We start from the raw sequence: 57,252 nt of genomic DNA on the forward strand, positions 1-57,252 counted from the left end.
CTGCACCCCCTTCGCGGGCATACCGGTCCACGATTTCGCCGGCGCGCCGGCCTGGTACGAGCGACTGTTCGGATCCCCGCCGTCCCCGTTCCCGCACGAGACCGAGGCAGTGTGGGAGTTGGCCGGCGGCAGGCTGGTTTTCGTGGTGCGACGACCGGAGGACGCCCGTCACGCCACCCACGCTCTGACCTCGACGATCTCGACGAGCGGGTCGCGGCCACCGCCGCGCGGCACCTCGAACCCGCGATACGAGAGCACTGTCCCTACGCCGTTCGCATATCCATCTACCTCGATCCCGAGGGCGATAAAGCTCGAATTCGGTGGGCGGCCCGACACTTCCGGCGACTGACCGCCCGCGCCAACCCGCCGACCTACCGTGCCATCCGTCTCGTTGCGGTGCGCATTCATTCCACGAACCGGTAACACTCGGTGTGGCCGGACGGGTTTCGTGATCATTTCGGGATTCCCGCCCCGGTTGTTCGGGACGTCGTGGGGCGAACCGCGGCCGGCACTTCTCCGAGGGCGCCATCGCGGGGCGTCGGGATACGTGCACGGCGACTCGAAGCATGAAGACGGCCCGGCAGCCGAAAGGCTCCGGGCCGTTGCCATGCGGACATGGCCAGTGGTCATCGTTCGTGGGTTTCCTCCAGGATGGTCCGGCCGACGAGGGCGTAGCGGTCGGGAGACCTACGTCGCAGATACTCGGCGAACCCGAAGCCGCCGACAGCGATTGCCGCGACCAGCCACGGGGTGGCCTTCAGCACGAGGGAACTGGATTCGGTGCCCGCGGCCGTACCCATATTGAGCACCAGCAGCAGGACCACACCGGCCATGGCCAGGCCGCCGAGCAGCGGGGCCAGGAAGGTGCGGAACCAGTGCCGGGTTTCGGGATGGTGGGTGCGGAAGTAGGCCAGCACCGCGAAGGAACAGGTGGCCTGCACGACCAGAATTGCCATGGTGCCGAGGATGGCCAGCAGATTGTAGATGCCGGTGTAGGGGTCCTTTCCCGCGAGGCCGAACCCGGCCACGAGGGCGCTGGCGATGACCGTCTGCACCAGCCCCGCGATGTGCGGTGAGCCGTGCCTGGGGTGCGTGCGGCCCACGGTGTGCGCGAGCGAAGGGAAAACGCCTTCGCGGCCGAGTGCGTAGAGGTAGCGGGCCGCACAGTTGTGGAAGGCCATGCCGCAGGCCAGCGAACCGGTCATCATGAGCCACTGCATGGCGGTCACCGCCCAGTGGCCCACATAGGTCTGGGTCGGGTGGAAGAACAGGTCCATCGGATTGTCCGAGGCCGCCAGTGCCGCCGATTCGGCAATGCCATTGCCGGACATGGCCATCCACGACACGAGCACATAGAACACGCCCACGCCGAGGACGGCGATCATGGTCGCCTTGGGGATGATCCGCTTGGGGTCGCGCGACTCCTCGCCGTACATGGCCGTCGACTCGAATCCGACCCACGACCAGAACGCGAAGAACAGTCCCAGCCCCGCCGACGGCCCGGTGAAGGCATTGACCGGATTCAGCGGCGCGAACGAGAACCCGTGCGGCCCACCGCCGTGCAGTGCCACCGCGATACCCATGATCGCCAGCACCGCGCACTCGGTGCCCAGCAACACCACCAGGAATTTCTCCGCCACGGCCACCCCGAACCAGGTGCCCAGGGCATTGATCGCCAGCATACCGATCGCGAACACCCACCACGGCACGTGCGCCCCGAACTGCGCCGCAACGGTATTCGTGCCGAAGCTGGAGAAGATGCCGACGAGCGATCCCTCGAACACCATGTACGCGAAGGTCGCCAGCAGCCCCGCCGCCAGCCCGGCCGAGCGGCCCAACCCGAACGAGATGAACCCGTAGAACGCGCCCGTCGCGGTGATGTGCTTGGACATGGTGGTGAAGCCCACCGAGAACACCGCCAGCACCACCATGGCGATGAGAAACGCGGCGGGTGTGCCCGTCCCGGTGCCGGCCGAGATCATGAATGGCACATTGCCGGTCATGGCGGTGATCGGCGCGGCCGTGGCGATGGCCATGAACACCACACCGAGCAAACCCACGGCATTGGCTTTGAGGCGGTGCACGCCGTCGGGTCGACCGGCGTCGGGTGGCGCGGCGGTAGCGCGTTCGATCTGCTGCGTCATGGAACCGTCTTTCTGCTGCACCCGCCCCCGAATCGCCGGTGGCGGGGTCTTTTCCGATGGCGCGGAACGCTATAGGTGGTCTGTAACGGCGGCGTGCGTGCGGCGGTGACCGGTGGCGAGAAACGCGCGAGCATTTTGTCTCGAGCGCCGACAAGCCGTCGTTACCCGCGTTTACGTCGGTGCAATACGGGTTGGCGATGCTGTGGCAACCCCGAGTGAGCCCCTCCAGCGAAAGATGTGTGCGGATGAGATCGGCTGCGTCCAGCCCACCCCCGGTGGCCGAGCGGTCGCCCCTGCGCGGATTGTCCCGACGCGAACTGCCTTTCGTGCCGGTGTTCGCGCAGTCGGTGGCGGCCATCGCGCCATCCGGAACCGCCGTGGTCACTCCGGCGTTCGTCATCGGCGCGGCCGGCGGCGGGGCGAGCGTTGCCGCGTTCCTGGCGGCGGCGGTGCTGGCCTGGGGTGTGGCGCTGGTGATCCGCCCGATGGCACAGCGGCTGGCGGTGAGCGGCGGGCTGTACACCTACGTGGCCAAGGGACTCGGGCCCGCGGTCGCGGTGCCGGTCGGCTGGTCGGCGATCGTCGGGTACGCGAGCGTCAGCGTGGCGGGCTTGATGGCGGTGGGCACGTATCTGGACCAGATCGCGGTCACCGCGGGGTTGGCCGGATTCGGCGGCACCGCAACGATCATCGCTCTGTTACTGGGCGCGGCGGTGGTGGCGGCCGTGCTCATGGTGCGCGGCATCCGGCTGTCAGCCTCGGCGACGCTGCTGGTCGAATGCGTCTCGGTGGTGACGGTGCTGGCGCTGATGGGCTATCTGCTCACCCGAGACAGCCGTGGCCCCTTCGGCAGCGCGGGTGCGCACACCGCCTTCGAATGGCACGGCGGCACTGGCACTCTCGCCATGAGCGCGGTGGTGGCCGTCAGCGCCTTCGTCGGATTCGAGAGCGCCACCACGCTGTCCGCCGAGGCATACCGGCCGTTCCGCTCGGTACCGCGCACGCTGGCCTGGACGCCGCTGGCCGCGGCGGTCATCTACCTGATCGCGGTGTCCGCGCAGGCGGTCGCGCTGGCCTCCGCGCCGCTGGGCACCGCGTCGAGTTCGACCCCCGTCACCGACCTGCTGCTACAGGACAATTCGCGATTCCTCGGCGCCGTCCTGGATCTCGGGGTGGCGGCGTCGTTCTTCGCGTGCACCGTGGCCTCGATCAATGCCCTGGTCCGGGTGTTGTTCACCATGGGCCGCGAAGGGATCGCCCCGGCCGCGGCCGGTCGCGCGCACCCGCGCTTTCACACTCCCGCGCCCGCCATTGTGGCGGCCGTGGGCGCCGTGACCGTCGGCGCGGTCGGGTACCTGCTCTCGGGAGCCGAACCGCAGGACGGGATCCGGAGCTTCCTCACGCTGAGCGCACTCGGCTATCTGGGCTCGTACCTGCCCGCCTGCCTCGCAACCCCGGCACTGCTGCGCCGCATCGGCGAATCCAGCCGCGGCATGGCGATACTCGGCCCGGTGACGGCGACCCTGCTCGGGGTGCTCATGGTCGCCGCCGCGGTTACGGCCGGCAACGACTCTGTGACCGTAGTGATCGCCTACGCCGCCGTCCTGGTGACCGCCGCGGTGTTCACCGCCGCCCTGCGTGTGTTCACACCGGATCGGTTGCGCGGCATCGGCATCTACGACGAGCCACAGCGCGCCGACCTGCTGCCGACCGTGACGTTCCGGTAGGCATTGTGAAGGATTCCAGCCGGACCACCACGGTCACCAACTCCATCGCCATTCTCGAGGCAGTCGCCGACTGCGGGGTGGGTGTGACCGCCAAGGAGATCGCCGCACGGCTCGGTATCGCACCTGCCACCACCTATCGCTTGCTCAATTCCCTTGTCGCCGACGAGTATCTGGTCCGCACCGCCGATCTGCGCGGCTTCGCCCTGGGCGCGCGGCTGCGCGGTTTCGCCGCGGCGGTCACTGTGCCGGTGGTGCCGACCGCCGCCCGCATCGTGCTCGACGACTTCCGCGTCTCCACCCGATTCGCCGTGCACCTCATGAACTTCCGACCGGCGGCGGTCCAGGTGGTGAGCGAGGATCCCGACCATCCGATCTCGGGCAAGCGTGAGCTGTCGCGCCACCTGCACGCCTCCGCCGCGGGCAAACTGCTGCTCGCCTCCCGTACCGAATGGCGCACCCTGGTCGGTCAGCCGGTCCGGATCGCCGCCCGCACCAAGATCGATCACGTAGCCCTCGCGGGTGACCTCCAGAATGTCCGCGACGCCGGATACGCCAGGGCCGCCGACGAACTCGTACCGGGCATCGCTTGCCTGGCCCTACCCATCTACAACGGCGTCGGCAGTCTCGCGGGCGCCCTGTGCCTGACCGGTCCGAGCAACCGCCTGCCCGCCCTGGAGACCCACCGCGACCCGGCCCGCGGCTGCGCCGACCGGCTGGGCCCACTGCTCTATTGACCGGCCGTTGCCGAAAACTCATTGGCAGACGTTCAGTGCGCCTCGCCTCGCTGCGAGGTGTGCGAGCACCGGCGCAAGTTAGGAGTGCCGGTCGGATCCCTGGTCCGGTTGGTGCCGCGGAAGGCGCCGCCGGATTCGGGCGATGGCCCGCAACGGGGTTACCCGGCTGCTGACGAAGGAGGTGTCGCCACGTGAACGGACGCTGTGGACGATGCGGCCGGTGAGGTCGGGTCATCACGTTGACGGCAGCGCCCGAGCGGTGCCGAGCGTCGGCGGGCGGGGTCGCTGTCGAATCCGATCGGGCTTCAGAAGGTGAACTGGTCGCCGTAGGCCGTGGTCTGCACCACTCCCTGTGCGGTGCTCACCGTGGTGGTGACGAAGGGGACGGCCGCCACCGGCGACGCGCATTGGGCCACGTTCAACGCCGCGTTGTTGAATGTGATGTGGAACGGGAACGCGGTGTTGTTGTCCAGGGCCGCGGTGGCCGTGGTCGCGGTGGTGACCTGGCCGGGCCCCAACGCGGCCGTCAAGACCTCTGTGACGCCCAGCGTCCCGCCGACGCTGGGTCCGAGGCTGAGCTGGGGTGTGTTGCCGGAGTCGCTGGGTGGGTTGACGAAGTTGCTGGGTGGACTGAGGAGGTCGGTGGGTGGACTGAGGAGGTCGGTGGGTGGACTGAGGAGGTCGGTGGGTGGGCTGAGGAGGTCGCTGGGTTGGCTGATAGCGATGTTCAAATGACCGGCGGCGGCACTAGCCGTAAGCGTCTCACTCGGTGGGGTGACCGCGGTGCTGGTTGGGGCGACGGTGGTGATTGGGGTGGTGGTGGTTGGGGCGACGGTGGTGATGGCTGGAGTGACGGCGGTGCTGGCTGGAGTGACGGCGGTGCTGGCTGGAGTGACGGCGGTGCTGGCTGGAGTGATGGTCGTAGTTGGGGTGATCGTGGTTGTGGTAGTTGGGGTGACCGTGGTGGTGGTAGTTGGGGTAACGGTGGTGGTGGTAGTTGGGGTGACCGTGGTGGTGGTTGGGGTGACCGTGGTGGTGCTGGGTGGAGTGACCGAGGTGCTGGGTGGGCTGCTGGAGGTGCTCGGTGGGTTCAGCGTCGGGGAAATGCTGCCGTCCAACGCTTGGCTGGGCTCGATTCCGACGGTGACGCCGCCGGCCACACTGATCCCGCAGCCGAGGATGAACCCTGCGACGGCCTCACCGGACGTGATGGGGTCACCCTCCACATTGACCGAGTAATTGCCTGACATCTGCGCGGCATGCGAGAACGTCATGAGGAAGTTCGGAGTCCGGTTACCGGGCGGATTCACCCCGATATTGTCGACCGATGCCGTCACATGAATTCCCGGACCGGACACATCCGCGCTGGGCGGCTGGGCTTGGCCTGGTTCGGCGCCCCAGACCCACAGGCCCAAGGTGGCCAGGGGTGCCGCGGCCGTTCCCACCGCGGCGATAATGAGCGGACGCCGCATACCCGGTCCTTTCTCGAAGATGTGCCCTAACGGTTTTCCACAACTCGATATCGCGGCAACAGTCGCTATGACCAGCGGTCGAAGCATAACGGAGATATCGGGCTGGACAGCGTACGCGGCGGCAAGGCGTGTCGGCCAAGGTATCCCGGCCGGTCGGCCGACTCCGCGAGGAAAGCCACTGCCGGAAAATAGATTTCGAGCCGCGCAAGCCCCGGAACTGATCGCTGGACCCTCATCGCCTGGGACGGGGTGCGCTTTCTCGGCTCGGTGCGGGGGCGCGACCGAATCGTCTTGTGCCGCTCAATATTACGGCGGGCGTTGCGGCTGTCTCGGGCTGAGCTGCGTCCGGCGACCCCGGCGCAGCTCGATGAATATTGCTGCCTTACCGAATTACGGGCATGAACTCATCGACCCGATATCGGCACCGAGCGGTCGCATCGGAGTGCGGGCCATACGCGGCGAACTCCCGGACGGCCGGTAGCCCCGCGCTCACGCAGATCCAGCCAGGGTCAGCCGGTGATTTCCTTGGCCGCGCGCAGGCCTGAGCTGTAGGCACCGTGGACGGTACCGAAGGATTTGCGGTCGGTGGCCTCCCCCGCGAAGTGGACGCGGTCGTCGATGCCGGCGGCGAGGTGGTCGCGCATGTCGGGTGTGGAGCCGAGCTTGTTGAACGAGTAGGACCCGCGTGCGAAGGGGTCGGTAGACCAACGGGTGATCTGGTGTACCACGGGCGCGGGGATACCGGGCCCGTAGATGGTGCGCAGGGTCACCATGGCGCTGGCGACGAGGTCGGCCTCGCTCCAGGTTTCGCTGGTGCGGCCGAAGTCGGCGGCGTTGAACCCCAACAGAATTGGCTGGTCGGCGGCGCGGGAGTAATTGATCCACTGCCCCCACTGTCCCGCCTTGTCCTGGCCGGGCACGTAGGTCAGCCAGTCGGTGTCGGGCCAGAACTTGGTGGGGAACCGCAGATAGCACTTGTCGAGAACGCCCATGCCCAGCTTGCCGATCGCGGTGGTCTTGTCGGCGGGCAGGCCGGGACCGAATTCGACCGCGCCGCTCTGCAATACCCCCAGCGGCAGCGTGACCACGACGTGGTCGCCGTCGAAGGTGTGCGCGCCGGTGGTGACGGTGACACCGATGTCGTTCCAGTCGATACGAGTGACAACCTCGCCGGTGTGGACGGTCAGTCCTTTGGCGAGGTAGTCGGTGATCGCGCCGTAGCCGGCGGGGAACAGGACGTCCTTGCCTTTGATCTTGTCGTCGTCGTCGAAGTACAGGCTCGACAGGTCATCGACGCTGCCGGAGTATTCGTGTTCATAGTCGTTGAGCACCGAGGAGACCAGCGCCTTGTCGCGGTCGGACAGTGCGGGCCAGTTCACCGCGCGCTCCGCTACGGCTCGCAGTGACGCATCCCGAGCCTCGTCGGTGTCGTCGGCTTCGTCCTGGGCGTCGGTGAGGGCTTTGGCGATCTGGGTGCGCCAGTGTTCGATCGCCGCGGCGGTGGCCTTGTCGACCGGGTGGCCGTCGGTGCCGTAGTCGGTGCCGTTGTCGTAGCTGGTCGACACCGTGCGCGCGCCGGCCTTGCGGGCCAGGTCGGCGATGGGGTTGCCGTCGACGCCGTGTATCCAGGACGCGCCGAGATCGACCGGGACGTCGGGCCATTGGGTGCTGGTCCAGATGCGGCCGCCGATGCGGTCGCGGGCTTCGAGCACCACCACGTCCTGGCCGCGGTCGGCCAGGGCGCGGGCCGCGGCCAGACCGGCGATCCCGGCCCCGACCACGATCACCCGCCGCCGCCCACCCGCCGGGGTGGTGCCGGAATCGTCGTCGTCGCAGGCGGCCAACGCCAACAAGGCCAGAGCCGACAGGCCGGTGGTCTGCAGGAACCGGCGACGGTGCATCGTCATGGCCACCGAACCAATCTGTCACAGACTCTTCGCCGCGAGGGCCGGTCGTGCGACGTCGTAGAATGAAACGCTGATACGCCAAAGAATATCCTGAGACATCTGTGTGTCAAATGAGACCTATGGAGTTCGTTTAACGATGCGTACCGTTGCCGCGCAGGTGCTGGATTCGGCGATCCCGGTCCTGGCCAAGGACCGCGGGGCGTCGATGCAGGTCATCGCCACCCGCGCGGGTATCAGCCGCGCCACGCTGACCCGCATGTTCCCCACCCGTCAGCTCCTCGTGCAGGCCATGGCCGAGAAAATCCTCGACGACTGCGATCGGGCCCTGACCCGGGCCGAAGCCCACACCGGCTTCACCGACCAGGTCCTGGCCGGGCTCGTCGGCGAGTACCGGCCCTTCGCGCAACTGTGGAACCTGGTCTACGTCGAACCCGACGTGCTGGGCGCGCCCGCGGCCACCGAACGCGCCGAGGGGATTTTCGCCCGCACCATCGCGCTGCTGGCCGTCGGGCAGGACGCGGGCGTGTTGCGCACCGACATGCCCGCCACCTGGTTGGCCTCCACCTTCTGCGGGCTGGCCGAGACCGCGTGGGAACTCACCCTCGAAGGCCACATGGGCACCCGACAGGCCCCCGACTTCATCACCACCGTCCTCCTCCACGGCCTCAGCACCGCCACCACGACGGCGTCACGGATGCGATGACCACACCGGGCTGAGGTTCGCGCGCAGATCGGTGATCGGGTCGATGTGGTCGTTTCGGCTCGGACGCCTCGGTGACTCCTCTATTCGATCTCTCCATTACGAACGGTTCAGAGGAGGGTGCGGAGTGCATCAGCCGGGCAGTCGGTCACTCAGTGGCGGTATCCGGGCGGGAGATCAGGCAGGGAAAGGGCGGGGAACCGAGTTCGGACGGTGTCACCATGAAAGGGGAGCCGGTCGCCATGATGAGAGGTGGTGAGTGTGGCGGCAGTTGTGGAGCAGTACGCGGCGGTGCGGTGGGCCGCGGTGATCGCCTTCTGCCTGGCCGCCGCCCTGGTGGGCGCCAGGTTGGGGGCGGTGCGGCCGGATATGGGCGCCGGGTCCGGCGCGGATCGGGAGTCGGATGCCGCGCACCTGATGATGTGCCTGGTCATGCTGGGAATGCTGGTGTTTCCGACCGCCGCCGACCCGCACGCCGTGCGCGGGGTGTTGACGGCCATGGTGGTCGTGTACACGCTGGTGCTGGGAGATCGAATGCTGCGGTGGCGCAGCGGGATTCCGTGCGCGGGCACCGGGGGAGACCGGGTGGGCGCGTTCGTGTATCACGTGGTGGCCGCCGCGGCGATGCTGTACGCGATGAGCGGGCACGGGCCGCATGAGCACGGTATGCACGGGAACGGGGGGCCGGCGCCCGGACCCATGTTGGCCCTGGCAGCCCTGTTCACGGTGGATGCGGTGCTCATGGCGGCGCCGGGCCTGCGTCGCCGATTGCCGCATGTCTTCCCGCATCCCACGGGCGGGGCCGGATCGCTGGCCGTGGTGCCGCACCTGGTAATGGATCTCGGTACCGCCTACATGCTGGTCGCTGCCGCAGCTGGGTGACCCGGGGCCGTTCGACCTGTTCACCGTCCTAATGGTGAGATGGTGAGGGAAGGTCGGTTCGCCCGGATGGGCGTGGTCGCTATCGGGTGATGGAGGTGCGCTGGATGGGTTCGCTGTGGCATGGCTTCGCCGATATGGGTGCGGTCGAGCGGGATGGGGCGTTCGTGGTGGCGCGCGGCGAGGGCGCCTATATCTGGGACGAGAGTGGCACGCAGTATCTGGACGCCACCGGGGGTCTCTGGTTCGCCAATGTCGGCCACGGCCGTCGCGAGATCGCCGACGCGGTCGCCACGCAGCTGACCCAGGTCGCGCACTATTCCAACTTCGGTGACCTGGCCTCCCCGGTGACCCGGGATCTGGCGGAGCGGCTCTCGGTCCTCGCGCCGGTGCCCGGCAGCAAGATCTTCTTCACCTCCGGCGGCTCCGACGGCATCGACACCGCCGCCAAGCTGGCTCGCCGGTACTGGCAGGAGATGGGCCGCCCGGAAAAGACCATCCTGGTCGGCCGCCAGAAGGCATACCACGGCATGCATGTCGGCGGCACCGCGCTGGCCGGAATCCCGGTCAATGCCGAGGGCTACACCGGCGTCTTCATATCCGACACCCGCACCATCGAATGGGATCAGGCCAAGGCGCTGACCGCCCTCATCGAGGAGATCGGCGCGGACCGCATCGCGGCCTTCTTCGCCGAACCCATCATCGGCGCGGGCGGGGTCTACCTGCCGCCGGAGGGCTACCTCACCGAGGTCCGGCAGATCTGCCGCGACAACGACATCCTCTTCGTCGCCGACGAGGTCGTCACCGGCTTCGGCCGCATCGGCGGATCCTGGTTCGCCTCCTCGCGTTTCGGCCTCGAACCCGACCTCATGACCACCGCCAAGGGCCTCACCTCCGGGTACGTCCCGATGGGCGCGGTCTTCATCGCACCCCGTATCGCCGAACCGTTCTTCGCGGGCGGCGTGTGGTGGCGGCACGGCTACACCTACGGCGGCCACGCCGGCGCGGCAGCCGCGGCCATGGCCAACCTCGACATCTTCGAGCGCGAGAACCTGCTGGACGCCAGCAAGAACCTGGAATCGCTGCTGCACCAGTACTTCTCGCCGCTGGCCGAGCATCGGCGGGTGGCCGAGGTCCGCAGCGGGCTGGGCGCGGTGGCCGCCGTCCAGCTCGCCGACCCGGCCGAGGCGCCGGCCATGGTGAAAGCGCTGCGCGCCCAAAGGGTTTCGACCCGAGCGGCGGGTCAGGGCGCGCTCCAGATCTCCCCGTCGTTCGTCATCACCGAGGCGCAGGTCGCGGAAATGGCCGACCGCTTCACCCGCGCCCTGGGTTGAGCGCGGCCGGAACGGATCGCCTGACGCCTCATCCGGCCGTCGACGAGACACCGCCGGATACGCCGGAGCCGACGATGTGGACGCGCTCTACGCGTGAGCCACAGTGGCGTGATCACCAGCGAGCTCACCGAAGTCCCTTGGGAGCTGTGGGATTTCGCACCGCACATCCTGGGCGGTCACCGGCTCGCCCACGGGCCGGGGATCGGCCCGGCCGCCTGAGAATAACCAAGCCATCCGGTCACACGGTGCCGAAAAGGGCTGTGCCACCGCTAGAGGAGGATCGGATGATCGGCGACCACGCGGCCGCCGACGCGCGCCCAACCGTCGGAATCCCATTCGGTGAAGATCTGCGAGCCCTCACCCTGGGTGATGTTCAGGCCGCGGGTGAGCAGGGCGGTCAACGCGATGGCGGCCGCGCCGGTGGCCTGGTCCTCGGGAATTCCCATGGCGGGGGCGAACATTCGCGCGCGGACCGCGCCGCGCGGCTCGTTGGTCCAGGCCCAGCAGTAGTGCTGGCCTTCCGGGAAGTCGGCCGGATCCAGGGTGGCGATCTCGGCCGGATCCTCGAACTGGTGGAATTGGAACGCCGGGGTCCATTCGGCCCGGGCTCGGGCCCAGGTCAGGCCCTCGGAGAGGGTCACCTCGACCGGCCCGGCGGGTACGTCGATGATCTTGACAGGACGCTGCTGATCATTGAGCCACCATGCGGTGCCGACAGTGGGGTGCCCGGCGAAGCGCAGCTCGGTGGTGGGGGTGTAGATGCGCATCTTCACTCGCCCGTTGACCGGTTCGTCGACCACCACGGTCTCGCTGTAGCCGACGCGGGCCGCCAGCGCCTGATGGTCGGCATTCTCGACGGCGGAGCGGCGGACGATGCCGAGCAGATTGCCGAAACGCCCGGCCGCATCGGTGAACACACGCACGACTTCGATTTGAGCGCCATCACTTTCCGGAACGGTCATGTCAGGCGAGCTTACCGACAGTTATCGATTCGCGGGAGGGGCGAAGGTGTCGAGGATGTCGGTCAGGGCGCTCTTCTCGGTGGGAGGAGGCACGGTCAATTCCCAGCGCGTCTTCACTCTCATCCACCGCCGCGTGTCATCGCACCGGCGGGTTCGCCGCCGCGCCCCGACCGACCCGGGCCGAAGGCATTGCGGTCGTAGGATTCCCGGTCGCGGGTTCCGGGCGAGGGTGAGCCGATCCATTTTGGTCCCGCCTGCGCTGCGTCCAGTACCGGCGTACCCGCCGGTTCGACGGTCCGCGACGCGTCTTCGGGTGGGGCCTCACGCCGGTTCGGCCACAGCGTCATCCCGATCGCGGCGACCGCGCGGAAAGGGACGGACGTGGCGAGGAGTCTGCGTCGGCGCAGGGTCCGGGAGCGCGGGAAGGCCGGGCCTGTCCAGGCGATCCGGGCATTCCGCTCATTGGCGCCGACCAACGACTCGATTGCGGCAATTTATTAGCAAACATGCTGGGTCGGGCTGTGCCGACGAGATAAGGGGCCGTGCATCGCAGGATGCGCGGCCCCTTTCGCGGTAGTGCGAACTCAGACGGTGGCCGTGGCCAGCGCCTCGGTCGTCGTGACGGCCTGGCCCACGCCCGCCATGATCGCGGCCGCGCGCAGCGCCTCGAAGATCACCTCGCGTGACACGCCCGCCTCGCGCAACGTGTGCTCATGTGCCTCCAGGCAGTGCTGGCAGCCGTTGATCGAGGAGACCGCGAACGACCACAGCTCGAAATCGGCCTTGTCCACACCCGGATTGCCGATGATCTGCATGCGCAGGCCCGCGCGCAGATCGTCGTAGCGGCCCTCCAGGAACGCCTTGCCGCGGTAGAACACATTGTTCATGCCCATGATCGACGCGGCGCCCAGCGCGGCGTTGTAGGCCTCCGCCGACAGCACGTCGGCGGCTTCCTCGGCGACCTCCCGCAGCGTGGTGGCCGACCGGGTGGCCGCGGCGGTCGCCAGCAGCGTGCCCCACAGCTGCTGCTCGTTGAGCACGGTGGTGCGCGCCAGTGAGGACAGGTTGAGCTTCAGATCCTTGGCGTACTCGGGTAGCGAGTTCTTCAGATTTTCGATGGTCACGACGAATTCCCTTGCGAGCCTTGTTACACCGACGCGGTCATGAGCTCGCCGGCCTTGATGGTCGGGTCGCCCTTCTTCCAGTTGCAGGCGCACAGTTCGTCGGACTGCAGCGCGTCCAGCACCCGAAGCACCTCGTCGACATTGCGGCCCACCGAGCCGGCGGTGACGGACACGAACTGGATCTCGTTGTTCGGGTCGACGATGAAGGTGGCGCGGTCGGCGACGCCGTCGGCATTGAGAACGCCGGTGGCGGTGGCCAGTTCGCGCTTGAGGTCGCTCATCATCGGGAAGGGCAGAGTCTTGAGGTCCTCGTGCTGGGCGCGCCACTGGAAGTGGACGAACTCGTTGTCCACCGAAGCCCCCAGGACCTGGGCGTCGCGGTCGGCGAACTCATCGTTCAGCTTGCCGAACGCGGCGATCTCGGTCGGGCACACGAAGGTGAAGTCCTTGGGCCAGAAGAAGACGATGCGCCACTTGCCGACGTAGTCGTCGCTCGAGATCTGGGTGAAGTAGTCGTCGGGCTGCTGAGCGTTCACCTTCGAGAGGTCACCGCCGATGACAGCCTTCAGGTTGTAGGCGGGGAACTGATCGCCGATGGTCAGCAGGGCCATGCTTGCTCTCCTCATATGTAGTCGTGCCGATTGGGTCGAGACGTATACGATCTTCGCCGAACTGCGCTAAGAGGTAAACGTGATCGGTCGCACTATACTGATAGGCGTGACTGATCAAACTTATCAGCCCACCCTGTCACAGCTGCGTGCGTTCGCGGCCGTCGCGGAATTTCGGCACTTCGGCACCGCGGCGACGCGGCTCGGTGTGAGCCAGCCCACGTTATCGCAGGCGCTGGCATCACTGGAAAACGGACTCGGGCTGCAGTTGATCGAGCGCAGTACGCGCCGGGTCCTGGTCACCGCCGACGGCAAACGGCTGCTGCCGCAAGCCATCGCCACCCTCGAGGCCGCTGACCGATTCGTCGCCTCCGCCGCTGGTGAGGGGCTGCGCGGAACCCTGCGCCTGGGCATCATTCCGACCGTCGCGCCGTACGTGCTGCCCAAGCTACTGCCCGAATTGCGTACGCGGGTGCCCGCGCTGGCGCCGCATGTCATCGAGGATCAGACGGCGCGGCTGCTCGACGGGCTGCGCTCCGGCGTCCTGGACGTGGCAGTGCTGGCCCTGCCCGCCGAGGCGGCGGGCCTGGTCGAGATACCGCTCTATGCAGAGGAGTTCGTGCTCGTCCTGCCGCGCGGGCACGAGCTGGCCGGGCGCGACGACCTGAAACCGGCCGACCTCGACGCGCTGCCGCTGCTTTTGCTCGACGAGGGGCACTGCCTGCGCGAGCAGACCCTGGAGCTGTGCCGGGCCAATGAGGCGCACCCGAGCGCGGTCGGCGACACCCGGGCGGCTTCGCTGGCCACGGTGGTGCAGTGCGTCGCCGGTGATCTCGGGGTCACCCTGATCCCGGCCATGGCGGTGGCCGCCGAAACCTCGCGCGGCACCTTGGACATCGCGACGTTCGCCGCGCCCGCGCCGGGGCGCACGGTGGGGCTGGCGTTCCGGTCGTCCACGGCGCGGGGCGATGACTACGGTCTGCTCGCCGAGATCATCCGGGAGTGCCGGCCGTGCTGAGGACTCGTCCGACAACACCGACAAATCCGGCAACCTGCGCGGTTGCGTCGCTCGAGGGTGTCTGAAACGCTCTGGCCTATGCGGATTCACCAATGCTTCAGGCAACTCGGCACCTAGGACAACCGGATACCGACTGGATACGTGGGGCAAATGAAAATTCACCACCTGAACTGCGGCACCATGGGATTCGGACTCATCGACCATTGCCTGCTCATCGAGACCCGGGACACGCTGGCGCTCGTCGACACCGGGTTCGGGCTGGAGGCCGTGCGGCAGCCCGGGAAGATGCTGGGTGCCGGCCGTTTCCTGATGGGGGCGAAACCGACCGAGGCCGAGACGGCGGTGCGCCAGATCCAGCGGCTGGGCTATGACCCGCGCGATGTCCGCCACGTCATCCTCACCCATCTCGACCTGGACCACTCCGGCGGGCTGTCGGACTTCCCCGAGGCGACCGTGCACGTCCACGGCCCCGAATTCCGGGCCGCCACCGCCACTCCCACGCTGTCCGAACGACTGCGGTATCGCGCCGCGCAGTGGGCGCACGGGCCCAAGTGGATGGTGAACGAGGTCGAGGGCGGGCAGGACTGGTTCGGGTTCACCGCGGTGCGCGATCTGCCAGGGCTGCCGTCGGAGATCCTGGTGGTGCCGCTGGCCGGGCACACCCGCGGGCACGCCGGGGTCGCGATCGACCATGGCAATGGATGGCTGCTGCACGCGGGTGACTCGTTCTTCGCTGAGTCCAGCGTCCATCCGGAAGAGCCGTTCACGCCGTTCTGGTGGAAGGTCTACGAGACCGGAGCCATTGTGGGCGACGCCTATCGGGCCAATCAGCGGCGGCTACGCGAGCTGAGAAAGCTGCACGGGCACCAGGTGACCATCATCAACTCGCACGACGCGGGCATCTTCGCACGGACAGTCGGCAGATGACGGACCGGTGGGCGCGGAAACTCCCCTCTGCGAGTGATCCGCTTTTCGTGTACGGGACCTTGCAGTTCGGCTCGGTGCTCACCGCATTGATCGGGCGCGAACCGGCAATGGAGCCGGCGCGGTCGATCGGGCGCCGCGCCGCCGCGCTGCCCGGTCGCGCGTATCCGGGATTGGTAACCGCCGCCGACTCCATGGCAGACGGGTTCCTGCTCACCGGGCTCACCGCCGAGGAGTGGCGGGTGCTCGATGCCTTCGAGGACGACGAATACGACCTGCTGCCGGTATCGGTGCAGGTGGGGGAGCGAACCGAGTACGCGTGGACCTACGCCTGGACCGCCGAGGTCGAGGAGCACGATTGGTCGGCCGCGGTGTTCGCGTCCGAGCACCTGCCGCGATACCTGAGGAAAAGCGCTGGGCGACTCTGAGCGCCGACCTTGCTGTTCTGCTGAGCCGATCACGAGTCCCTCCCGGAGCTTGTTTCGAACGGATTCGAGGCTCGGCCCGACGCGCCACTCGACGTGGGTGATGCGCAATCGTCCACGCGCGGCATCGTAGGCCGTGACACGCCGAGACCTGTTGTCAGCGGGAAGGATTCGCCCACCTCACGGCGCTCGCATGTGCCGCTGGGCGCTGGTGCTCCGAGGCGTTGATCGGCCGATGGGCTGTGCTCGAGCTGGTCGAGTGACGTAGAGACTCGGCGGCGTTCGGCCACCTGGCACCGGCCGTGGACGATCGTGAAATCTGATGTGCCGGTAGTTCTTCCCGGAGGTTCACCGGCGCAAGCGCAACCGCGGGGCATTTCCGGGGACGGGCCGTGCCCGGGATCATGGCACGAGTGTGCGCTGCCTGAATCGTCAGGCAGCGCACAAGGTTTCAGGAGACGGAGCGCGGGGGCAACCCGAGATGACCTCGGTCGTGTGGCTCGCTCATTGCCGTCCGTTCAGCTGGCGCGGGTTGCTGCGTGGCGGCTCCAACCGGCGCCGATGACGGCGGCATTCAGTGCGTCGAGGCCGAACGCCTCGACCGGGCCCAGAGCGCCAGTGTCGAGGAGACCGCCGTCCAGCGCTGTGTGCGCTGCCCAGGCCAGCATCGTCGCGGTGAATTCATACGGGTCGCCGCCACCGAGAGTGACCGTGGCCACGAGGTTTTCGGAGTCGTCGAAGGCCTCGGCGACCGCCCAGCCGCGTGTACGGGCCCGAGCCTGGGCGTCAGGTCCTCCCCCGGAGCCTTGGACGGTTCGAGCCAGCGCGACGTCGAATCCGTGCGCGAGCGGTGCGAGCCGTCCCACGGCCGCGGCCAACCTCGAACCGATCCGCAGGCCACGAGCCGCGACCGGAGGTAGGCCGAGGAAGACGTCGACCGCACGCAGGTTCGGGTGGGAGCGAGCCAAGGCGAAGTGCTCGGATCCGGGGATCGACACGCCCGTGCGGGCTCTTCCGGCAACCTCGAAGCTGCGCAGGCGCGCTGCGGCGGGCTCGGTGGCGACCTTGCCGTCACGCAGGGCGAAGCCACGTTCGAACAGCATCCCGGCTATGGAGGCGCGGGTTCCGCCGCTGGTGCTGGGGGCGTCCATGAAGTAGCCGACGTCGACCCGGACCGCGGTGGGTGCCTCACGCAGCGCCAGCCCGGCGGCCAGATTGCCTGGCACGTAATCGAACCCCACCGCGGTCAGCAGTGCTGCGCCGGCGGCGCGGGCCTGGTCGTCGCGCTCGAATACGGTGCGGATGAAGGGCCCTTCCCCGGTGGAGTCGATGTAGTGGGCGCCGGCGGAGATCGCCGCGTCCAGCGCGGGTCCGCCGTGGCGCAAGAACGGCCCGACCGTTGTCACCAATACATCTCCGCGATCGAGCAGAGCCTTCACCGAGGCAGGGTCGGTGACATCAGCGACGGCGGTTCGGGCGCCGCCGAGGTCGGTGGCGAGTTTCGCGAGGGCGGTGGCGTTGCGCCCGGCCAGCACCGGCGAATCGCCGCGTGCGGTCAGGGCTTCGGCGGTCAGGCGCCCGGTATACCCGGTCGCCCCGAACAATACGATCTTCGGCATTGTCGTCCTACCTGCTCTTCTGCTCGTGGTCGAGGATTGCCAGCCGGTCGTCCGGGACCAGATGGGTGATACGGAGATCGCGCAGCACGATGCCGGGCTTGCTCGCGCGGACCGGGCGGACCGCCCTCAGCAGTTCCACACAGGTCAAATGATCGGCCGGGTGGACGTCGTCAGTGGGATGGAAATCGACGGTGGCCGTCGCGGTTCCGGACGCGGTGGTGGTGACGAGGCGGTAGCGCAGCGGGCCGGCGCCGGTGCCCCGCGTTCGGATCGAGCGGTAGCTGATCCGGTCGCCGAGGGTGTGCACGGCACCGGACTCCTCGGTGTCGACGACCGGGGCTTCGGAACGGACATCGGCGAAGGCGGCGTCCTCCAGCACGCGCAGGCCGGCGAAGTAGTAAGCGGTCAATACGTGGTCGGGCACCGTATCCCACGGATAGACGGCGTCCTCGGGGAGGTTGATCTCCTCGTGCAAGTCGATCCGGGTGATCTCTTTGGTCGCGGCGGCGAGCGAGCGGGTGAGCCGGGCCGCCACCGCCGATTGGAAGCCGCCGGTGGCGTGCAGTGTGGACGCTCCGGCGCGGCAGGCATCCCGGACTTCGTCCAGTGGCAAGGCGTCGAGGGGAAGCGCGGTGACCACGTCGCGGCCCGCGCCGAGATGGAAAGGGATCTCGCTGACATCGGCGGACAGGTGGAGGACCACCGCGGCCGAGGAAGGTTCCGCGACAACGACATCCGGGTGCGCGGCGATCCGATCGGCCAGACGCCCGGCGCCGAGCACCGCGATCGGAAACGGGGAGTTCATGCGGTCTCCAGACGAAATCGAGGGCTCAGATCGGGCATCGCGACACCGGGCGGCGCCGCGCACAGTTCCGGGATGACATCGAGCATCGCCTTGACCGAGATATCAGTGACCGCGGACCAGTCACCGCCGTACGACTCGTCGTCGAGTTCGTTACGCATCTCGATCCGGGCCGGGCTGCCGTCGAGCGTGATCACGTGCCCACCGGTCAGGCTGCGGGGATGATCCGGCCCGAGGTGGGCATTGCCCAGCCCGACGTGCCAGCATTCCGCATTGGTCATGAACAGCCGGTCGCCGATGTAGCCGCGGTAGCTCATATGGATGGCGCCGACCGAACCGGGCTCGATCACGCTGCCGCCCGCCCGCACCCGTATCCGCGCCGGCACCGGATACACGTGCCGCTCCACCCGAACCTGATCGGCGCCGACGCCGAACAGCGTGTGCGCGACATTGGCGAGCACCGCGTCGAAGTAGAAGTGCTGCATGAGCGCGATCGCGTGATTGGAGTCGACCGCGCTCAGCGGCATCCCGAAACCGAGACTGGCCAGCCCGCCCCACATCCCGTCCGGCGCCTGCGACAGATCGCCGACCTCCAGGAACTTCACCTCGCGCACCTCGTTCAGCAGCCCGGCCAAGCGCAGCAGCAGTTGCTCCACCATAAGCCCCGGATGCAGGCCGGTGCCGTGCAGCGACACCCCGCCCCGCAGGCAGGCCGCCTGGAGTCGTTCGCCGGACGCGCGGCGCGGAACAGCCAGATCCACCATCGGTCCGGCCAGCCGATCGAGGACCGGCCGAGCGAACCGGGCCGGACTCGAATCCACCACGCGCATCAGCGTTTTCAGTGCCGACAATGCCCTGGGCAAGTGCGACCCGAAGGCGCTGCCGGTCACCCGTATCTGCGACACCGTGCGCAATACTTCCAGCGGGGAACGCGATTCGGACAACCAGGTCGGCATGGCAGGATTGTGGTAGGACGCTGCGGACACCACGTTCTTGCCGGATTCCAGCAGATCCAGCACATCGGCGTCCGCGCCCTGCACGAGCGCGGGCGTGGTGGGCGTGTGCACCACGCAATCTGCCTCCAGCGCAAGGATTTCCGCCTTCGATGTGGTCGCCCTGGTTCCCACCGGCGGCAGCCCTGCCAGCTCGCCGATATCCCTCCCGTGCTTGTTCGGGTTGAACACCTTGACCCCGACTACTTCGAAGTCGGGCGATTCCAGCGCTGTGCGCAGCGCCCGCCCTCCCATGTCGCCGGGACCCCAGATGATCAGTCGATACGGACGTGTCACAACTGCCTCCTAGCCGTCCGCGGTATATCTAGCACGTCAGGATATGAGATACAAAGAGTTTGACTCTCTTATCATCTCGCGCCGGGTGCTGCGTTCTCATGGAGAGACGCGAACCGAGCTCGACATCGATGCATACGACTCGAGCGACGATGACGAGAAAGCCTGACGGCCGGCGACGCCAGTCGTCGAGATGGTCGCGCGATGACCGAATCTGATCCGATCCGAGTGGAACTCAGCGCCGCTGGCAGGATGTCCCCGGTCGGCGACCGTGTTTCCGGGGTGGTCACGCTGACCCCGCACCCGGGTGCGGTTGGTTTGTTCGTCGACTCGGGTCGGCCGTCCCGGCCGCGGTCCGCGCAGTCCTGCGACGACTTCGACAGAGATTGCCGGCACTCACCCGTCTGCTCGGGCGGGAAGACGACGCTGTGGTCGGTGCCACCACGCGGTGTGGCGGGAGAATTCGGTCCTGCTCAGCGAGACTGTATGACACTGGACACATTCGTGCGGTAGAAGTTGGTCGCATGGATGCAGAGGGCACTGGTCAACTGGTGGCAAGCGCGCGGTCGCAGGCGCTCGGGGATCTTTTGCGGCGCAGCGCCGCCCGGGTCCCGGACAAGATCGCGCTGGTCTGGCGGGAACGGCGGGAGAGCTACGCCGACCTGGACGCGGCGGTGAACCGGGTCGCGCACAGCCTGGCCGATCGCGGTGTGACGCAGGGCGATCGGATCGCGATCTACTCGCACAACTGCCGCGAATTCGTGCTCGCTTACTTCGCGCTGGCACGGCTGGGCGCGATTTCGGTGCCCATCAACTTCATGCTCACCGCCGATGAGGTCGCGTTCATCCTCGAGCACTCCGGTGCCGTGGGCCTGGTCACCGAGGACGGGCTGGCAGGGGAGGCCGAGGCCGCGGTGAAGCAGCTGGGCGACAGTGAGATCCGGCTGTTCGGATGGATCGGGCTTTCGGGACTGCCCGCGGCGGCCGGGTGGGAGGACGTGAGCGCCTGGGAGCACCACGCCGATACCTCGGCGCCGGAGGTGTTCGTCGGCGACGACGATCCCATCCAGATCATGTACACCTCCGGCACGGAGTCGCGCCCCAAGGGCGCGACGCTGTCCAGCCGTGGGCTCATCGCGCAGTACACCAGCGCGGTCGTGGACGGGCGCATGAGCGCGGACGATATCGAGGTGCACGCGCTGCCGCTATACCACTGCGCCCAGCTGCACTGCTTCCTCACGCCCGACCTGTGGCTGGGGGCGACCAGCATCCTGTTGCCGGGCCCCGACCCGGCGACCGTCCTGCGCACCATCGAAACCGAGCGCGCCACCAAACTGTTCTGCCCGCCCACCGTGTGGGTCTCGCTGCTGCGGCATCCCGACTTCGACAGCTTCGACCTGTCCTCGCTGCGCAAGGGCTACTACGGCGCGAGCATCATGCCGGTCGAGGTGCTGATCGAACTCTCCGAGCGACTGCCCGGCGTGGGTCTCACCAATTTCTACGGCCAGACCGAACTCGCCCCGCTGGCAACGGTTCTCGCCCCCGAGGACCAGCTGACCAAGCCCGGCTCGGCGGGCCGGCCGGCCCTCAACGTCGAAACCCGCGTGGTCGATGACGACGACGTCCCGGTGGGCGTCGGCGTGGTCGGCGAGATCGTGCACCGCTCCCCGCAGGCGATGCTCTGCTACTGGAACGATCCCGCCAAAACCGCGGAAACCTTCCGCGGCGGCTGGTTCCACAGCGGCGACCTCGGCGTCATGGACGCCGACGGCTACCTCAGCGTCGTCGACCGCAAGAAGGACATGATCAAGTCCGGCGGCGAGAACGTCGCCAGCCGCGAGGTCGAAGAGGTCCTCTACGAGCACCCCGATGTCTCCGAGGCCGCCGTGGTCGGCATCCCGCATCCGCACTGGATCGAGGCCGTCACCGCGATCGTGGTGACGCGCGACGGAACCGACCCGGCCGTCGCCGACATCATCACCCACTGCAAACAACGCCTGGCGGGCTACAAGGTCCCCAAATACGTGACATTCGTTGCGGCCCTGCCCAAGAACCCCAGCGGCAAGATCCTCAAACGCGAACTGCGCACCGCCCACGCCCATCTCGCCGCCGAGGCCTGATCAGGCGATCCCGTCCGCGATATTCGCGCGATCGCCGGGGTCCGCACTCGGGGCCCCGGCGAACCAGGCATCGATCTCGCGCGGCTGTGCCCGCGCCGTCGGTCGCAGGGGTCGAGGCCGGCACATTGGCGTCGTTCCATTTCGAGCGCTCGGGCTCATGCCCGGGACGGCATCCGGCCGAGACACCAGCGGTCGGTCATCGACCGGCCGCGCGAGCCAGTTCCTCGGGGTAGCGGGCGCCGGCGATGGCGTCGGAGGGCGCGGCGGCTTCGATCCGGGCCAGGTCGTCGGTGGTCAGTGTGATGTCGGTGGCCGCGACGTTCTGCTCGAGGTAGGCGCGGCGTTTGGTGCCGGGGATGGGGACTACGTCGTCGCCGCGGGATTGGACCCAGGCGAGCGCCAATTGGCCGGGGGTGACGCCCTTTTCGTCAGCGAGGGCGCGGAGGGCCTCGACGATGGCGAGGTTGGCGTCGAGGTTGCCGTCGGTGAAGCGGGGCAGGCGGCGGCGCATGTCGCCGACGGGCAGGTCGGCGGTGGAAGTGATTGCGCCGGTGAGGAAGCCGCGGCCCAGTGGGGAGAACGGGACGATGCCGATACCGAGCTCGCGGCAGGTGGGCAGGACCTCGGCTTCGATGTCCCGGGTCCACAGGGACCATTCGCTCTGCAGGGCGGTCACCGGGTGGACGGCGTGGGCGCGGCGGATGGTCGCGGCCGAGGCCTCGGAGATGCCGAGGTAGCGCACCTTGCCGGCCTGGACCAGTTCCGAGAGCGCTCCCCAGGTTTCCTCCACGGGCACATCGGGGTCGACGCGGTGCTGGTAGTAGAGGTCGATGTGGTCGACGCCCAGGCGGGAGAGGGACTCGTCGCAGGACTGCTTGACGTAGGCGGCGTCGCCGCGGGCGCCCATCGCGCCCTTCTCGCCCCAGACGATGCCGAACTTGGTGGCCAGCACGACCCGGTCGCGGCGGTCGGCGATGGCGCGGCCGACCAGGCGCTCATTGGTTTCGGGGCCGTAGATGTCGGCGGTGTCGAGCAGGGTGACGCCGAGGTCCAGGGCGCGGTGGATGGTGGCGATGGACTCGGCGTCATTGTCGCGCACGCCGTAGGCGCTGCTCATGCCCATGCAGCCGAGGCCCTGCGCGCCGATGGTCAGTTCGCCGAGCTTTCTGGTCGCGATCATGCGGTGAATCCTCCTCGGTAAGGCTGGAATTCGTGGCGGGAGCCGCTCACGGACACGACGCTACGACCTGGAGCGCACTCCAAGTCAACCGCGGATCAGCGACGGTTGGGCAGGTGATGGCGCAGCAGCACCGTGAGCTGGGTGCTGGCGTCGGTGAAGGGCAGCGCGGACTTCAGCGCCCGGCTCTGCACGATCGCGCCCTCGATCACCGACAGCGTGAAACCGGACAGCGAGCATGCCGTCGCCCGCTCGATCCCGGCCTCCACCAACCCGTCGGCCAGCCGTGCGGTCCATTCGGAGAATGCCTGCCCGGCGGCGGACTGCAGGGTCGGATCGAGTTCGTCGAGGGCGGCGGCCATCATGAACGATCCCGCGCGGAACTCGCTGGTCTCCAATTGGCCGCGCCAGAAGCCCAGCAGCTCGTCGACCCACTCCTCCAGCGACGGTGCGACCGGGAGCGCGTCGGACATCCGGCTCACATGCGAGTAGACCATGCGGGACACGATGCGGGCCGCGGTCGCGACCAATTCGCCCTTGCCCGAAGGGAAGTGCTGATAGAGCGAGTTTCTGGACGCATTGCTGCGCTTGAGCAGCTCGTTCAGGCCGGCGGCGTGCACGCCGTGCTCCTGGACCGTGGTGATGGTGCTCGCGATCAATCGGGCGCGCGGTCCGGCCGTCATGCAAATCCCTCCAGCCCTTGTGTGAACCGATCGGTCCATGTTAAACCTTTTCCTATGTGAACCGATCGGTTCACGTCGAGAGGAATCCGCGCATGCCAGTCCAGATCGCCACCGCCGCCCCGGTCGCCCACGCCGCGTTGCTCGGCCTGGGCGTCTATCGCCCACGCCGGGTGGTCCCCAATGCCGAGATCGTCGAGCGCATCGACTCCTCGGACGAATGGATCCGGACCCGCTCCGGCATCGAGGCCCGCCACTGGGCCGAACCCGACGAGACCATCGTCAGCATGAGCACCGCCGCCGCCGCCGACGCTCTCGCCGCCGCCGGCGTCACCGCGCAGCAGATCGACGCGGTCATCCTGGCCACGTCCTCGCAGATGGTGCTCGGCCCGTCGGCCGGGGCCGTGGTCGCCACCGAACTCGGCATGCACGACACCGCCGCCTTCGACGTGTCGGCCGGGTGCGCGGGCTTCTGCTACGCGCTGGCCAATGGCGCCAACCTGGTGCGCGCCGGGCAGGCCCGGCACGTGCTGGTGATCGGCGTGGAGCGGCTCTCGGACCTGCTCGATCGGGACGACCGCACCTGTGCGTTCATCTTCGCCGACGGAGCGGGCGCGGTCGTGGTGGGCCCGTCGGACGCCGAGGGCATCGGCCCGGTGGCCTGGGGCTCGGACGGCAGCCAAACCGCGGCGATCAAGCAGGACAAGGACTTTCAGCAGTACTTCGCCGAGGTGGCCGAGGCCGAGGCCACCGGTGGCACCACGGTGCGGCCTTACATCCGAATGAACGGGACCGCCGTATTCCGTTGGGCCGTAACATTTTTGGAGAAGGCGTGCCGCGACGCGCTGGATCAGGCGGGCCTCACCGTCGAGGATCTGGACGCGTTCGTCCCGCACCAGGCCAACAGCCGCATCACCGACGCGCTGGTGCGCGCCCTGCACATGCCCGAAAACATCGCTGTCGCAAGGGATATCGCCGAAACCGGCAACACCAGTGCCGCCTCCATCCCGATGGCCATGGAGCAACTGCTGCGCTCCGGTGCCGCCCAGCCGGGCGACACCGCGCTGCTGCTGGGCTTCGGCGCGGGCCTGGCCTACGCCGGTCAGGTGGTCAAGCTCCCCGCCATCGCCTGAGGATCGGCCCGAAGACAACGAAATCCGTTGTGTCAGACCACGGAAACCGTAGCAATCGCAAAGCGCCCCCGCACGAGTTCGTGCGGGGGCGCTTCGGGACAGAGCTGATCGACTAGACGGTCACGCCCACACGCAGCGCGTGCGGCTCGATCGCGCCACGGACGAGGGCCTGCTCGTCGATGGTCTGCGCCTTGTAGGGAAGGGTCGGCAGGGTGCCGGTCATCTTGGCCACGGGATCCGCGATCGCCTTCGGAGTGCCGAAGATGAAGGTCCACTCGTGCTCGTCGCTCACATACGGGACGACGGTCTCGAACAGGTTGTGGAAGCGGGTCCACGAGCGCTTGAGCGTCTCGTTGCGCCACATGGTCTGACAGCCGGCCTGCGCGGCGAGCACCCCGCCTTCGGCCAGCAGCGCCTTGCAGCGGTTGAGGAAGTCGTCCTCGTAGAGGCGGTTGTGCTGCGCGTCCTCGACCCGCTCGTCCGGCAGGTCGATGCAGATCATGTCGTAGCGCACGCCCGCGGCCTCGGCCTCGGCCAGGAAGTCCCAGCCGTCGGCATAGTGCATCTTGATCGGGCCGGTCTGCGCGACCGCCTCGGCCAGGTCGGCCCGGGTGTAGCCGTAGGGGAGGTGCTCGGCGCACAACTCCACCTCCAACTGGTCGATGTCGACGTGATCGACGAGCGATGCGCCCGCGGCCACCGACATCTGTGAGGCGACGCCCTCACCGGAACCGATGATCAGCACCTTGTCCAGCTTCTCGGCCAGCGCGTAGCCCGGGACCAGCATGGCCTCGTGGTAGGTGAGCTGCGAGAACTCGGTGGACTGGCGGTCGTCGTCGGAGAACAGGGAGATGCCCTGCTCGGTGCGCGCGATCACCATGTGCTGGAACGGGGTGTTGGTGTCCACGATGGTTTCCGTGGTGTTCCACACCCGGGTCAGGCCCTCGCCGACGGGTTCGTGGATCCGGCGGGCGGTGTGGCCGCGCTGGATGACCTCGATATTGACCGAACCCGGCGACAGCTCCTGCTGCAGCAGTTCGACCGCCTTGGTGGCGCCGGAACCGATGCTGCCGCAAGTGAATACGTCGACGAAAATGTCGCCGGACTCAGGGTAGGTGTGAATCGAGGCGTGCGACTCGGCCAGGAGGGCCAGGATGGTGACACCCTGCGGCTCGAACTTCTTGCTCACCACATCGCAGATGGTCACCCCCGCGGCGACCAGCGATTTTCGAAGCGCGGTTTCGAGTCGTTCGAGGTCGTCACAGAGGCCAGCGTCGACACCACCGAACTCGGCCAGCACATGCCAGCCGGTGAATTCTGCCGTGATCATGGCTAAAACTCACTCTCGCTCAGCGCCAGTGACATGAACAGTCAAAGGCGGAAAACCGTTGAAGGACACCGACGAATAGCTCGCCGTATAGGCGCCGGTCTCGAGGATCCGAACGGGATCACCGGCTCGCAACGTGGTCGGAAGGAGGACACGAGTGCGTTGATAGAGTACATCGTCGCCGTCACAAGTAGGACCAGCTACCACTGCTTCGTCCTTCGGATCCGTGTCCCGATCGGTTTCGAATCGGTAGGCGATGTACTCGTTCTCAGTCTCGGCCATACCGTTGTAGCGGCCGATATCGAGGTATACCCAGCGCCGCCCGTCCGGCGCGATGCGAACATTCACCACTTCGGCGTGAATCACACCGGTGTTGCCCACCAGGGCGCGACCGGGCTCCACGACGAGTTCGGTGTGTTCCGGGAGATAGCGGGCCGCCGAGTCGGCGATCGCCGCGCCCAGCTCCGCGAGTCCGGGAGCTGGGTCGGCGTACGAAATCGGCAGTCCCCCACCGATATTCACCGCAGTGACAGGAATGTCCTTGACAGCCAACGCTTCTGCGATGGCCCCCGCCTGCTCGATGCCGATGCCCCACGCGTTCGGGTCCAGCTGCTGCGAACCGACGTGGAAATAGGGGCCGACCACCTGCAAGCCGAGATCGCGGGCGCGCACCAGCAGGCGCGTGGCCTCGCCGGGCGCGCAGCCGAACTTGGTCCCGAACGGCGTCTGCGACTGCGGAGCCGACGACAGGAACCGGCACTCGACCTCCGAGCCCGGCGCATGCTCGGCGATGCGTTCCAGGTCGTCCTCGGTGTCGAAGGCGTAGCGGCGCACACCCGCCGCGGAGGCGGTGGCGATCTGCGAGGCCTTCTTGATCGGGTTGCCGTAGCACATGACGGCCGGATCGACGCCCTGCTCCAGGCAGAGTTCGATCTCGCCGACGCTGGCGACGTCGAACTCGGCGCCCTCGTCATTCAGCAGCCGGATGATCTCCGGCAACGGACTCGCCTTGACGGCGAAGCGAATTCGCGCCGAAGGTAGCGCGGCACGCAGTGCGCGGAAGTTCGCGCGCACCCGGTTCAGGTCGACGACCAGACAGGGCGACTCGGGCAGGTTTCGATCGGTCAATCTAAGGGAACTCTCCGTGGTTCGGTGGGCGAGCCGGAATTTGGCAACAGTGCGCGAGAATAGCAGCGTTCGGCCTCGAAAAACGAACCGGTGCTGGGTCGACTGCATCACGCTATCGCGGCCGGAGCCCGGCGGCGACGTCCAGCGGCTTACAGGAGTGTGACAGGAAGAGGGCCGCGAGCGGCCCCGGTGTTCTCCGGGTCAGCCCGCGCTGACCGAGACCTCGTCGAACACAACCTCGCCCGCGGCATCGGATTCGGACAGGTCGACGACGGCGTCGATGGACCAGCCGTGATCCCCGGCCGGATCGTCGAGCACCTGCCGCACCCGCCAGAAGCCGGGCCGCTGCTCGACCTGGAACAGCTTCGGGCCTCGGGCGTTCGGGCCGGTGCCGATGGTGTCGTATTCGGCGAAATAGGGGCCGAATTCGGCCTCCCAGTCCAGCTCGTCGCCCAGTTCGGCGAGCGCCTCCCAACGCCGCAGCGCCGCCAGGTCCACGCGCCGGAACATCGCATTGCGTACCAGCACCCGGAAGGCGCGCTCGTTGGCGGAGATGGGTCGCACCGTCTCGGCCCCGAAGGCCACCTGCTGCTCGTCGGATTCGGCGCCCGGATTCGTGAGCTGCTCCCATTCGTCGAGCAGGCTGGAATCCACCTGCCGGATCAGCTCGCCCAGCCATTCGGTGATGTCGTCGAGTTCCTCGGTGCGCGCCTGCTCCGGCACGGTCCGGCGCAGCGCGCGGTAGGCGTCGGCCAGATAGCGCAGCACCACGCCCTCGGAGCGGGCCAGCTCGTAGCCGGATACCAATTCGGCGAAGGTCATGGAGCGCTCGACCATTTCGCGCACCACGGATTTGGGGGAGGGCTCGAACTCCGAGACCCAGGGGTGTCCGCCCTTGTAGGTCTCGAACGCGGGCTCGATGAGCTCGGCCAGGGGCTTGGGCCAGGTGACCTCTTCGAGCAGTTCCATGCGCTCTTCGTATTCGATGCCGTCGGCCTTCATCTCCGCGACGGCCTCGCCGCGCGCCTTGTGCTGCTGGGCCATGAGCAGTTGGCGCGGGTCCTCGAGGGTGGACTCGATGAGCGAGATGACATCGACGGTGTAGGTCGGCGACTCCTTGTCCAGCAGCTCCAATGCGGCCAGCGCGAACGGTGACAGCGGCTGGTCCAGGGCGAAGTCGCGTTGCAGGTCCACGGTCAGCCGCGCCCGGCGGCCGTACTGGTCGGGTTCGTCGAGTTGCTGCACCACACCGGCGTCCCGCAGCGCCCGGTACAGCCGGATCGCCTTGAGGATGTGCTTGCGCTGCGCGGGCCGCGGCTCATGGTTCTCCTCCAGCAGATGCCGCATGGCGTCGAAACAATTGCCTTTGCGCGCAATCACATTCAGCAGCATGGAGTTGGTCACGTTGAACCGCGAGACCATGGGTTCGGGCGAGGCCGCGACCAGCCTGTCGAAGGTCTCCTCCGACCAGGACACGAAGCCCTCCGGTGGCTTGCGCTTCTGGACCTTCTTCAGCTTCTTGGGGTCGTCGCCGGCCTTGGCGATCAGCCGCGCGTTCTCCACCTCGTGCTCGGGCGCCTGCACCACGACCGTGCCCATGGTGTCGTAGCCCGCGCGCCCGGCCCGGCCCGCGATCTGATGGAACTCGCGGGCATTGAGCCGGCGGGTGCGCACGCCGTCGAACTTGGTGAGCCCGGTGAGCAGCACTGTGCGGATCGGCACATTGATGCCGACACCGAGGGTGTCTGTGCCGCACACCACTTTCAGCAGCCCGTCCTGCGCGAGCTTCTCGACCAGTCGCCGGTACTTGGGCAGCATGCCCGCGTGGTGCACGCCGATGCCGTGGCGGATGAACCGCGACAGCGTCTTGCCGAAGCCGGTCGCGAAGCGGAACTCTCCGATGGCCGCGGCGATGGCCTCCTTCTCCGCCTTGGAGGAGATGTTCACGCTCATCAGCGCCTGCGCCCGCTCCATGGCCGCCGCCTGGGTGAAGTGCACGACGTACACCGGCGCGAGGCTGGTGGTCACCAGATCCTCGAGCGTCTCGGTGATCGGGGTGCGCACATACGAAAAGCTCAGCGGCACCGGCCGTTCGGAGCCGGAGACGATGGCGGTCTCGCGGCCGGTGCGCTCGGTGAGGTCCGCGGAGAAGAAGTCGACCTCGCCCAGGGTCGCCGACATGAGCAGGAACTGCGCCTTGGGCAGTTCGATCAGCGGCACCTGCCACGCCCAGCCGCGATCCGGGTCGGCGTAGTAGTGGAACTCGTCCATGACGACCTGGCCGACATTGGCCGCCGCGCCCTCGCGCAACGCCAGATTCGCCAGGATCTCCGCGGTGGCGCAGATGATCGGCGCCTCCGGGTTCACCGCCGCGTCGCCGGTCACCATGCCCACCCGGTCGGCTCCGAAGATGTCGCACAGCGCGAAGAACTTCTCGCTCACCAGCGCCTTGATCGGCGCGGTGTAGTAACTGCGCTCGCCCTTGTTCAAGGCGGCGAAGTGCGCGCCCAGCGCGACCAGCGACTTACCGGAACCGGTCGGGGTGTTCAGGATGACGTTGGACCCCGTCACCAGCTCCAGCAGCGCTTCTTCCTGCGCCGGGTACAGCTTCAGGCCCGCCGAGCTCGCCCAGTCGGCGAAGGTCTCGTACAACCACTCCGGGTCCACGTCGGATATGGCACGGTCGGGAACCAAGTCGGACAGCTGCACGCCGTCCAACGTTACCGGTCGGCGCCGGGAAAGCCGGTAGCGGCCACTACCGTAGCGGCGGGTTCTCCGGTCCGTCGCCGTCGGCGTACCCAGCCTGCTCGGCCAGGAAGCGCTCGAACTCCGCACCCAGCTCGTCACCGGTGGGCAGGTCGTTCTCGCTGGCCAGCAGGCTGGACTGGCGTTCCTGGGCGGTGATGAAGCTGTCGTACTGGCGTTCCAGGGCCTCGACCACCGTCTCCACCTCGGAATTGCCTGCGATGTGCTCGTTGACCTGTTCGCGCACCCGTGCGGCGGCGTCGGTGAGCGCGGCGAGGGGAAGTTCGAGTCCCGCGTTCTCGGCGACGTTCTCCAGCAGCGTCTGCGCGGCCTCCGGGTAGGCGGTCTGGGTCAGGTAGTGCGGCACATGCACCGAGAAGCCGACCGACTCGTGCCCGTGCTGGGCCATCCGGAACTCCAGCAGCGAGGACGCGCTGCCCGGCACCTGCAGCTCACCCGGCCAGCGCTGGTGATCGCCGATCAGGTCGGAGTCGGAGGCGTGCGCGGTGACGCCGAGCGGACGGGTATGCGGGATCGCCATGGGAATCGCGCTCAGCCCGATGGTGCGGCGCACGCCGAGCTGTTCGGCCAGCAGACGCACCGCCGTGACGAACCGTTCCCAGCGCAGGTCCGGTTCCAGCCCGGCCAGCAGCAGGAACGGCGTGCCGGCGGTGTCCTTGAGCGCCCATAGGCTCAGTTCCGGCTCGGTGTAGTCGGAGAAGTGGTCGGTCTTGAATGTCATGAGCGGACGCCGCGAGCGATAGTCGAGCAGCTCGTCCATGTCGAAGGAGGCCACCAGTTCGTGCTCGAGGCTTTCCTTCAGATGCGTGGTGGCGAGGCGTACCGCGTGCCCGGCGTCGGTGAAACCCTCGAGACCGTGCACCAGAACCGGACCCGAGCCGTCGGCGGACGACAGCTGCGGAGCCGGGAACTCCAGCTCGTACATTCGCGACTCGTAGTCCATCGCGTACTCCTTCCTGCGTGGCCCACTTACGCGACCAACCACATTGTCCCTCACGGGCATGACAGGTGTGCAGCACCCGCACCAGGTGTGCAACACGCCGAACCCGAACACGCATTCCCGGGTGTTTGCCGCGCGGCGTGGCATTCGGTGTGAACAGCCGATTTTCGGCATAGTGGGCGGAGTGACCGCGCCTTTCCGAACCACCGCACGCAGCAGCCGCAAGACCGCTCGCACCGTGGGGGTCATGGCGCTGGGCGGGCTGCTCGCCGCCTGTGGGACCACGGTCTCCGGTCACCCGACCGACGCCCGCGATCCGGTGCCGACGGCCGCCGCCGACAGCGGTCTGGCGAGGTTGCTGCCGGATCCGTCGCAGTTCCCCTCGCAGTACACCGCCGTCATGCTGCCCGTCGACGCCGCGAGCCAGGCCGCCAACGATTTGGAAGGCTACCTGCCGGGGGCACAAGTGGATCCGAGCAGCTGTGCACCGGTCGCGCCGACCGCCGGACCGGTCGTCTCGGTGGGCACCAACGATGCCACCCGCGCCACTCTCACCGTGGCGCTCACCCGCTCCGGCACGCCGCTGTCGGCGCTGCGAGATCAGTTGCGGCGCTGCGGGACCGTGCGCGTCGGTCATTCGGGCGTGACCTCGGTGGTGGCCACGCAATTGGATCCGCCGCCGCCGGTCGATGCCGACGACTCACTCGCCCTGCGCCGCACGGTCGGCACCGAGAACAGCGCGCCCGGGCTCACCCGCACGATGCAGACCCTGGTGGGTCAGATCGGCGATGTGCGAATCGCTGTGACGTACATGACCTCCGGGTCCACCACGGACAGCGAGGCCCTCGACACCCTGTTCACGACGGCGGTGCGCAAGGTCCGCAGGGGCTGAGAACCCGGTGGGGGGAGCCGACCCCTGCCTGTCTCGGCTCCCGGGCCCGATCAGCAGACCGGAAGCGGCTGGTCCGAACCCGATGCGGAGCCGCTGCCCGCCGAACCCGTTCCGGCCGAGCCGCTCCCGCCCGAGCCGCTCGCCGAACCACTGCCCGCGGAACCGCTGGCCGAGCCGCTGCCCGCGGAACCGGAACTCGACGAACCTGGGAACAGCGAGGAGACCGGCGGGCAGGCGCCGCCCTTGCCCACGACGTAGACGATGGACGAGTTGCTGAACCCCTGCCGGACGCCGACGGTGTAGGTGCCGTCGTTGGCCGGGTGCCAGGGCAGGTTCGCGGCGGCGCCCGAGCCGTAGGAGGTCGGGGTCAGGGTGCCGATGACCGCACCGTTCACCAGGAAGTCGACCGGGCTGAGCTGGTCGGTGCCGCCCAGCGCGGCCTGGATGACGCAGCCGTCGGCGACACTGCACGGCTTGTCGCTGGTGAGCCCGGCGACGCTGATGTTCTCGACGGACGCGCCGGCCGGACCGGCCAGCATCGAGCCGGCCAGGAGAGCGAGGGCCGCGGCCGCGCTCGCGCCCACGGCGGGCGCTCTCAGGCCTCGGAATGGGTGATTGCTCATGGGGTGATTCCTTTCGGCGCGTTGAAGGGGTCGCGCCGGGCGGACTGTAACAGTGGCGGACTGTGAAAGTTCACGAAATCGCCACTGCTGCAACATTATTCGGTTATCGAATAACCTCGAAGCGCTTACCCGCCGGTCGCATAGCGCCGGACCAGCTCCGCGCCCAGCCGCGCCAGCTCGGCGCGCACCGACTCCGGCTCGACGACCTCCACGGCCGCGCCCCAGCCCGCCAGCTGCTGCGCGATCATGAGCGGCGTCGGCGCGGTGACCCGGGCGCGCACCCGCCCGTCGTCGGCCGGGCCGTCCAGAACGCAGTGCCGCCCTTGCTGTTCGCGCAGCACGGGCGCGAGTGACGCCGTGACCAGCACGGTCGCCGAGAGCGTCGAGCGCTGCCGTTCGACCTCCTCCACCACCTCCGACCAGGCCGCGGACAAATCGAACTCCTCCGGCCGATGGGCCATCTCGTCGGTGAGCTCCACGCTCGAGATCCGGTCCACGCGGAAGGTTCGGCGCCCGCGCTCGGTTCCGGCCACCAGGTACCAGATGCCGTCCTTGTCGACCAGGCCCCACGGATCCACCAGCCGCAGGGTCCGCTGCCCGGCCCGGTCGTAGTCGAGCCGGATCCGGCGGCGGAGCACCACCGCACGCTGGAGCTCGTCCACCCGAGCAGGTGGCCGATCATCCGATTCGCCCCAGCGGGCCGGGTCCACCACGATCGCGCCCGCCGCCGCCTCGGCCTCGGTCCGGAACGGTTGCGGCAAGGCCCGCAACAGCTTTCGCAGCGCCAACCGGGTGGCGTGGGTGGTCGTGGCCACCGGGCCCAGCATCAGGAACAGGGCCTGGGCCTCGGTGGCGGTGAGGCCGCTGAGATCTGTGCGCGCGCCGCCGACCAGCGCCCAGCCGCCACCGCGTCCAGGCTGCGGATAGACCGGAATCCCGGCCGCGGAGAGGGCTTCCAGATCCCGGCGGGCGGTCGCCACCGACACCTCGAGCTCGGCCGCGACCTCGGCCGCGGTCACCCGGCCCCGGATCTGCATGAAGAGCAGGGTGGCCACCAGTCGATCCGCGCGCATATCCGGAATTCTGCCCGCGAAAGTGCTCATTTGGTGAGCACTTTGGAGGTGATGATGATTTCCAGACCAGCACCCCCGACCGAGGAGAACGACCATGCTGCGTGGAATGGCCACCGTCAACTACTTCGCCGACGATCTGGAGGCGGCCAAGGACTGGTACAGCGAACTGCTCGGTGTCACGCCGTATTTCACCGTGCCGGGCGGGTACCACGAGTTCCGCATCGGCGACTACCAGGCCGAGTTGGGCATCATCAACAGGAAGTTCGCGCCCTCCCACCCGGATCGCCCGGGCGGCCAGATCGTGAACTGGCATGTCGACGATGTGGCGGCCACCTTCGAGCGCCTGCTCGACATGGGGGCCACCGTCTACGAGCCGATCATCGAACGCGGCGCGGGGACCGGATTCGTGACGGCCTCGGTGGTGGACCCGTTCGGCAATGTCCTCGCCATCATGACCAATCCGCACTATCTGGCGGTTCTGGCCGAGTCCCGGGCCGATCGGTAGGGCTTGCCGACCGATCCGGCTCGGGCTGCCGTCACGGCGGTGAATGTCGTGGTCTCCATTGCACGTGATACTCCTTCCGGCACTTCGCATCACGAGTGCCGAGGCGGACTGTAACAGTGGGAACGCGCTTACTCGGCCAAAATGAAACGAATGCATTTCAAGTCGGGATCCAGTGGTTCGGGGCGCAAGATAACAGCGGGTACCGACAAAGGCGGGGCACGGCGGCCCTGGCCACGCGGAGTAGTCCACGGCGCGCCGAAACATCCACAGCCTCGGTGAATCCCGAGGTCGGGCGCCGGGCGCGGTCCGGGATCCGGCGCACGCTCGACGCCATGAACACGCCCATCGAACCCACGCCACCCATCGAACCCACGCCGCCCGGCGGTGCGCCGCCACCGGGCGAGCCCGACTCCGCCGCCGATCCGCTGTTCGAGAATCCGGTGGCGCCCGGGCCGCGCCTGCGGGCGCCCGGTGATCTGATCGCCGCGGTTCCGGCCATGCTCGGATTCATGCCCGCTCGTTCGCTGGTGGTGACCGTGCTGAGATCGGATCCGGCGCTGGCGGGTGCGGCCGCGGTCGAGGTGGTAACCCGCATGGATCTCGACAATCCGGGTCGGAGCGCGACCGGGATGCTGGTCGAGCGGGTCGCGGGAGTCTGTGTGCGGCACCGGGCCGTCGCGGCGCTGGCGCTCATCGTCGACGACCGAGCCACCGTGCCGACCCGGAAGCATCGGGGAGCGCGCGGGCGCAAGCATCGCGACCTCGCCGCGGCGCTGGAACATCGGCTGGATGTCTGCGCCGTGCCGTTGGCCGGGGCCTGGGCGGTGCGGGCCATCGGGGCGGAACTGCCGTGGTGGACCGTGTCCGGGCCGTGGTCGCGCGGGGTGCAGCCCGATCCGGCGGCATCGATGGTGACGTTGCGGCACGTGCTGGAGGGCAGGCCGTTGCGGGGATCCCGGCAGGAGTTGACCGATGTGCTCGCCGTCGATCCGGTGGCGCGGGATGCGACCGCCGCGGCCCTGGAGGTCACGGTCGCCGCCGCGGCCCGGCCGCCGGCACGCGTTGATCCGCGGGTGGGGTTGCGGCTCGAGGTGTGCCGGATGCTGCGCTATCTGAAACGCGTCGAGGAGGGGGCGCGGCTCATGCCCGCCGAGATGGCGGATGTGGCGGTGGCGCTGCGGGATTCGACGCTGCGCGACATCATGTTCGGGCTCGCGCCGGGCCCGCGCGCCAACGGAGCGGAGGCGCTGTGGCTGCAACTGGTCCGGGCACTGCCGGACCCCGATCGCGCGGAAGCGGCGGCGCTGCTGGGCTATTGCGCCTACGTGCGCGGCGACGGACCGTTCGCGGGGGTTGCGCTGGATGCCGCGCTGGCCGCGGATCCCGAGCATCGCATGGCGATGTTGCTGGAAGTGGGCTTGCGGACGGGCATGCGGCCGGAGCGGCTACAGCGCCTCGCTGACTCCGGCCGGGAGGCGGCCGCCGAACTCGGCATTCGCCTCGGGCCGGAGCCGCGGTGAGGAGTCAGCGCGCGCTGTGCGCGCGGTCGCCCAGGGTGCGCAGGAAATCCCAGGCGTCGGCGACGATCTCATCGAGATCGGTGTGCTCGGGCCGCCAGCCGAGTTCGGCGATGGCCTTGGCGCTGGAGGCGACCAGCACGGCCGGGTCACCGGCGCGGCGCGGCGCGTCCACCGAATTGATGGGCAGCCCCGTCACCCGTTCGCACGCCGAAATGACCTCGCGTACCGAGAAACCGGTGCCGCTACCCAGATTGAAGATGCGGTGCGCACCCGGCTGAGACTCCGCCAGCGCTCGCAGGTGCGCCTGCGCCAGGTCCCGGATATGGATGTAGTCGCGCACCGCGGTGCCGTCCGGCGTCGGGTAGTCGGTGCCGAATACCGAGATCGACTCGCGATGACCCAGGGCGGTCTGCAATACCAGGGGGATGAGATGGGTTTCCACCACACGGTTCTCGCCGAGTCCGGCGTAGGCGCCGGCCACATTGAAATAGCGCAGGCTGGTCGCGGCCAGGCCGTGGGCCGCCGCGTACGAGGTGATGGCGTAGTCGATGGACAGCTTGGACGCACCGTAGGGGTTGGTCGGCTGCTTCGCGGCGTCCTCGACGATCGGCACCTGCTCCGGCTCGCCGTACACGGCCGCCGTGGAGGAGAACACCAGCCGCGGGGTGCCGGCCGCGCGCATGGCTTCGAGCAGCGCGAAGGTCTTCACCACATTGCCGTGCCAGTACTTCTCCGGCGCCACCACCGATTCGCCGACCAGCGACTGCGCCGCGAAATGCAGCACGCCGTCGAAGGATTCGGCTGCGACGAGCTCGACGCCCGCGGTGGCGATATCGCCCTCGACGAACTTGGCCCCGACAGGGACGCCGTCGGCATTGCCGGTGGACAGATCATCGACGACCACGACCTCATGGCCGTCCTCGAGCAGAACCTGCGCGCAGACGCTACCGACGTAGCCGGCGCCTCCGGTAACCAGAAGCTTCACGTATCAGACCAACTTCACTTGGACGGCGTGCGCCATCTCATCGGACAGTTCGAATCCCTCATGACCGGGCACGGAGATGATCACCGCACCGGGCTTGGTCTCCACGGTCACGCGGGCATTGGGCACCACGCCCGCCTCCCGGAGCTGATTGATGGTCTCCGGATCGGTCTGGATGTGCTCCGACAGCCGGCGCACCACCACGGCCTGCGCCTGCCCGGTGGGCAGGTCACTGAGCCGGACCAGCCTCTCATCGCCCGAGGAATTGGGCACGATGCCCAGCTCGTCCAAGCCCGGAATGGGATTGCCGTAAGGGGAGGTGGTGGGGTGGTTGAGCACCTCCACCAGGCGGCGCTCCACTTCCTCGCTCATCACATGCTCCCAGCGGCACGCCTCGGCGTGCACGTTCTCCCAGTCCAGTCCGATGATGTCGACCAGCAACCGTTCGGCCAGCCGGTGCTTGCGCATCACCGCGACCGCCATGGAGCGGCCCTTCTCGGTCAGTTCGAGGTGGCGATCACCGGCGACGGTCAGCAGACCGTCGCGCTCCATCCGCGCGACCGTCTGGCTCACTGTGGGCCCGCTCTGCTCGAGGCGTTCGGCGATGCGGGCGCGCAGCGGCGTGACACCCTCTTCCTCGAGGTCGTAGATGGTACGGAGATACATCTCCGTGGTGTCGACCAGATCCTTCACCTGTTAAACCCCTTCGTCGGCACGAATTCTACCCATGCACGGCGGCTGCACCGGGCGACAGCTTATTTTGCGAACGCACCGTCAACACCCAGGACGGGCAGCGTGTTCCCTGCGGGTTTCGTCGGTGACACCCTGCCATCCCGGTACGACAGCATTGCGGTGTCCAAAGCCTACGAACCCCGACGACGCATTAGCGTGGCAGGTATGCCTGGCCGAGCTCATGGTGACGGATTCCTGTCTGGCGACGGAAACCCTTCCCGCGACGGAACCATTGTCTGGACCGATAGGTTCCTCGACTACACCTGGACCCCGGAGCATCCGATGCGGCCGGTCCGGCTGCGGTTCACCATGGCGCTCGCCGAGGGGCTCGGACTGCTCGACGGCGTGGAGCGGCTCACACCCGTCGCGGCCGGGGAAACGGAACTGTTGCGGGTGCACACCCCCGACTACATCGAGGCGGTCAAGCACGCTCAGCAACCTCCGGGCCCCACCCCGACCGCGCCGCCCTACGGGCTCGGGTCGGCGGACAATCCGGTGTTCCCGCACATGCACGAGGCGGCGTCGGTGATCGTGGGCGGCACGCTCGCGGCCGCGCAGGAGATCGCCGCCGGACGCACCCGGCGGGCGGTGAGCATCGGTGGTGGCATGCATCACGCCATGCCGGCCTCGGCAGCGGGGTTCTGTGTGTACAACGATGTAGCGGTGGCGATTTCCTGGTTGCTGGACAACGGCTTCGACCGCATCGCCTACATCGATGTGGACGTGCACCATGGTGACGGCGTGCAGCGGGTCTTCTACGGTGACCCACGCGTGCTGACCATTTCGGTGCACCAGCACCCGGCGACGTTGTGGCCCAACACCGGCTGGCCGGAGGAGACCGGGGCGGGTCCGGCCGAGGGCACGGCCATCAACCTGCCGATAATGCCCGGAACCCGGGACCCGCTGTGGCTGCGCGGTTTCCACGCGGTGGTGCCGGGCGCGCTGGCGGCGTTCCGGCCGCAGATCGTGATCAGCCAGTGCGGTGTCGACACCCATCGCGAGGATCCGCTCGCGGATCTGGAACTCAGCGTGGATGGCCAGCGCGCGGCCTTCATCGCCATGCGCGATCTCGCGGACCGGTATGCCGAGGGCCGCTGGCTGGCGGTCGGCGGCGGCGGGTATGGGCTCATCCGGGTGGTGCCCCGGGCCTGGACCCATCTACTGGCTACGGCTCTGGACCGCACCATCGATCCGGCCACTCCGACGCCGACCCCGTGGCGTGAGCAGGTCGGCAACTACGCGCCCATGGTCGCCGCGCCCGAGACCATGGGCGATGGCGCCGACACCAGTTACGTACGCTGGGACGGCCCCGGCGGCGGCCGTGATACCGGCGATGAGCGCATCGACCGCGCCCGCCGGGCTCTCGACACATCCGTATTGGCTACGCGCCGGGCGAGTTTCGGCCTGCTCGGCCTGGATCCGGAGGATCCCCGTGACTGACCCCGTCGATTCCGTCTCGCTGTCCGGCGATGGCAGCACGCCTCCGGCGCCCGCCCCGCCGCTGCCGCCGGACACCCCCGGCACCCCGGTGAATCCGCCTCCGCCGCCGGAGCATTGGTTCGCCGACGTGCTCGCCTCGGACGGCGGCGTGGTCCGGCTGCGGCCGATCACGCCGGATGACGCGGAGGCGTTGGAGCGGTTCCACGAGCGGCTTTCGGATCGCACCCGGTATCTGCGGTACTTCGGGCCGTACCCGCGCATGACGCCGAAGGATCTGTACCGGAGCACGCACGTGGACTATCGGGATCGGGTCGGGCTGGTGACCGAGCTCGGCGACGAGATCATCGCGGTGGGCCGCTATGAGTATCTGGCCGACCGGCCGCAACCGCGCGCGGCCGAGGTGGCTTTCGTGGTGGCCGATGGGCATCAGGGGCGCGGGCTGGGCTCGATCCTGCTCGAGCATCTGGCGGGCGCGGCGGCCGAGAACGATATCGAGACCTTCGTGGCCGAGGTGCTGGCCGAGAACAACGCCATGGTGCAGGTCTTCCGCGACGCCGGATATCAAGTGCAGCGCAGCCGCGACGGGTCGGTGCTACATCTGGAATTCGCCATCGACCCCACCGAGGCGCTGCTGTCGGTGCGGGATTCGCGCGAGCGAGCCTCGGAGGCGCGCAGTGTCGGGAATCTGCTGTCGCCCAGGTCCATCGCGGTGATCGGGGCGACCCCGTCGACCAGCCGGGTGGGTGGCGCGGTACTGGCCAACCTGCTGTCGGGGGCCTACCAGGGGCCGGTTTTCCCGGTGAATCGCAATCGCACCGCTGTGCGCGGGGTGCGTGCCTACCCGACGGTGCGCGACATTCCGGACGAGGTCGATCTGGCGGTGATCGCGGTGCCGGCCACCGAGATCGGTTCGGTGCTCGACGACTGTATGGCCAAGGGCGTCAAGGGTTTGGTGGTGCTGACCGCCGGATTCTCCGAGACCGGACCGTACGGCTATCAGGCGGAGCGGGACCTGGTCGACGCCGCGCGGGCGCACGGGATGCGGGTGGTGGGGCCGAGCGCGCTCGGCATTGCCAATACCGATCCCGGAATCGCCCTGAACGCCACGCTCGCACCGGTGCTGCCCGGCCGCGGCCGCATCGGATTCTTCTGTCAGTCCGGGCCTTTGGGCGCGGCCATTCTCGGTGAGGCGGCGGCGCGGCAGCTGGGGCTGTCCACCTTCGTGTCCGCGGGCAACCGCGCCGATGTGTCCGGCAACGACCTGCTTCAGTACTGGGACAGCGACCCGGATACCGATGTGGTGCTGCTGTATCTGGAGACCTTCGGCAATCCGCGCAAGTTCTCCCGCATCGCGCGCCGGGTCGCCCACACCAAACCCATTGTGGCCGTGAACAGCGGTCGCAATGTCGCCCGCGTGGGCGGGGACCGGGATCTGGATCAGTCGCTGGTGCGCAATCTGTTCGCACAGGCGGGGATCATCCAGGTCGATTCCATCACCGAGCTTTTCGACTGCGCCATGCTGCTGGCCTATCAGCCACTCCCCGCCGGGCCGCGGCTGGCGGTGGTCGGCAACAGTGCCGCGCTGAGCTGGCTGGCGGTCGACGCCGCACGCGGTGAGGGACTCGAGGCGGGTGAGCCCATCGATCTCGGGCCGCAGGCCGGCCCGGCCGACTATCTGACCGCGGTCGCCGCGGCCGTCACCGATGAGTCGGTGGACGCGGTCATCGTCATCTACTCGCCGCCGGTCCCCGCGGCTGTCGCCTCCTACGCCGAGGCCATTCGCTCCGGGGCCCAATCAGACCCGGCCACACCGGTTCTCACCACCTTCGTCGCCGACCAGGGCATGCCCAACCTGCTCGCCACGCGCGGGCTGGCCGGGATCCTCGAGCGTGGCTCCATTCCCTCCTACGGGGATCCGGAGCGGGCCGCGCGGGCGCTGGCGCGGGCGCGGCGCTATGCCGACTGGCGCACCCGTCCGCTGTCGCCGGTGGCCCGCCCCGGCGGCGTCGATCCTGCGCGGGCCCGGGAACTGGTGACCGAGTGGATGTCCGAGGACGCCGCGCACTGGCTCACCGATCTACAGGCGGCGGAACTGCTGGGCTGCTATGGGATTCGCGTGGTGGAGTTCCGCGAGGTGATCGACGCCGGCGCCGCGGTGGAGGCCGCCAAGGAACTCGGCTTCCCGGTGGCGGCCAAGGCCACCGGCGAAATGTGGCGCAACCGGCCGGATCTCACGGGAGTTCGCCTGGATCTGTGGCGGCCGGACGCGGTGCGGCGGGCCTTCACCGACCTGTCCGAGATCTCGGGCAATCCGGTGCACATTCAGCGCATGGCCACCAAGGGCGTCGGCTGTACCTTCCGGGTACAGGATGACCCGTCGTTCGGCTCGGTCATCAGCTTCGGCCTCTCGGGCACCATCATCGACCTGCTGGGCGACCGGGTGTACCGGGCGCTGCCGCTGACCGAGGCGGAATCGGCCGAACTCATCGACGCGCCGCGCGCCGCCCCGCTGCTATCGGGCACGGTGGGCGGGCGCGATATCGGCGAGCCGGTCGACAAGGACGCGCTGGCCGAACTGGCGCAAAGGATCTCGGCGCTCTGCGACCACTTGCCGGAGGTGCGGGAGTTGCAGTGCGAACCGGTACTGGCCTCGCCGGAGGGCGCGGCCGTGCTGTACGGGCGGGTGCGGATCGGGCCGGAACCCAACAGGTTCGACATCGGTCCGCGCCGGATGGGTTGAGCAGCCGCCATGAGCGGCCGCGGGCACAGACAAGCATTGCTTCGGAGAGGTGAACGTAGTGCAGGCAAACCAGATCGAGACAGCGACCGCGCCGCTGCGCGACGACATCCGGTTCCTGGGCGGGATCCTCGGCGACACCATTCGCGACCACGAGGGCGCGGACATTTTCGACCTGATCGAGCGGGTCCGGGTGGAGGCGTTCAAGATTCGCCGTTCCGAGGTGGACCGCAGCGCGGTGGCCGACATGCTGCGCGACGTCGACATCCGCACCGCCATCCCGGTCATCCGCGCCTTCAGCCACTTCCTGCTGCTGGCCAATCTGGCCGAGGATCTGCAGCGCGATCGGCGGCGCGCGGTGCACGTGGCGGCGGGTGAGCCGCCCCAGGACTCGAGCCTGGCCGCCACTTACCGCAAGCTCGACGCGACCGGACCGCACGGCGAGGTGGTGGCCGACCTGCTCGCCGACGCGCTGGTGTCCCCGGTCATCACCGCGCATCCGACCGAGACCCGGCGGCGCACCATCTTCGATGTGCAGGGCCGCATCACCGAGCTCATGCGGCGGCGGGCGCGCTACAACCGGTATGAGCCGGAGTTCGCCGAACTCGAGGTCGACATCCGCAGGCAGGTGCTGCAGCTGTGGCGGGCGGCGCTGATTCGGTTGGCGCGCTTGAGGATTCAGGACGAGATCGAAGTGGGGCTGCGCTACTACGACCTGACGCTGTTCGATGTCATCCCGCGCATCAACGATCAGGTGCGGGCCGCGCTGCGCTCGCGGTGGCCCGGGCACGACCTGCTGGCGCGCCCGATCCTGCGGCCCGGCTCGTGGATCGGTGGCGACCGCGACGGCAATCCCTTCGTCACCGCCGACGTGGTGCGCCGCGCCACCCACCGCGCGGGCGCGGTCGCGTTCGAGCGGTATCTGAAATCGCTGCTGGAGCTGGAGAAGACGCTGTCGCAGTCGGCGCGGCTGGTCCCGGTGACGCCCGAGCTCTCGGCCCTGGCCAACGCCGGATTCGACGATTCACCCCAGCGCGCCGACGAGCCGTATCGGCGTGCGCTTCGTGGTATCCGGGCGCGGCTCAGTGCCACCGCACGCCGGGCATTGGGGGAGATCCCGGCGGACGGAATCGATGTCGGCGCGGAGCCCTACGCGGGGCCCGAGGAACTGCTGGCCGATCTGGGCGTGGTCGACGCGTCCATGCGCGCCTCCGGTGACGGTCTGCTGGCCGATGATCAGCTGGCCACGTTGCGGGCAGCGGTGGAGACCTTCGGTTTTCACCTTCAGGGCCTGGATATGCGGCAGAACTCCGAATCCCATGAGCAGGTGGTGGCCGAGCTGTTCGCCTGGGCGGGAGTGCATTCCGACTACGCCTCCCTCGACGAGGCGCAGCGCGTCGAGCTGCTGTCCGCGGAACTGACCACGCGTCGGCCGCTCGTCGGGCCCACCGCACAGCTGAGCGAGCTCGCGACCAAAGAGCTCGCGGTCGTGCGCGCCGCCAAGGCCGCGCTGGACGATCTGGGCCCCGACACCGTGCCCAACTACATCATCAGCATGTGCACCTCGGTCAGCGACATGCTCGAGGCCGCGCTGCTGCTGAAGGAGGCGGGCATCCTCGATCCAGGCGATGCGGACACCCCGCCGTCCAGTCCGGTGGGCGTGGTGCCGCTGTTCGAGACCATCGACGACCTGCGCCATGGCGCCGAGATCCTCTCGGCCGCCCTGGAGGTGCCCGCCTACCACCGCTTGGTGGCCGCGCGCGGCATGCGGCAGGAGGTCATGCTCGGCTATTCCGACTCGAACAAGGACGGCGGTTATCTGGCTGCCAACTGGGCGCTGTATCGGGCCGAGCTGAACCTGGTGGACGTGGCCAACAAGACCGGAATCCGCCTGCGGCTCTTCCACGGTCGCGGCGGCACGATCGGCCGTGGTGGCGGACGCAGTTACGACGCCATCCTGGCCCAGCCCGCCGGTGCGGTGCGCGGTGCGCTGCGCCTGACCGAACAGGGCGAGGTCATCTCCACCAAGTACGCCGACCCAGGTACCGCCTACCGCAATCTCGAGGCCCTGGTCGCGGGGACCCTGGAATCCACCCTCCTCGATGTCGAGGGCCTGGGCGCGGATGCCGAACCCGCCTACGAAATACTGGACGAGCTGGCCGAATCGGCGCGCGCGGCGTATTCGACGCTGGTGCATGAGACCCCCGGTTTCGTCGACTACTTCCGCGCCTCCACCCCCATCGCGGAGGTCGCCGACCTGAACCTGGGCAGCCGTCCCGCCTCCCGCAAACCCACCAACTCCGTCTACGACCTGCGCGCCATTCCGTGGGTCATGGCCTGGAGCCAGTCCCGCGTCATGCTCCCCGGCTGGTATGGCACCGGCACCGCCTTCGAACAGTGGATCGGCGACGACCCGTCCCGCCTGGCCACCCTCTCCGACCTCTACGGCCGCTGGCCCTTCTTCCGCACTGTGCTCTCCAACCTGGCCCAGGTCATGGCCAAGGCGGATATGGACATCGCCGCCCGCTACGCCGACCTGGTCCCCGACAAAGCCTTGCGCGACACCGTCTTCCACATGATCTGCGACGAGTTCGCCCGCACCGTCCGCATGCACGCCGCCATCACCGGTACCGACGAACTCCTCGCCGACAACCCGGCGCTGGCGGAATCCATCCACAACCGCTTCCCCTATCTCGAACCTCTCAATCAGCTCCAGATCGAACTGCTGCGCCGCCGCCGCGCGGGCGACACCTCCGAACTGGCCGAGCGCGGCATCCTGCTCACCATGAACGGCCTGGCTACGGCCCTTCGCAACTCCGGCTAGCCCCGGGCGAACACGGACCTGCTGCCCCTGGCACTGGGGCTGCGGCGATATGTGGAGCCGGTTAGTGGTCGTCGACCTCATCTCGGCCGCCTTTCGCTCATATGGGTAGACGAACTCCTACGGTTGACGGGTAGGTGAAATCCTACCTATTGTGCTGTCATGCCCTACCGCTTGAAGTCCGGAACCGCCGATCGGGTGTTCGGGGCGCTCGCCAATCCCACCAGGCGCGACATTCTCGAGCTGTTGCTCGAGGGAGAGCAGTCGGTGCAGGTGATCGCCGAGCGCTTCGATATGGCGCGGCCCAGTGTGTCCGAGCATCTGAAGGTGCTGCGGGACGCGGGGCTGGTGGCCGAGAACAAGCGCGGCAGGCAGCGGTTCTATCGAGTGGAACCGGATCCCTTGCATGACCTGCAGTCCTGGCTCGATCCGTTCGAACGATTCTGGCGGGCCCGGCTGCGCGATCTGGGCGCGGTGCTCGACGCCATGCCCGACGAGCTCGAGGAGAAGGGCCGATGACCGACGACATCACCAGGATCGAACTCGATCACTACTACCCGTATCCGCCGGAGAAGGTCTGGCGAGCGCTCATCACGCCGGAACTCATGGGGCAGTGGATGATGCAGCCGATCGGCTTCGAGCCGGTGGTGGGCACTGTCTTCGAGATGAAGACCCAGCCCATGCCGGGCCAGAACTTCTCCGGCGACATTCGTGGCGAGGTGCTGGAAGTCATTGCGCCGCAACTGCTCAGCGTCAGCTGGAACGATGCGAACTCCGACCGGCCGACCGGCTGGGTGATCAGCTGGAGCCTGCGGCCCGAGGGGCATGGCACTCGAATCCTGTTCAGCCACAGTGGTTTCGACCCGGAGGATCCGGACATGCGGCGGGCGCGCAACATTATGGGCGGCGGCTGGCAGCGCATGCTGGACCGCCTCGAGTCCGTCATCGCCGCCGCCTGACGGACCGTCGCTTCCCGCGGCGGCGGTACTGTCGAGCTGGTTCCGCATCATGTGGCAGCGGCGCGAGGGCGCACTCGCATGGGCCATCGCCGAGGACCTGGGCCGCGACCCCGCGACATGGCGGTGATCGCCTTGGCGCACGTCATTCTCGGCGCCTTGGAGGGCGCCCGCCGCAGCGACGATCCGGCGGGCGCTCTCGTGCGCATCGACGACATGCCCAAACCGGATGGTGCGCGGTCGTCAGTCCGTGAAGGCGGCGGCGTGGTCACGCACCCAGTCGGCGTAGCTGCGCGGTGCCCGACCGAGCACCTGCTCGACATCGCCGGTCACGATCTCGTTGCGTCCGGCGCGCACATAGGCCCGCCCGGCGAGAGACCCGTCGGCGAATTCCTCGGACATGCCCGCGTCGAGCATGAATTCGCGCGCCTGCGTTTCCGAGATGTCGACGACTTCGACCGCGCGGCCCAGCACGGCGGCGAGCGCCGCGGCCTGATCGTGGACGCTGAGCACCTCGGGTCCGGTGAGGGTGTACACCTGCCCGGAGTGCGTGTCCGACAGCAGCGCCGTGGTCGCGACCTCGGAGACATCCCGGGGATCGACGACGCCCTGCCCGCCCGTGCCGGTCATATTCGGCACCGGCTGTCCCGCCCGCAGCATCGGCGCCCAGCTCAGGGTGTTCGAGGCGAAACTGCTGGGCCGCAGGATCGTCCATGCCGCACCGCTGTCCCGGACGGCCTGCTCGCCCGGCATGTGCCAGGTGCCGACTCGCCCCAGTTCGGTGTCGCCGGTGCCGATGGCGGACAGCTTGACCAAGCGCCGCACCCCGGCCGCACATGCCGCCGCGACCAGTGCGCGATCCAGCTCGACATAGTCCGGACCCAGCAGCCCGACCAGGAATGCGGCCTCCGCGCCGGCGAAGGCGGCGGTCATGGATTCGATATCCGCGTAGTCGCCGCGGACCACCTCGGCCTCGGCCGGCAGCTGCGCGTGCTCCGGATCCCGGGTCACCGCACGAACTTTCACATCCTTGTCCGCCAACAGCCGGACGACTTCACTGCCGATGGTGCCCGTCGCACCCGTGATAACGATCATGCTCATCACCCTGCCGAGCCCGCGCCCTCGCACTCTAGGAAAAACCGGCACAGCCCCGGCGCGCGGCGATGCCTACAGTTGATCGGGTGACCACCCCGCAACTCCAGGCCCCCGTCGTCACGGCCGACGAGCTCGAGCGCCGCTCGAGTCCGCCGGAGTCGCTGCGTCCGTGGATCACCGAGGTCGCCCAGATCCCGATGGTCCAGCCGGGTTCCATGGCCTTCACCCATGTGCCCCAGGCGGTCACCACGATCGTGCTGCGCACCGAGGCATCCGGTCGTCGCGACGCCCTCGTGGTCGGTCCACGGACCCGGGCCACCTATGCCAATCCGGACAAGTCCGCTGGCTGCACGCGAATTCGGCTGGCTCCCGGCGCATCCCAGCCGCTGCTCGGCATTCCCGCCGTCGACCTCACCAACCGGGTCACGATGCTGGCCGACGTGCCCGGCGCTGCGGCGGATCTCGCCGACGCCCTCACCGAGCTGGCTCCTGCCGAGATCGTGCCCTTCCTGGAATCCGAACTCCCGCAACGCCTCTCCGAAGACCGAACCCGGCGCGACCACCGCCGTCTGCTCGGCTCCGCCGTGGCGGCCATGGACGCCACCGCGTCCATCACGGATCTGGCCGCCGCCCTCGCTGTCAGCGAGCGTCAGCTGCGCAATCTCTTCACCAGTGGAATCGGCGTCTCACCGAAGCATTACGCCCGCATCACCCGCATCCGCCGCATCCTCTCCGCGGCGGGCAACACCCCCTGGTCCCACCTCGCCACCGCCGCGGGCTACTACGACCAGTCACACATGACGGCTGATTTTCGATCGCTCATGGGAGTTGCGCCCACCGCGTACTTCCGCGGCGACATCCCCGCTCCCACGCCCTGCCAATCCCTGACCAGTCTGTAAGACCCCGGATACGACATCCGCCGACCGACTCCGCTCGCCCGGAGAGGAACCTACGGGGAGCGGAATCGATCGGCGGAGATCGGGCCGTCGCCTCGAGGACGGCCCGATGATCAGGGGGTGGAGCCGGGCAGGGGGACCGGTTCCACGGCGTGCGAACTAGCTCGCGTAGGCACGCAGGCGGTCGGCGCGCTCGCCCTTGCGGAGCTTGGACATGACCTCGCGCTCGATCTGGCGGACGCGCTCCCGGGACAGGCCGAAGAGCTTGCCGATCTGGTCGAGGGTACGCGGCTGGCCGTCGTCGAGGCCGTAGCGCAGGCGGATGACCTGCTGTTCGCGCTCGTCCAGGGTGGCCAGCACGCTGCGCACGTCGCGGTGCAGCAGGCCGGCGATGACCGCGCTCTCGGCGGAGGTCGCCTCGGAGTCCTCGATGAAGTCGCCGAGCGGCGCCTCTTCGTCATTGCCGACCGGCATGTCCAGGGATACCGGGTCGCGGCTGTGGTCGAGCAGGTCGGCGATCTTGTCGACCGGAATGCCCGACTCCGCGGCCAGTTCCGCGTCGGTGGCCTCACGGCCCAGCTGCTGGTGCAGCTCACGCTTGATGCGGGCCAGCTTGTTCACTTGCTCGACCAGGTGGACGGGGAGGCGGATGGTGCGGGACTGATCGGCCATACCCCGGGTGATGGCCTGGCGAATCCACCAGGTGGCGTAGGTCGAGAACTTGAAGCCCTTGGTGTAATCGAACTTCTCCATGGCGCGGATGAGACCCAAATTGCCCTCCTGGATCAGGTCCAGCAGGGGCATGCCACGGCCGGTGTAGCGCTTGGCCAATGAGACCACGAGGCGGAGGTTGGCTTCCAGCAGGTGCTGGCGGGCTGCCTGACCCTCGCGAACCAGGATCGCCAGATCCTTCTTCTTCGCGGCGGACAGGCGCTTGCTCGTCTCCAGCAGGTGCTGAGCGTAGAGGCCCGCCTCGATGCGCTTGGCCAGCTCAACCTCGTCGGCCGCCGTGAGCAGCGCCGTCTTACCGATCCCATTCAGGTACACGCGTACCAGGTCAGCGGCGGGGCTCTGGGCATCGAGATCTTGTTCGCTGGTGCGCACGTCAGTGGTGGCGGGGCTTGTCATGACTTGCCTCCTGTCGGTGGTGTCTCGTTCCGTTCAACGGACCCGACCTCAGGAAAGTTCCCCGCCGGAACACTGGTAAACCGCATCTGAGCTGCGGTTTTCACGTCGCACGGCTGAGAAGTTCCTGAGAAGCGCGCATCGGGGAGGAACGCGCACCGCCGGCGGAGGGCCCTCGGTGTCCGGGTGGTTGCCACCGCCGGGCTCGAACTTCTCGACGCGCCAATCGAATACGTGTGAACGGGCCTTGCCCGGGCGCCGTGATTCGAGCACGTGTTAGAACGATCCGCAGGTCGCCCGCATTCCCGGGCCGCGCCACATCGATATCCGAGCGACACGTGATCGTGACGGACCGCACTACCCCTCAGCGGCGATTCCCGGGCGTCAGCACGGGTGGATCAGGCCGTGGCGGACCAGCCCGGACACCACCGTCATGGCCGCGGTCTCGAACTCGGGGGTGGCGGCGTCGCCGGTCTCGCCGAAGGCGAGCAGATCCACGAGTTCGCGCAGCGGCAGCCCGTCGGGGCGCATCCCGGCCAGCAGCGCGGCGATGGTGTCGTCGATCTCATGCTGCCAGCGCGGGCCGTCGCCGCGGTGCAGCCGAGCCACGGCCTGCGCCCAGCCCTCGTCGCCGGGGAGGTAGACGCGTTCGAGGGCCGTGGCCCGATCGACCGCGTAGCGCGCGTCGAGGATGCGGTCCGGGTCGGCGGCCGCGGCCCGCAGCCAGGCCGAACGCTCGAAGTAGGCGATGGCCTCCGGGCCGAGTGGGTCGTCGAAGCCGTGGGTGAGGTCCTCGGCGAGCAGTTCGGTCGGGCCGTCGATGGCGCGCAGGTAGACGAAGCCGAAGCCGATGCCCTCGACCTCCGCGTCATGGAAGGCGTCGAGCCAGCGTTCGGCACGGGCCTGCGCGGCGCTCTCGCGCGGGTCCAATCCGGCATCGCGCAGCCACGTGCCGACGTACAGGGCCGGATCGGCGATATCGCGCTGCACGATCCAGGCGTCCACGCCGTGGTCGGGCAGCCAGCTCGCGACGCGGCTGCGCCAGTCCTGGCCTTCGATGTGCACCCACGAGGCGAGCAGCGCGGCGGTGCCGCCCGGGTTCAGCAGGTCCGGCATGCCGGAGATGACGAGTTCGCTCGCGCCGTCGAGGGCGAGGCCGGAGTCGCGGTAGGTGTGCTCGACCCGGGCCGGTCCCACCACGAACGGGGGATTGGCCACCACCTGATCGAAGCGGCGACCTGCCACCGGTTCGAACCAGGAGCCCTCCAGCAGTTCGATATCGAGGCCGTTGAGCGCGGCGGTGGCCTCGGCGAGCCACAGGGCGCGCTGGTTCACGTCGGTACCGGTGACGGTGCGGCCGTAGGCGGCGGCGTGCACTGCCTGCACCCCGCAGCCGGTGCCCAGATCCAGGACGGTGCCGACCCGGCGGGTCGGAGTGGCGCGCAGCAGCGATAGCGAGGCCTGGCCCACGCCGAGCACGTGATCGGCGTCGAGGCTGCGGCGGCGCATGGAGTCGTCGAGATCGGACAGCACCCAGCGGGTGCCCTCGCCGAGGTCGAGGGGCCGCAGGTCCAGCGCGGCGCGCACTTCGCCGCCGTCGCGCTCCACCAGACCCGCCGCGGTGGCGCGGTCGATGCTCACGGGTGAAAGGGCTACTGCCGCTTCGCGTTCGGGGACGGGATCGCCGAGCAGCAGCAGGCGTACCAGGGTGCCGAGCTCGCCGAGATCGGCGGCCGCGCGGCGGACGGGGACGGGTTCGCCGCGGCCGAGGGCGGCGTGGGCGGCGTCGCCCAGCGCGTCGAGCAAGGTGTCCGCGTCGTAGCGGACGCGGGTCAGCGCCGCGCGTAGGTCGGGCGCGAGGTCGGCGAGCAGGGACGATCTGGTCGGCGAGCGCAGGTCCATGGAGCGATTCGTCGGCATGAGTGGGAACTCTGCCACCGCAACCGGTGGGCATCCGGCAGCGGGCCCGACTCGGCTGGTCGGATGGGATGGAAACCGGTTGGTTGCTGGTGGCGGCACCCCAGGAATTCCGGCTCACTTATCGATTAATTTGCGATCTCACCTGCGGTTATTCGACCCGCTCGCGTCGGCCTTCGTTGCTAATGTGACCTGGATCACCAGGAGGTATCGCAGTTGACAACTGAAACCCAGACCGGCCGCCCGGATCCCGATTGGCCCAAGGTCTTCGACAGCCCCGAGTTCCAGCGCCTGCGGCATCGCTTCCGGCGCTTCGTCCTCCCCATGACCGCCCTGTTCCTGGCCTGGTACGCGCTGTATGTCCTGCTCGCCGACTACGCGCACGGATTCATGTCGCACAGGGTGGGCGGGAACATCACCGTCGGGCTGATCCTCGGCTTGCTGCAGTTCCTTTCGACCTTCGTCATCACCGGTCTCTATGTCCGTTACGCCGACCGCACCCTCGACCCGATGGCCGAGCAGATCCGCGCCGAACTGGAAGGACCGAACCGATGACCGCGCATCTGGCCGCCGCCGTGGAGGGCAGCCGACCCGGGCTCAATATCACCATCTTCGCGATCTTCGTGGTCATCACGCTCGGTATCGTGGTGTGGGCCAGCCGCGACAACCGCACGGCCGCAGACTATTACGCCGCCGGGCGCGCCTTCTCCGGGCCGCAGAACGGCATCGCCATCTCCGGTGACTACCTGTCCGCGGCCAGCTTCCTGGGCATCGCCGGGGCCATCGCGGTGTACGGCTACGACGGGTTCCTCTATTCCATCGGCTTCCTGGTGGCCTGGCTGCTGGCTTTGCTGCTGGTGGCCGAATTACTACGCAATACCGGCAAATTCACCCTCGGTGACGTGCTGGCCTTCCGCATGCGACAGCGGCCGGTGCGCGCCGCGGCCGCCACCTCGACGCTCGCGGTGAGCCTGTTCTACCTGCTCGCGCAGATGGCGGGCGCGGGCGTGCTGATCTCACTGCTGCTGGGCGTATCCGGTTCGGCGGGACAGAATCTGGTGATCGCCATCGTCGGGGCGATCATGATCGTCTACGTGCTCGTCGGCGGGATGAAGGGCACGACCTGGGTGCAGATCGTGAAGGCGGTATTGCTGATCGGCGCGGCCGCAGCCATGACCGTATGGGTGCTGGGGCGCTACGACTTCAACTTCTCCAGCATGCTGCAGGACGCGGTGCACCACGGCGGCAAGACGGGCGCGAAGCTGCTCGAACCGGGTGTGCGTTATGGCAAGAACGGCACCAGCAAGCTCGACTTCCTCTCTCTGGCACTGGCTCTGGTGCTGGGCACGGCCGGGCTGCCGCATGTCCTGATGCGTTTCTATACGGTGCCGACCGCCAAGGACGCGCGGCGCTCGGTCGTGTGGGCGATCGGGCTGATCGGCGTCTTCTATCTGTTCACCCTGGTGCTCGGTTACGGGGCGGGCGCACTGGTGGGCCCGGAGAAGATCGCAAGGGCGCCGGGCAAGGAGAACGCGGCCGCGCCGCTGCTGGCCCTCGAACTGGGCGGGCCGGTGCTGTTGGGATTCGTTGCGGCCGTGGCGTTCGCGACGATCCTGGCGGTGGTCGCGGGTCTGACCATCACGGCGTCGGCGTCGTTCGCGCACGACGTCTATGCCAATGTCGTCAAGCGTGGGAACGGGGAAAGCAAGGACGGCGAGGTGCGGGTCGCGCGGATCACCGCGGTGGTGATCGGGGCGCTGGCCATTGTGGGCGGGATTCTGGCAAAGAATCAGAATGTGGCGTTCCTGGTGGCGCTGGCCTTCGCGGTGGCGGCTTCAGCAAACCTACCGACCATTTTGTATTCGTTGTTCTGGCGGCGCTTCAACACCGCCGGCGCACTGTGGAGCATCTACGGCGGACTGGCGGTCACCATCGTGTTGATCGTGTTCTCTCCAGCGGTCTCCGGAGCGCCCACCGCCATGATCAAATCTCATGACTTCCACCGATTCCCGCTCGCCAACCCGGGCCTGGTGTCCATCCCGGTATCGTTCGCTCTGGGCTGGCTGGGAACCGTGTTGTCGAGGGAGCGTGACGGCGCCAAGTACGCCGAGATGCAAGTGCGGTCGCTGACCGGCATCGGAGCGGAAAAAGCTGTACGACATTGACATCCAGATAAAGTGGCGGGAAGTTCGCTGAAAAGCGTTCGAGCATTTCAAGATCAATAATTCGAAGATCAAAAATACTGCCCCGCAACGAGGTTGGGCTGTGTATGCTATTGATCATGCACGGCCCCACTACGAGGTGGGATGACGGCGAGGCGGTGTCGTATTGGACCTCAACAGGCTACGGATGCGTAGGGCGACTATGATCGCAATCGCTTTCGGCATACTGGCATTGATGGTCACCGGGGCGTTCGATCGATTGTTGCTGGGTGTTTTCATGGTCACCGGCCTGACGCTCGGTTGGGTAAACGCCAGGCTTACCTGGATGTCCATCGTGCGCATCACCGATGCGGAAACTCCCAGCAAACAGAAATTGGCGCTGTCGTCGGCGTCGCGGTTGCTCATTCTGACCGCGCTGTCGATTCTGGTGGCATTCCTGACTCGGCCCTATGGCGTCGGAATCTTCTTCGGGCTGGCGGTCTTTCAGCTGATTCTGGTTCTCCATACCGCTCTGCCCGAGGTGAAAGGGCTTCGACAGCAGTCATGAGCATTCCCGTCGCTTCCCTCGCCCATCTGCCGGCGCCGGTGACACTGGCCGCCGAAGAATCCTCGGGGGAGTCCAAGATTCATGTCGGCGAGCACGCCCAGGCCCACCTGTGGGGCATGACCTTCAATGTGGACACCATCGTGTCCACCTCGGTGGCCGCGCTGATCGTCCTGGCGCTGGCCTTCTACCTGCGAGCGAAGATCACCTCGGGCGTGCCCAACGGGGTGCAGTTGTTCTTCGAGACCATCACCGTGCAGATGCGCTCCCAGGTGGAAACCGCCATCGGCATGAAGGTCGCGCCGTTCGTGCTGCCGCTGGCGGTCACACTGTTCACCTTCATCCTGTTGTCGAACTGGTTGTCGGTCTTGCCCGTTCAGTACGGTTCGGGGGAATTGATCGCGCCGCCGGCGTCGGATTTCAACTTCACGCTCGCACTCGCGCTGTTCGTGTTCCTGCTCTATCACGCCGCGGGCGCTTGGCGGCGCGGTCCGGGCGGGCACGCGAAACAGTTGCTCAAGGGCCACACCGGCTGGGGCCCCATGGTTTTCATCAATGTGGTCGAGGAAATCGCCAAACCGTTGTCGCTCTCGTTGCGACTTTTCGGCAACATGTTCGCGGGCGGCGTCATGGTTTCGGTGATCACGTTGTTCCCCTTCTGGATCAGCTGGGGTCCGAATGCCGTCTGGAAACTCTTCGACCTGTTCGTCGGAGCCATTCAGGCATTCATCTTCGCCCTGCTGACCATCCTCTACTTCAGCCAGTCGATGTCGCTGGAGAGTGAAAACCACTGAGCGACGTCGGTCGTTCAGCGTTGCAACCATTTTGCAAAAGGAAGTGAACAATGGCAGACCCAGCAACCGCGAGTATCGTCCAGGGCGCTCTCATCGGCGGCGGCATCATTCTGGCGGGCGGTGCCATCGGCGCTGGCATCGGTGACGGTCTGGCCGGCGCGGCGTTGATCAACGGCGTCACCCGGCAACCGGAGGCGGAAGGCCGCCTGCGCGTCAACTTCTTCCTGACCGTCGGCCTGGTCGAAGCGGCATACTTCATCAATCTAGCGTTCATGGCATTGTTCGTATTCGCTACTCCAGGTAAGTAGACGTCATCATGTCTCCCCGAACGGATGTGGAGGCCGCGGGGAACTTCCTGGTTCCCAACGGCACCTTCTTCGCTGAGTTATTGATCTTCCTGGTCGTGCTCGGAGTCATCTGGTTCTTCGTGGTTCCGCCCATACGAAAGGTATTGGCGGAACGGGAGGCACGTGTCGAGGTCACGACGGCGACCGCGAAGGAAGCCAGCGAAACCTTCGCCGAAGCCGAGGCGCGCTACGAGTCCGCGCTCGAGAAAGCCCGTACGGAAGCGGCCGACATCCGCAACCAGGCACGGGCCCAAGGGCGCGCGATTCTCGAGGAAATGCGCGGCGAGGCACAGAAAGAGGCCGACCAGATCGTGGCCGAGTCCACGGCGCAGCTGCGCGCCGAGGCCGACCAGGTCGCCGCCGAACTACGCGAAGCCGTCGAACCACTCGCTCAGGACCTGGCCGGCCGGGTCCTGGGCGGGAACGATCGTGCCCGGACCAGCGCGGGCCGACAGAGAGGACGGGGGTCTGCATGATCCTCACCGATACCCATCTCGCCGAGGGCATTTACCACATCACCTTCGATTGGCCCGTCTTCTTCAGTCAGCTGTTCGGCTTCGCCGTCATCGTCTGGTTCGTCGTGAAATACGTTGTGCCACCTGTGAAGAGGATCATGAACAACGCCCAGGACCAGATCCGGCGGCAGCTCGAGGAGAGCGAGGCGGCGGCGCAGCGTCTGGCCACCGCCAAGGCCGCCTATGACAATGCCGTCGCCGAGGCGCAGGCCGAACTCGAACGCATGCGCGAGGAGGCACGCGCCGACGCCGATCGCATCATTCTCCAGATGCGCGAGGCCGCCGCCGCCGAGGTGGAGCGGGTGCGCAAGCAGGGCCGCGATCAGATCTTGCAGTACCGCAGGCAGATGATCCGGGACCTGGAACAGGATCTGGCCGCCGCCATGCTGGCGCTTACCGAGGAGAAGGTGCGCGAGCAGATCGGCACGCCCCAGGCCCGGGCAGACAGTATCGAGAAGTTCCTCGAGGACCTCGAGGCGCTGGCCAACTCCGGCGAGGTGCCCCGCCAGGCCCAAACCGAAAGGAAGTAGGGAAAGCCAACTCTCGGGGCTCACTGAGAGTCCGCCCGCGGGAGTTCCACGCCGAAGCCCCTGACCTTCCCGGCTCCGAGGAGCCGCGAAGCCTCAGGGGCTGCGGCGCGTTCCGAGCACTGTCTGCCGACTCCGGCGTCCAGCGAGCCCGAGAGCCTTCGTGAGTTACCCGGCAGGTCTGGAGTTCGTGCGCACCGGGCCGGGCCCCCGAATGTCGCGAATGCCCAAATCGCTTATTCCGTTCGGTACCCCGGATCCTCTTCGCGAAGCATGCTCAGGCCGGTTTGCGGCTGGTCAGACAGTAGGGTGCGCCGCACGGATCTGCCATCACCAGCCAGTGCTTGCCGCGCTCGCCACGGTGCGCGCCCAGCTGCTCGTGCCAGTCCGCGGTAGCGTCGATGTCGGTGCACGCCAGGTCCGGGTGCGCGGAGGTGGGGCGATCGTCGCCGAGGCGTTGCAGCAGCAGGTCGATCGGAATCTCCGGGCGGGCGGACAGGCGGGCGAATTCGGGCAGGGTGCCGGGGCGCCACGCCCAGCCGGTCAATGCGGTCCAGAAGCGGGCTTCTTCGGCATAGTCGCTCGTGCCGATGTCCAGGCAGATCTGGTCGAGGCGGCTGCGGTCGCGGGCGGGACCGGTCACGGTCGGGGCGAGCGGGCCGGCGGAATCACGGAAAGGCGTGAAGCAGAAAGGCATTCCGGCGGGGGAGTGCAGGACTGCGTAGCCGATTCGCTCGGTGAGGATGTAGTCGGCGGCGAGGGTGGCGCCGAGCTTCTCGGCGCGTTCGGTGGCCGCGCCGACATCGTCGACATCGAGATCCAGGTGGACGCGGGCGGGGCCGTCGATGGACTGCATCTTGAGGGTCGCCGCACCGGAATCGGGTAACAGCGTGACGAATTCGTCGTGCTCGCCGCGCCGGGGCGAGAGCTCGGTGCCGGTGATGGTGGTCCAGAACTCGGCGGCGGCGTCGAATTGTGCGGCGGGACGGTCCAGGAAGGCCCACACCCAGCGAATGGTCATGCTGTCTCCAGGGTTTCGCGCCTACGGAAGGTCTTGCGGTAGGTCAGCGGGGGCACACCCAGCTCCAGGCGCATGTGGTGGCGCAGCGAGGCGGCGGTGCCCATGCCCGCGCCGCGTGCCACCTCGCCGACGCTCAGGTCGGTGGTTTCCAGCAGGTGCCGGGCGTGCTGGATGCGCTGTCGCAGGATCCACGCGCCCGGGGCCATACCGGTCTCGGCCTTGAACCGTCGGGTGAAGGTCCGCACGCTCATATGAGCGTGCGCGGCAAGGGAGTTCAGGTCCAGGTCGCGATCCAGATGGTGCAGCGCCCAGTGGCGGGTCGGCGCGGTGCCGTCGCTACCCGGTTCCGGGACCTGCCGTTCGATGAACTGCGACTGCCCGCCTTCGCGCCACGGCGGCACCACGCAGTAGCGGGCCGCGCCATTGGCGGCGGCGCTGCCGTGGTCGGTACGGATCAAGTGCAGGCACAGGTCGATCCCGGCCGCCAAACCCGCTGAGGACCAGACATTTCCGTCCTGGACGAACAGCAGGTTCTCGTCCAGCAGGACCTTCGGGTACAGGGCGCGGAAGCGGTCCGCGAACCGCCAGTGGGTGGTGGCGCGGCGGCCGTCGAGAATGCCCGCCGCGCCGAGCACGAACGCGCCGGTGCAGATGGAGACGATGCGTGCGTCGGGCCGGACGGTGGCCAGGACCTCGGCCACGTGCGGCGGCAGGGTGCCGTCCTGCCGCGGCTTGGTGATGCGGGTCCCCGGCACGATCACGGTGTCGGCGCGGGCCAGCAGCTCCGGGCCGAATTCGGGAATGACGGCGTATCCGCCGGTGGCGGTGACAGCGCGGGTGTCGATGCCGCAGGTGTGCACCGCGTAGAGCGGATTGCCGTCGTCATCGACGGCCGCGCCGAGCACCAAAGGCGGGATCGACATGTCGAAGCCGACGGTCGGCTCCAGGACGAGGACGGCGACGAGATGGGGTGTCGGCACGATGCTCCTCTCGCATGGCTCAATCTTGACGCATTGTGGCATTCTGGCCACTCGTTCCGAAAGAGCTTTTCCGTCACGCTCGATCGGGTGAGCGAACTGAAGGATGATCTCG

Annotated in this window: 51 protein-coding genes and 1 pseudogene; 27 read left to right on the forward strand and 25 right to left on the reverse strand. The window is 68.1% G+C overall.

The features are described 5' to 3' along the window. Positions 1–626: 626 nt before the first annotated feature. A complete protein-coding gene (locus GLP40_RS12675; protein WP_154788057.1) occupies positions 627–2,144 on the reverse strand; it encodes an APC family permease in 1,518 nt (505 codons plus the stop codon). 245 nt (positions 2,145–2,389) lie between these two features. Here GLP40_RS12675 and GLP40_RS12680 point away from each other — a divergent pair, with 245 nt between their 5' ends. Together GLP40_RS12680 and GLP40_RS34800 are read left to right on the forward strand one after the other, a co-directional pair. Continuing rightward, positions 2,390–3,871: an APC family permease gene (locus tag GLP40_RS12680; protein ID WP_154788058.1), complete on the forward strand. Its 1,482-nt coding sequence runs from the start codon at positions 2,390–2,392 to the stop codon at positions 3,869–3,871. Between the two features lie 5 nt (positions 3,872–3,876). Beyond that, entirely contained in the window at positions 3,877–4,605 is a 729-nt protein-coding gene (locus tag GLP40_RS34800) for an IclR family transcriptional regulator (protein ID WP_328290058.1), read from the forward strand. Between the two features lie 305 nt (positions 4,606–4,910). Here GLP40_RS34800 and GLP40_RS33790 read toward each other — a convergent pair whose 3' ends face one another. The 3 genes and pseudogenes from GLP40_RS33790 to GLP40_RS12695 form a co-directional block, all read right to left on the reverse strand. Then, on the reverse strand, positions 4,911–5,336 hold the full coding sequence (locus GLP40_RS33790; RefSeq protein WP_230329545.1) for an MspA family porin: 426 nt from the start codon (positions 5,334–5,336) through the stop codon (positions 4,911–4,913). Positions 5,337–5,618: 282 nt separating this feature from the next. Continuing rightward, positions 5,619–6,164 (reverse strand): annotated as a pseudogene (locus GLP40_RS35080) (MspA family porin); the annotation flags it as partial. A gap of 422 nt (positions 6,165–6,586) precedes the next feature. Then, positions 6,587–7,984 carry a flavin monoamine oxidase family protein gene (locus GLP40_RS12695; RefSeq protein WP_328290059.1) on the reverse strand — a complete coding sequence of 466 codons (1,398 nt, stop codon included), beginning with the start codon at positions 7,982–7,984 and terminating at the stop codon, positions 6,587–6,589. A gap of 136 nt (positions 7,985–8,120) precedes the next feature. Between GLP40_RS12695 and GLP40_RS12700 the strand changes: the two genes are divergently transcribed. The 4 genes from GLP40_RS12700 to GLP40_RS34460 all read left to right on the forward strand — a co-directional run bounded on the left by GLP40_RS12700 (position 8,121) and on the right by GLP40_RS34460 (position 11,116). Further along, positions 8,121–8,687 (forward strand): TetR/AcrR family transcriptional regulator, encoded by a 567-nt coding sequence (locus tag GLP40_RS12700; protein WP_154788060.1) that lies wholly within the window; start codon positions 8,121–8,123, stop codon positions 8,685–8,687. 258 nt (positions 8,688–8,945) lie between these two features. Next, positions 8,946–9,566, forward strand: coding sequence for a DUF5134 domain-containing protein (locus GLP40_RS12705; protein ID WP_154788061.1), 621 nt, complete (start codon positions 8,946–8,948; stop codon positions 9,564–9,566). A gap of 104 nt (positions 9,567–9,670) precedes the next feature. Beyond that, positions 9,671–10,897, forward strand: coding sequence for an aminotransferase family protein (locus tag GLP40_RS12710; RefSeq protein ID WP_154788062.1), 1,227 nt, complete (start codon positions 9,671–9,673; stop codon positions 10,895–10,897). Positions 10,898–10,990: 93 nt separating this feature from the next. Further along, positions 10,991–11,116, forward strand: coding sequence for a hypothetical protein (locus tag GLP40_RS34460; RefSeq protein WP_268867108.1), 126 nt, complete (start codon positions 10,991–10,993; stop codon positions 11,114–11,116). A gap of 50 nt (positions 11,117–11,166) precedes the next feature. Here the strand turns inward: GLP40_RS34460 and GLP40_RS12715 are convergent, their stop codons facing one another. The 3 genes from GLP40_RS12715 to GLP40_RS12725 all read right to left on the reverse strand — a co-directional run bounded on the left by GLP40_RS12715 (position 11,167) and on the right by GLP40_RS12725 (position 13,594). Next, positions 11,167–11,859 (reverse strand): PhzF family phenazine biosynthesis protein, encoded by a 693-nt coding sequence (locus GLP40_RS12715; protein WP_154788063.1) that lies wholly within the window; start codon positions 11,857–11,859, stop codon positions 11,167–11,169. A gap of 584 nt (positions 11,860–12,443) precedes the next feature. Beyond that, the gene (locus tag GLP40_RS12720) at positions 12,444–12,983 is read right to left on the reverse strand and encodes a carboxymuconolactone decarboxylase family protein (protein WP_328290060.1); all 540 of its coding nucleotides are present in this window, start codon (positions 12,981–12,983) and stop codon (positions 12,444–12,446) included. A gap of 23 nt (positions 12,984–13,006) precedes the next feature. Continuing rightward, positions 13,007–13,594, reverse strand: coding sequence for a peroxiredoxin (locus GLP40_RS12725; protein WP_154788064.1), 588 nt, complete (start codon positions 13,592–13,594; stop codon positions 13,007–13,009). A gap of 106 nt (positions 13,595–13,700) precedes the next feature. Between GLP40_RS12725 and GLP40_RS12730 the strand changes: the two genes are divergently transcribed. From GLP40_RS12730 to GLP40_RS12740, 3 genes are all read left to right on the forward strand, one after another. Beyond that, a complete protein-coding gene (locus GLP40_RS12730; protein WP_328290061.1) occupies positions 13,701–14,609 on the forward strand; it encodes a hydrogen peroxide-inducible genes activator in 909 nt (302 codons plus the stop codon). Positions 14,610–14,759: 150 nt separating this feature from the next. Further along, positions 14,760–15,536 carry an MBL fold metallo-hydrolase gene (locus tag GLP40_RS12735; RefSeq protein ID WP_154788065.1) on the forward strand — a complete coding sequence of 259 codons (777 nt, stop codon included), beginning with the start codon at positions 14,760–14,762 and terminating at the stop codon, positions 15,534–15,536. Continuing rightward, on the forward strand, positions 15,533–15,961 hold the full coding sequence (locus tag GLP40_RS12740; protein ID WP_154788066.1) for a gamma-glutamylcyclotransferase family protein: 429 nt from the start codon (positions 15,533–15,535) through the stop codon (positions 15,959–15,961). The genes GLP40_RS12735 and GLP40_RS12740 overlap by 4 nt, the downstream gene beginning before the upstream one ends. A gap of 515 nt (positions 15,962–16,476) precedes the next feature. On the opposite strand, the gene GLP40_RS12745 is transcribed toward GLP40_RS12740, so the two are convergent. Genes GLP40_RS12745 through GLP40_RS12755 form a run of 3 tightly spaced genes read right to left on the reverse strand, consistent with a single transcriptional unit; the run spans position 16,477 to position 19,668 of the window. Further along, positions 16,477–17,577 carry a saccharopine dehydrogenase family protein gene (locus tag GLP40_RS12745; protein ID WP_154788067.1) on the reverse strand — a complete coding sequence of 367 codons (1,101 nt, stop codon included), beginning with the start codon at positions 17,575–17,577 and terminating at the stop codon, positions 16,477–16,479. Positions 17,578–17,584: 7 nt separating this feature from the next. Then, complete coding sequence (locus GLP40_RS12750; RefSeq protein ID WP_154788068.1) at positions 17,585–18,382, reverse strand: hypothetical protein; 798 nt, start codon at positions 18,380–18,382, stop codon at positions 17,585–17,587. After that, positions 18,379–19,668, reverse strand: a complete 1,290-nt coding sequence (locus GLP40_RS12755; RefSeq protein ID WP_154788069.1) for a hypothetical protein — start codon at positions 19,666–19,668, stop codon at positions 18,379–18,381. Before GLP40_RS12755 ends, GLP40_RS12750 begins: the two co-directional genes overlap by 4 nt. 521 nt (positions 19,669–20,189) lie before the next feature. Here GLP40_RS12755 and GLP40_RS12760 point away from each other — a divergent pair. Further along, entirely contained in the window at positions 20,190–21,785 is a 1,596-nt protein-coding gene (locus GLP40_RS12760; RefSeq protein WP_154788070.1) for an acyl-CoA synthetase, read from the forward strand. A 196-nt stretch (positions 21,786–21,981) separates the two neighbouring features. Here the strand turns inward: GLP40_RS12760 and GLP40_RS12765 are convergent, their stop codons facing one another. Together GLP40_RS12765 and GLP40_RS12770 are read right to left on the reverse strand one after the other, a co-directional pair. Continuing rightward, entirely contained in the window at positions 21,982–22,965 is a 984-nt protein-coding gene (locus GLP40_RS12765) for an aldo/keto reductase (RefSeq protein WP_154788071.1), read from the reverse strand. Positions 22,966–23,060: 95 nt separating this feature from the next. Then, positions 23,061–23,645 (reverse strand): TetR/AcrR family transcriptional regulator, encoded by a 585-nt coding sequence (locus GLP40_RS12770; protein WP_154788072.1) that lies wholly within the window; start codon positions 23,643–23,645, stop codon positions 23,061–23,063. A gap of 92 nt (positions 23,646–23,737) precedes the next feature. On the opposite strand from GLP40_RS12770, the gene GLP40_RS12775 reads away from it, so the two are divergent. Continuing rightward, a complete protein-coding gene (locus GLP40_RS12775) occupies positions 23,738–24,775 on the forward strand; it encodes a beta-ketoacyl-ACP synthase III (RefSeq protein ID WP_154788073.1) in 1,038 nt (345 codons plus the stop codon). A 112-nt stretch (positions 24,776–24,887) separates the two neighbouring features. On the opposite strand, the gene speD is transcribed toward GLP40_RS12775, so the two are convergent. From speD to GLP40_RS12795, 4 genes are all read right to left on the reverse strand, one after another. Then, on the reverse strand, positions 24,888–26,102 hold the full coding sequence (speD, locus tag GLP40_RS12780) for an adenosylmethionine decarboxylase (protein ID WP_328290105.1): 1,215 nt from the start codon (positions 26,100–26,102) through the stop codon (positions 24,888–24,890). A 12-nt stretch (positions 26,103–26,114) separates the two neighbouring features. After that, positions 26,115–27,215 (reverse strand): type III PLP-dependent enzyme, encoded by a 1,101-nt coding sequence (locus GLP40_RS12785; RefSeq protein ID WP_154788248.1) that lies wholly within the window; start codon positions 27,213–27,215, stop codon positions 26,115–26,117. A gap of 216 nt (positions 27,216–27,431) precedes the next feature. Next, a complete protein-coding gene (locus tag GLP40_RS12790; RefSeq protein WP_328290062.1) occupies positions 27,432–29,939 on the reverse strand; it encodes a DEAD/DEAH box helicase in 2,508 nt (835 codons plus the stop codon). 46 nt (positions 29,940–29,985) lie between these two features. Then, the gene (locus GLP40_RS12795) at positions 29,986–30,939 is read right to left on the reverse strand and encodes a proteasome assembly chaperone family protein (RefSeq protein ID WP_154788076.1); all 954 of its coding nucleotides are present in this window, start codon (positions 30,937–30,939) and stop codon (positions 29,986–29,988) included. Positions 30,940–31,120: 181 nt separating this feature from the next. On the opposite strand from GLP40_RS12795, the gene GLP40_RS12800 reads away from it, so the two are divergent. Next, complete coding sequence (locus GLP40_RS12800; protein ID WP_328290063.1) at positions 31,121–31,828, forward strand: sensor domain-containing protein; 708 nt, start codon at positions 31,121–31,123, stop codon at positions 31,826–31,828. Between the two features lie 50 nt (positions 31,829–31,878). On the opposite strand, the gene GLP40_RS12805 is transcribed toward GLP40_RS12800, so the two are convergent. Both GLP40_RS12805 and GLP40_RS12810 read right to left on the reverse strand, forming a co-directional pair. After that, on the reverse strand, positions 31,879–32,451 hold the full coding sequence (locus tag GLP40_RS12805; protein ID WP_154788077.1) for a hypothetical protein: 573 nt from the start codon (positions 32,449–32,451) through the stop codon (positions 31,879–31,881). A gap of 125 nt (positions 32,452–32,576) precedes the next feature. Then, complete coding sequence (locus GLP40_RS12810; RefSeq protein WP_154788078.1) at positions 32,577–33,524, reverse strand: helix-turn-helix transcriptional regulator; 948 nt, start codon at positions 33,522–33,524, stop codon at positions 32,577–32,579. 94 nt (positions 33,525–33,618) lie between these two features. Here GLP40_RS12810 and GLP40_RS12815 point away from each other — a divergent pair, with 94 nt between their 5' ends. Together GLP40_RS12815 and GLP40_RS12820 are read left to right on the forward strand one after the other, a co-directional pair. Further along, a complete protein-coding gene (locus GLP40_RS12815; protein ID WP_154788079.1) occupies positions 33,619–34,029 on the forward strand; it encodes a VOC family protein in 411 nt (136 codons plus the stop codon). Between the two features lie 332 nt (positions 34,030–34,361). Continuing rightward, the gene (locus GLP40_RS12820; protein WP_154788080.1) at positions 34,362–35,549 is read left to right on the forward strand and encodes a DUF4192 domain-containing protein; all 1,188 of its coding nucleotides are present in this window, start codon (positions 34,362–34,364) and stop codon (positions 35,547–35,549) included. Positions 35,550–35,553: 4 nt separating this feature from the next. Here GLP40_RS12820 and galE read toward each other — a convergent pair whose 3' ends face one another. Both galE and GLP40_RS12830 read right to left on the reverse strand, forming a co-directional pair. After that, positions 35,554–36,534, reverse strand: a complete 981-nt coding sequence (gene galE / locus GLP40_RS12825; protein WP_328290064.1) for a UDP-glucose 4-epimerase GalE — start codon at positions 36,532–36,534, stop codon at positions 35,554–35,556. A 3-nt stretch (positions 36,535–36,537) separates the two neighbouring features. Continuing rightward, positions 36,538–37,224 carry a metal-dependent transcriptional regulator gene (locus tag GLP40_RS12830; RefSeq protein ID WP_328290065.1) on the reverse strand — a complete coding sequence of 229 codons (687 nt, stop codon included), beginning with the start codon at positions 37,222–37,224 and terminating at the stop codon, positions 36,538–36,540. A gap of 204 nt (positions 37,225–37,428) precedes the next feature. On the opposite strand from GLP40_RS12830, the gene GLP40_RS12835 reads away from it, so the two are divergent. The 5 genes from GLP40_RS12835 to GLP40_RS12855 all read left to right on the forward strand — a co-directional run bounded on the left by GLP40_RS12835 (position 37,429) and on the right by GLP40_RS12855 (position 45,220). Next, positions 37,429–38,703, forward strand: coding sequence for an acetoin utilization protein AcuC (locus GLP40_RS12835; RefSeq protein ID WP_154788081.1), 1,275 nt, complete (start codon positions 37,429–37,431; stop codon positions 38,701–38,703). After that, positions 38,696–41,443, forward strand: a complete 2,748-nt coding sequence (locus GLP40_RS12840; RefSeq protein ID WP_407671580.1) for a bifunctional acetate--CoA ligase family protein/GNAT family N-acetyltransferase — start codon at positions 38,696–38,698, stop codon at positions 41,441–41,443. The genes GLP40_RS12835 and GLP40_RS12840 overlap by 8 nt, the downstream gene beginning before the upstream one ends. A 58-nt stretch (positions 41,444–41,501) precedes the next feature. Then, positions 41,502–44,264 (forward strand): phosphoenolpyruvate carboxylase, encoded by a 2,763-nt coding sequence (gene ppc / locus GLP40_RS12845; protein ID WP_328290066.1) that lies wholly within the window; start codon positions 41,502–41,504, stop codon positions 44,262–44,264. 159 nt (positions 44,265–44,423) lie between these two features. After that, positions 44,424–44,780 carry an ArsR/SmtB family transcription factor gene (locus GLP40_RS12850; protein WP_154788082.1) on the forward strand — a complete coding sequence of 119 codons (357 nt, stop codon included), beginning with the start codon at positions 44,424–44,426 and terminating at the stop codon, positions 44,778–44,780. Next, complete coding sequence (locus tag GLP40_RS12855) at positions 44,777–45,220, forward strand: SRPBCC family protein (RefSeq protein ID WP_154788083.1); 444 nt, start codon at positions 44,777–44,779, stop codon at positions 45,218–45,220. The genes GLP40_RS12850 and GLP40_RS12855 overlap by 4 nt, the downstream gene beginning before the upstream one ends. Positions 45,221–45,460: 240 nt before the next feature. Here the strand turns inward: GLP40_RS12855 and GLP40_RS12860 are convergent, their stop codons facing one another. Beyond that, positions 45,461–46,312, reverse strand: coding sequence for an NAD(P)H-binding protein (locus tag GLP40_RS12860; protein ID WP_154788084.1), 852 nt, complete (start codon positions 46,310–46,312; stop codon positions 45,461–45,463). An 86-nt stretch (positions 46,313–46,398) separates the two neighbouring features. Here GLP40_RS12860 and GLP40_RS34805 point away from each other — a divergent pair, with 86 nt between their 5' ends. Then, on the forward strand, positions 46,399–47,211 hold the full coding sequence (locus GLP40_RS34805; protein WP_196054642.1) for a helix-turn-helix domain-containing protein: 813 nt from the start codon (positions 46,399–46,401) through the stop codon (positions 47,209–47,211). A gap of 156 nt (positions 47,212–47,367) precedes the next feature. Here GLP40_RS34805 and GLP40_RS12870 read toward each other — a convergent pair whose 3' ends face one another. Together GLP40_RS12870 and GLP40_RS12875 are read right to left on the reverse strand one after the other, a co-directional pair. Further along, positions 47,368–48,336, reverse strand: coding sequence for a sigma-70 family RNA polymerase sigma factor (locus GLP40_RS12870; protein WP_154788086.1), 969 nt, complete (start codon positions 48,334–48,336; stop codon positions 47,368–47,370). A gap of 381 nt (positions 48,337–48,717) precedes the next feature. After that, a complete protein-coding gene (locus GLP40_RS12875; protein WP_154788087.1) occupies positions 48,718–50,253 on the reverse strand; it encodes a DUF7782 domain-containing protein in 1,536 nt (511 codons plus the stop codon). 213 nt (positions 50,254–50,466) lie between these two features. Between GLP40_RS12875 and GLP40_RS12880 the strand changes: the two genes are divergently transcribed. The 7 genes from GLP40_RS12880 (at position 50,467) to GLP40_RS12910 (ending at position 55,142) form a co-directional block, all read left to right on the forward strand. Continuing rightward, positions 50,467–50,805 (forward strand): DUF485 domain-containing protein, encoded by a 339-nt coding sequence (locus GLP40_RS12880; RefSeq protein WP_154788088.1) that lies wholly within the window; start codon positions 50,467–50,469, stop codon positions 50,803–50,805. Beyond that, a complete protein-coding gene (locus tag GLP40_RS12885; protein WP_154788089.1) occupies positions 50,802–52,415 on the forward strand; it encodes a solute symporter family protein in 1,614 nt (537 codons plus the stop codon). Before GLP40_RS12880 ends, GLP40_RS12885 begins: the two co-directional genes overlap by 4 nt. 199 nt (positions 52,416–52,614) lie before the next feature. Further along, positions 52,615–52,959 carry a hypothetical protein gene (locus GLP40_RS12890; protein ID WP_230329497.1) on the forward strand — a complete coding sequence of 115 codons (345 nt, stop codon included), beginning with the start codon at positions 52,615–52,617 and terminating at the stop codon, positions 52,957–52,959. Continuing rightward, entirely contained in the window at positions 52,956–53,750 is a 795-nt protein-coding gene (atpB, locus tag GLP40_RS12895) for a F0F1 ATP synthase subunit A (RefSeq protein ID WP_154788091.1), read from the forward strand. The genes GLP40_RS12890 and atpB overlap by 4 nt, the downstream gene beginning before the upstream one ends. A 50-nt stretch (positions 53,751–53,800) precedes the next feature. After that, positions 53,801–54,058, forward strand: coding sequence for a F0F1 ATP synthase subunit C (locus GLP40_RS12900; RefSeq protein WP_040810042.1), 258 nt, complete (start codon positions 53,801–53,803; stop codon positions 54,056–54,058). Between the two features lie 26 nt (positions 54,059–54,084). Further along, complete coding sequence (locus tag GLP40_RS12905) at positions 54,085–54,573, forward strand: F0F1 ATP synthase subunit B (protein WP_328290067.1); 489 nt, start codon at positions 54,085–54,087, stop codon at positions 54,571–54,573. After that, positions 54,570–55,142 carry a F0F1 ATP synthase subunit B family protein gene (locus GLP40_RS12910; RefSeq protein WP_154788093.1) on the forward strand — a complete coding sequence of 191 codons (573 nt, stop codon included), beginning with the start codon at positions 54,570–54,572 and terminating at the stop codon, positions 55,140–55,142. The genes GLP40_RS12905 and GLP40_RS12910 overlap by 4 nt, the downstream gene beginning before the upstream one ends. A gap of 274 nt (positions 55,143–55,416) precedes the next feature. Here GLP40_RS12910 and GLP40_RS12915 read toward each other — a convergent pair whose 3' ends face one another. Together GLP40_RS12915 and GLP40_RS12920 are read right to left on the reverse strand one after the other, a co-directional pair. Continuing rightward, a complete protein-coding gene (locus GLP40_RS12915) occupies positions 55,417–56,160 on the reverse strand; it encodes a VOC family protein (protein WP_154788094.1) in 744 nt (247 codons plus the stop codon). Continuing rightward, positions 56,157–57,182: a GlxA family transcriptional regulator gene (locus GLP40_RS12920; RefSeq protein WP_154788095.1), complete on the reverse strand. Its 1,026-nt coding sequence runs from the start codon at positions 57,180–57,182 to the stop codon at positions 56,157–56,159. Before GLP40_RS12920 ends, GLP40_RS12915 begins: the two co-directional genes overlap by 4 nt. Between the last annotated feature and the right edge of the window lie 70 nt (positions 57,183–57,252).

The sequence above is a fragment of the Nocardia aurantiaca genome, assembly GCF_009708175.1.
In the GTDB taxonomy this organism is placed as follows: domain Bacteria; phylum Actinomycetota; class Actinomycetes; order Mycobacteriales; family Mycobacteriaceae; genus Nocardia; species Nocardia aurantiaca.

What these genes read in the sequence shown, in the direction of transcription:
- GLP40_RS12675 (WP_154788057.1), bottom strand. Translation starts at nt 2,144, where the DNA reads ATGACGCAGCAGATCGAACGCGCTACCGCCGCGCCACCCGACGCCGGT.
- GLP40_RS12680 (WP_154788058.1), top strand. Translation starts at nt 2,390, where the DNA reads ATGAGATCGGCTGCGTCCAGCCCACCCCCGGTGGCCGAGCGGTCGCCC.
- GLP40_RS12695 (WP_328290059.1), bottom strand. Translation starts at nt 7,984, where the DNA reads ATGACGATGCACCGTCGCCGGTTCCTGCAGACCACCGGCCTGTCGGCT.
- GLP40_RS12700 (WP_154788060.1), top strand. Translation starts at nt 8,121, where the DNA reads ATGCGTACCGTTGCCGCGCAGGTGCTGGATTCGGCGATCCCGGTCCTG.
- GLP40_RS12710 (WP_154788062.1), top strand. Translation starts at nt 9,671, where the DNA reads ATGGGTTCGCTGTGGCATGGCTTCGCCGATATGGGTGCGGTCGAGCGG.
- GLP40_RS12715 (WP_154788063.1), bottom strand. Translation starts at nt 11,859, where the DNA reads ATGACCGTTCCGGAAAGTGATGGCGCTCAAATCGAAGTCGTGCGTGTG.
- GLP40_RS12725 (WP_154788064.1), bottom strand. Translation starts at nt 13,594, where the DNA reads ATGGCCCTGCTGACCATCGGCGATCAGTTCCCCGCCTACAACCTGAAG.
- GLP40_RS12735 (WP_154788065.1), top strand. Translation starts at nt 14,760, where the DNA reads ATGAAAATTCACCACCTGAACTGCGGCACCATGGGATTCGGACTCATC.
- GLP40_RS12740 (WP_154788066.1), top strand. Translation starts at nt 15,533, where the DNA reads ATGACGGACCGGTGGGCGCGGAAACTCCCCTCTGCGAGTGATCCGCTT.
- GLP40_RS12745 (WP_154788067.1), bottom strand. Translation starts at nt 17,577, where the DNA reads ATGCCGAAGATCGTATTGTTCGGGGCGACCGGGTATACCGGGCGCCTG.
- GLP40_RS12750 (WP_154788068.1), bottom strand. Translation starts at nt 18,382, where the DNA reads ATGAACTCCCCGTTTCCGATCGCGGTGCTCGGCGCCGGGCGTCTGGCC.
- GLP40_RS12760 (WP_154788070.1), top strand. Translation starts at nt 20,190, where the DNA reads ATGGATGCAGAGGGCACTGGTCAACTGGTGGCAAGCGCGCGGTCGCAG.
- GLP40_RS12765 (WP_154788071.1), bottom strand. Translation starts at nt 22,965, where the DNA reads ATGATCGCGACCAGAAAGCTCGGCGAACTGACCATCGGCGCGCAGGGC.
- GLP40_RS12770 (WP_154788072.1), bottom strand. Translation starts at nt 23,645, where the DNA reads ATGACGGCCGGACCGCGCGCCCGATTGATCGCGAGCACCATCACCACG.
- GLP40_RS12775 (WP_154788073.1), top strand. Translation starts at nt 23,738, where the DNA reads ATGCCAGTCCAGATCGCCACCGCCGCCCCGGTCGCCCACGCCGCGTTG.
- GLP40_RS12795 (WP_154788076.1), bottom strand. Translation starts at nt 30,939, where the DNA reads ATGGACTACGAGTCGCGAATGTACGAGCTGGAGTTCCCGGCTCCGCAG.
- GLP40_RS12805 (WP_154788077.1), bottom strand. Translation starts at nt 32,451, where the DNA reads ATGAGCAATCACCCATTCCGAGGCCTGAGAGCGCCCGCCGTGGGCGCG.
- GLP40_RS12810 (WP_154788078.1), bottom strand. Translation starts at nt 33,524, where the DNA reads ATGCGCGCGGATCGACTGGTGGCCACCCTGCTCTTCATGCAGATCCGG.
- GLP40_RS12815 (WP_154788079.1), top strand. Translation starts at nt 33,619, where the DNA reads ATGCTGCGTGGAATGGCCACCGTCAACTACTTCGCCGACGATCTGGAG.
- GLP40_RS12820 (WP_154788080.1), top strand. Translation starts at nt 34,362, where the DNA reads ATGAACACGCCCATCGAACCCACGCCACCCATCGAACCCACGCCGCCC.
- GLP40_RS12835 (WP_154788081.1), top strand. Translation starts at nt 37,429, where the DNA reads ATGCCTGGCCGAGCTCATGGTGACGGATTCCTGTCTGGCGACGGAAAC.
- GLP40_RS12850 (WP_154788082.1), top strand. Translation starts at nt 44,424, where the DNA reads ATGCCCTACCGCTTGAAGTCCGGAACCGCCGATCGGGTGTTCGGGGCG.
- GLP40_RS12855 (WP_154788083.1), top strand. Translation starts at nt 44,777, where the DNA reads ATGACCGACGACATCACCAGGATCGAACTCGATCACTACTACCCGTAT.
- GLP40_RS12860 (WP_154788084.1), bottom strand. Translation starts at nt 46,312, where the DNA reads ATGATCGTTATCACGGGTGCGACGGGCACCATCGGCAGTGAAGTCGTC.
- GLP40_RS12870 (WP_154788086.1), bottom strand. Translation starts at nt 48,336, where the DNA reads ATGACAAGCCCCGCCACCACTGACGTGCGCACCAGCGAACAAGATCTC.
- GLP40_RS12875 (WP_154788087.1), bottom strand. Translation starts at nt 50,253, where the DNA reads ATGCCGACGAATCGCTCCATGGACCTGCGCTCGCCGACCAGATCGTCC.
- GLP40_RS12885 (WP_154788089.1), top strand. Translation starts at nt 50,802, where the DNA reads ATGACCGCGCATCTGGCCGCCGCCGTGGAGGGCAGCCGACCCGGGCTC.
- GLP40_RS12890 (WP_230329497.1), top strand. Translation starts at nt 52,615, where the DNA reads ATGATCGCAATCGCTTTCGGCATACTGGCATTGATGGTCACCGGGGCG.
- atpB (WP_154788091.1), top strand. Translation starts at nt 52,956, where the DNA reads ATGAGCATTCCCGTCGCTTCCCTCGCCCATCTGCCGGCGCCGGTGACA.
- GLP40_RS12900 (WP_040810042.1), top strand. Translation starts at nt 53,801, where the DNA reads ATGGCAGACCCAGCAACCGCGAGTATCGTCCAGGGCGCTCTCATCGGC.
- GLP40_RS12910 (WP_154788093.1), top strand. Translation starts at nt 54,570, where the DNA reads ATGATCCTCACCGATACCCATCTCGCCGAGGGCATTTACCACATCACC.
- GLP40_RS12915 (WP_154788094.1), bottom strand. Translation starts at nt 56,160, where the DNA reads ATGACCATTCGCTGGGTGTGGGCCTTCCTGGACCGTCCCGCCGCACAA.
- GLP40_RS12920 (WP_154788095.1), bottom strand. Translation starts at nt 57,182, where the DNA reads ATGCCACAATGCGTCAAGATTGAGCCATGCGAGAGGAGCATCGTGCCG.